59 protein-coding genes and 3 tRNA genes (1 of these 62 only partly in view) are annotated in these 55,902 nt (G+C 59.8%); 26 read left to right on the forward strand and 36 right to left on the reverse strand.

The annotated features are described in order from the left end of the window. Positions 1-876: SNIPE associated domain-containing protein (locus C2846_RS09785; RefSeq protein ID WP_119701358.1), on the forward strand; the 876-nt coding region annotated here is incomplete at its 5' end. Positions 877-1,005: 129 nt separating this feature from the next. On the opposite strand, the gene C2846_RS09790 is transcribed toward C2846_RS09785, so the two are convergent. Genes C2846_RS09790 through C2846_RS09805 form a run of 4 tightly spaced genes read right to left on the reverse strand, consistent with a single transcriptional unit; the run spans position 1,006 to position 3,558 of the window. Next, positions 1,006-1,704, reverse strand: a complete 699-nt coding sequence (locus C2846_RS09790) for a TraX family protein (protein WP_014596907.1) — start codon at positions 1,702-1,704, stop codon at positions 1,006-1,008. Next, on the reverse strand, positions 1,701-2,141 hold the full coding sequence (locus C2846_RS09795; protein WP_003116628.1) for a YqaA family protein: 441 nt from the start codon (positions 2,139-2,141) through the stop codon (positions 1,701-1,703). Before C2846_RS09795 ends, C2846_RS09790 begins: the two co-directional genes overlap by 4 nt. A gap of 1 nt (position 2,142) precedes the next feature. After that, on the reverse strand, positions 2,143-3,261 hold the full coding sequence (locus C2846_RS09800; RefSeq protein ID WP_003116627.1) for a nickel/cobalt efflux protein RcnA: 1,119 nt from the start codon (positions 3,259-3,261) through the stop codon (positions 2,143-2,145). 9 nt (positions 3,262-3,270) lie between these two features. Continuing rightward, positions 3,271-3,558 carry a metal-sensing transcriptional repressor gene (locus C2846_RS09805; protein WP_003116626.1) on the reverse strand — a complete coding sequence of 96 codons (288 nt, stop codon included), beginning with the start codon at positions 3,556-3,558 and terminating at the stop codon, positions 3,271-3,273. 101 nt (positions 3,559-3,659) lie between these two features. Between C2846_RS09805 and C2846_RS18565 the strand changes: the two genes are divergently transcribed. From C2846_RS18565 to C2846_RS09815, 3 genes are read left to right on the forward strand one after another with little or no spacing between them, the layout of a single operon-like run. Then, complete coding sequence (locus C2846_RS18565; protein ID WP_124209411.1) at positions 3,660-4,001, forward strand: hypothetical protein; 342 nt, start codon at positions 3,660-3,662, stop codon at positions 3,999-4,001. Positions 4,002-4,057: 56 nt separating this feature from the next. Then, the gene (locus C2846_RS09810; RefSeq protein WP_003119946.1) at positions 4,058-4,783 is read left to right on the forward strand and encodes a HupE/UreJ family protein; all 726 of its coding nucleotides are present in this window, start codon (positions 4,058-4,060) and stop codon (positions 4,781-4,783) included. Positions 4,784-4,794: 11 nt separating this feature from the next. After that, on the forward strand, positions 4,795-5,460 hold the full coding sequence (locus tag C2846_RS09815) for a hypothetical protein (RefSeq protein WP_003116624.1): 666 nt from the start codon (positions 4,795-4,797) through the stop codon (positions 5,458-5,460). 52 nt (positions 5,461-5,512) lie between these two features. Here C2846_RS09815 and znuA read toward each other — a convergent pair whose 3' ends face one another. Continuing rightward, positions 5,513-6,484: a zinc ABC transporter substrate-binding protein ZnuA gene (znuA, locus tag C2846_RS09820; protein ID WP_010791789.1), complete on the reverse strand. Its 972-nt coding sequence runs from the start codon at positions 6,482-6,484 to the stop codon at positions 5,513-5,515. 357 nt (positions 6,485-6,841) lie between these two features. Between znuA and C2846_RS09825 the strand changes: the two genes are divergently transcribed. From C2846_RS09825 to C2846_RS09895, 15 genes are all read left to right on the forward strand, one after another. Then, a complete protein-coding gene (locus C2846_RS09825) occupies positions 6,842-8,833 on the forward strand; it encodes a conjugal transfer protein TraG (RefSeq protein WP_014596910.1) in 1,992 nt (663 codons plus the stop codon). Beyond that, positions 8,830-9,264: a CopG family transcriptional regulator gene (locus C2846_RS09830; RefSeq protein ID WP_014596911.1), complete on the forward strand. Its 435-nt coding sequence runs from the start codon at positions 8,830-8,832 to the stop codon at positions 9,262-9,264. The genes C2846_RS09825 and C2846_RS09830 overlap by 4 nt, the downstream gene beginning before the upstream one ends. Positions 9,265-9,323: 59 nt before the next feature. Next, a complete protein-coding gene (gene trbB, locus C2846_RS09835; protein ID WP_014596912.1) occupies positions 9,324-10,292 on the forward strand; it encodes a P-type conjugative transfer ATPase TrbB in 969 nt (322 codons plus the stop codon). After that, on the forward strand, positions 10,264-10,605 hold the full coding sequence (locus C2846_RS09840) for a TrbC/VirB2 family type IV secretion system protein (RefSeq protein ID WP_014596913.1): 342 nt from the start codon (positions 10,264-10,266) through the stop codon (positions 10,603-10,605). The genes trbB and C2846_RS09840 overlap by 29 nt, the downstream gene beginning before the upstream one ends. Continuing rightward, complete coding sequence (locus C2846_RS09845) at positions 10,602-10,874, forward strand: VirB3 family type IV secretion system protein (protein WP_014596914.1); 273 nt, start codon at positions 10,602-10,604, stop codon at positions 10,872-10,874. Before C2846_RS09840 ends, C2846_RS09845 begins: the two co-directional genes overlap by 4 nt. Positions 10,875-10,884: 10 nt before the next feature. Beyond that, positions 10,885-13,314, forward strand: a complete 2,430-nt coding sequence (trbE, locus tag C2846_RS09850; protein WP_119701359.1) for a conjugal transfer protein TrbE — start codon at positions 10,885-10,887, stop codon at positions 13,312-13,314. Beyond that, complete coding sequence (trbJ, locus tag C2846_RS09855; RefSeq protein ID WP_119701360.1) at positions 13,311-14,045, forward strand: P-type conjugative transfer protein TrbJ; 735 nt, start codon at positions 13,311-13,313, stop codon at positions 14,043-14,045. Before trbE ends, trbJ begins: the two co-directional genes overlap by 4 nt. Before the next feature lie 12 nt (positions 14,046-14,057). Beyond that, positions 14,058-14,243, forward strand: coding sequence for a hypothetical protein (locus C2846_RS09860; RefSeq protein WP_119701361.1), 186 nt, complete (start codon positions 14,058-14,060; stop codon positions 14,241-14,243). Beyond that, positions 14,240-15,400: a P-type conjugative transfer protein TrbL gene (trbL, locus tag C2846_RS09865; RefSeq protein WP_014596917.1), complete on the forward strand. Its 1,161-nt coding sequence runs from the start codon at positions 14,240-14,242 to the stop codon at positions 15,398-15,400. Before C2846_RS09860 ends, trbL begins: the two co-directional genes overlap by 4 nt. 12 nt (positions 15,401-15,412) lie before the next feature. Continuing rightward, complete coding sequence (trbF, locus tag C2846_RS09870) at positions 15,413-16,120, forward strand: conjugal transfer protein TrbF (protein ID WP_119701362.1); 708 nt, start codon at positions 15,413-15,415, stop codon at positions 16,118-16,120. Further along, the gene (gene trbG / locus C2846_RS09875) at positions 16,117-17,103 is read left to right on the forward strand and encodes a P-type conjugative transfer protein TrbG (protein WP_014596919.1); all 987 of its coding nucleotides are present in this window, start codon (positions 16,117-16,119) and stop codon (positions 17,101-17,103) included. The genes trbF and trbG overlap by 4 nt, the downstream gene beginning before the upstream one ends. A gap of 2 nt (positions 17,104-17,105) precedes the next feature. Further along, positions 17,106-18,371 carry a TraB/TrbI/VirB10 family type IV secretion system protein gene (locus tag C2846_RS09880; RefSeq protein ID WP_014596920.1) on the forward strand — a complete coding sequence of 422 codons (1,266 nt, stop codon included), beginning with the start codon at positions 17,106-17,108 and terminating at the stop codon, positions 18,369-18,371. Then, positions 18,368-18,601 carry a DUF2274 domain-containing protein gene (locus C2846_RS09885; protein ID WP_013716013.1) on the forward strand — a complete coding sequence of 78 codons (234 nt, stop codon included), beginning with the start codon at positions 18,368-18,370 and terminating at the stop codon, positions 18,599-18,601. Before C2846_RS09880 ends, C2846_RS09885 begins: the two co-directional genes overlap by 4 nt. 93 nt (positions 18,602-18,694) lie before the next feature. Then, positions 18,695-18,973 (forward strand): type II toxin-antitoxin system RelE/ParE family toxin, encoded by a 279-nt coding sequence (locus C2846_RS09890; protein ID WP_043942203.1) that lies wholly within the window; start codon positions 18,695-18,697, stop codon positions 18,971-18,973. Positions 18,974-18,990: 17 nt separating this feature from the next. Then, positions 18,991-19,278, forward strand: a complete 288-nt coding sequence (locus C2846_RS09895; RefSeq protein WP_003108490.1) for a HigA family addiction module antitoxin — start codon at positions 18,991-18,993, stop codon at positions 19,276-19,278. A 308-nt stretch (positions 19,279-19,586) separates the two neighbouring features. Here the strand turns inward: C2846_RS09895 and C2846_RS09900 are convergent, their stop codons facing one another. From C2846_RS09900 to C2846_RS09910, 3 genes are all read right to left on the reverse strand, one after another. Further along, positions 19,587-20,783 carry a type II toxin-antitoxin system HipA family toxin gene (locus C2846_RS09900; RefSeq protein ID WP_014596922.1) on the reverse strand — a complete coding sequence of 399 codons (1,197 nt, stop codon included), beginning with the start codon at positions 20,781-20,783 and terminating at the stop codon, positions 19,587-19,589. Next, positions 20,783-21,034 carry a helix-turn-helix transcriptional regulator gene (locus C2846_RS09905; protein WP_014596923.1) on the reverse strand — a complete coding sequence of 84 codons (252 nt, stop codon included), beginning with the start codon at positions 21,032-21,034 and terminating at the stop codon, positions 20,783-20,785. The genes C2846_RS09900 and C2846_RS09905 overlap by 1 nt, the downstream gene beginning before the upstream one ends. A gap of 178 nt (positions 21,035-21,212) precedes the next feature. Then, complete coding sequence (locus tag C2846_RS09910) at positions 21,213-22,034, reverse strand: type IV toxin-antitoxin system AbiEi family antitoxin domain-containing protein (protein ID WP_111482023.1); 822 nt, start codon at positions 22,032-22,034, stop codon at positions 21,213-21,215. A 340-nt stretch (positions 22,035-22,374) separates the two neighbouring features. Between C2846_RS09910 and C2846_RS09915 the strand changes: the two genes are divergently transcribed. After that, positions 22,375-22,671, forward strand: coding sequence for a helix-turn-helix domain-containing protein (locus C2846_RS09915; protein WP_111482020.1), 297 nt, complete (start codon positions 22,375-22,377; stop codon positions 22,669-22,671). 115 nt (positions 22,672-22,786) lie between these two features. Here C2846_RS09915 and C2846_RS09920 read toward each other — a convergent pair whose 3' ends face one another. From C2846_RS09920 to C2846_RS18660, 8 genes are all read right to left on the reverse strand, one after another. Continuing rightward, positions 22,787-23,320, reverse strand: a complete 534-nt coding sequence (locus C2846_RS09920) for a phosphatidylglycerophosphatase A family protein (protein WP_119701363.1) — start codon at positions 23,318-23,320, stop codon at positions 22,787-22,789. Between the two features lie 100 nt (positions 23,321-23,420). Continuing rightward, positions 23,421-24,932: an IS66 family transposase gene (tnpC, locus tag C2846_RS09925; protein WP_119701364.1), complete on the reverse strand. Its 1,512-nt coding sequence runs from the start codon at positions 24,930-24,932 to the stop codon at positions 23,421-23,423. Between the two features lie 63 nt (positions 24,933-24,995). Beyond that, positions 24,996-25,331, reverse strand: a complete 336-nt coding sequence (gene tnpB / locus C2846_RS09930; RefSeq protein WP_119701365.1) for an IS66 family insertion sequence element accessory protein TnpB — start codon at positions 25,329-25,331, stop codon at positions 24,996-24,998. After that, entirely contained in the window at positions 25,328-25,663 is a 336-nt protein-coding gene (tnpA, locus tag C2846_RS09935; RefSeq protein WP_205890169.1) for an IS66-like element accessory protein TnpA, read from the reverse strand. The genes tnpB and tnpA overlap by 4 nt, the downstream gene beginning before the upstream one ends. A 208-nt stretch (positions 25,664-25,871) precedes the next feature. Then, positions 25,872-26,888, reverse strand: a complete 1,017-nt coding sequence (locus C2846_RS09940) for a CNNM domain-containing protein (RefSeq protein WP_119701367.1) — start codon at positions 26,886-26,888, stop codon at positions 25,872-25,874. Next, a complete protein-coding gene (locus tag C2846_RS09945) occupies positions 26,885-28,258 on the reverse strand; it encodes a hemolysin family protein (RefSeq protein ID WP_119701368.1) in 1,374 nt (457 codons plus the stop codon). Before C2846_RS09945 ends, C2846_RS09940 begins: the two co-directional genes overlap by 4 nt. A gap of 547 nt (positions 28,259-28,805) precedes the next feature. Further along, a complete protein-coding gene (locus C2846_RS09950; RefSeq protein ID WP_240638188.1) occupies positions 28,806-30,011 on the reverse strand; it encodes a hypothetical protein in 1,206 nt (401 codons plus the stop codon). A 96-nt stretch (positions 30,012-30,107) separates the two neighbouring features. After that, positions 30,108-30,335 carry a hypothetical protein gene (locus tag C2846_RS18660; protein ID WP_158306408.1) on the reverse strand — a complete coding sequence of 76 codons (228 nt, stop codon included), beginning with the start codon at positions 30,333-30,335 and terminating at the stop codon, positions 30,108-30,110. Positions 30,336-30,575: 240 nt separating this feature from the next. Here C2846_RS18660 and C2846_RS09965 point away from each other — a divergent pair, with 240 nt between their 5' ends. Next, positions 30,576-31,775, forward strand: a complete 1,200-nt coding sequence (locus tag C2846_RS09965) for a tyrosine-type recombinase/integrase (RefSeq protein ID WP_014596925.1) — start codon at positions 30,576-30,578, stop codon at positions 31,773-31,775. Positions 31,776-31,869: 94 nt separating this feature from the next. Here the strand turns inward: C2846_RS09965 and C2846_RS09970 are convergent. The 12 genes from C2846_RS09970 to uvrB all read right to left on the reverse strand — a co-directional run bounded on the left by C2846_RS09970 (position 31,870) and on the right by uvrB (position 44,059). Then, positions 31,870-31,946: transfer RNA gene (locus tag C2846_RS09970), tRNA-Pro, on the reverse strand. A gap of 80 nt (positions 31,947-32,026) precedes the next feature. After that, on the reverse strand, positions 32,027-32,395 hold the full coding sequence (locus C2846_RS09975) for a MerR family transcriptional regulator (RefSeq protein ID WP_095624299.1): 369 nt from the start codon (positions 32,393-32,395) through the stop codon (positions 32,027-32,029). Further along, positions 32,376-32,678, reverse strand: a complete 303-nt coding sequence (ihfA, locus tag C2846_RS09980; RefSeq protein WP_080050765.1) for an integration host factor subunit alpha — start codon at positions 32,676-32,678, stop codon at positions 32,376-32,378. Before ihfA ends, C2846_RS09975 begins: the two co-directional genes overlap by 20 nt. A gap of 4 nt (positions 32,679-32,682) precedes the next feature. Further along, the gene (gene pheT / locus C2846_RS09985; RefSeq protein WP_119701370.1) at positions 32,683-35,064 is read right to left on the reverse strand and encodes a phenylalanine--tRNA ligase subunit beta; all 2,382 of its coding nucleotides are present in this window, start codon (positions 35,062-35,064) and stop codon (positions 32,683-32,685) included. A gap of 34 nt (positions 35,065-35,098) precedes the next feature. Further along, the gene (gene pheS, locus C2846_RS09990; protein WP_119701371.1) at positions 35,099-36,115 is read right to left on the reverse strand and encodes a phenylalanine--tRNA ligase subunit alpha; all 1,017 of its coding nucleotides are present in this window, start codon (positions 36,113-36,115) and stop codon (positions 35,099-35,101) included. Between the two features lie 105 nt (positions 36,116-36,220). Continuing rightward, positions 36,221-36,577: a 50S ribosomal protein L20 gene (gene rplT, locus C2846_RS09995; RefSeq protein ID WP_080050768.1), complete on the reverse strand. Its 357-nt coding sequence runs from the start codon at positions 36,575-36,577 to the stop codon at positions 36,221-36,223. A gap of 22 nt (positions 36,578-36,599) precedes the next feature. Then, entirely contained in the window at positions 36,600-36,794 is a 195-nt protein-coding gene (rpmI, locus tag C2846_RS10000; protein WP_080050769.1) for a 50S ribosomal protein L35, read from the reverse strand. 61 nt (positions 36,795-36,855) lie between these two features. Then, on the reverse strand, positions 36,856-37,407 hold the full coding sequence (infC, locus tag C2846_RS10005; protein WP_205890183.1) for a translation initiation factor IF-3: 552 nt from the start codon (positions 37,405-37,407) through the stop codon (positions 36,856-36,858). Beyond that, positions 37,404-39,329, reverse strand: coding sequence for a threonine--tRNA ligase (gene thrS / locus C2846_RS10010; protein ID WP_080050771.1), 1,926 nt, complete (start codon positions 39,327-39,329; stop codon positions 37,404-37,406). Before thrS ends, infC begins: the two co-directional genes overlap by 4 nt. A 257-nt stretch (positions 39,330-39,586) precedes the next feature. Beyond that, positions 39,587-41,695: a sensor domain-containing protein gene (locus C2846_RS10015; RefSeq protein WP_165443801.1), complete on the reverse strand. Its 2,109-nt coding sequence runs from the start codon at positions 41,693-41,695 to the stop codon at positions 39,587-39,589. Positions 41,696-41,878: 183 nt separating this feature from the next. Further along, positions 41,879-41,955 (reverse strand) — tRNA-Val (locus C2846_RS10020). Positions 41,956-42,046: 91 nt separating this feature from the next. Then, on the reverse strand, positions 42,047-44,059 hold the full coding sequence (uvrB, locus tag C2846_RS10025) for an excinuclease ABC subunit UvrB (protein WP_119701374.1): 2,013 nt from the start codon (positions 44,057-44,059) through the stop codon (positions 42,047-42,049). A 192-nt stretch (positions 44,060-44,251) separates the two neighbouring features. Here uvrB and C2846_RS10030 point away from each other — a divergent pair, with 192 nt between their 5' ends. Then, complete coding sequence (locus C2846_RS10030; protein ID WP_119701375.1) at positions 44,252-45,457, forward strand: amino acid aminotransferase; 1,206 nt, start codon at positions 44,252-44,254, stop codon at positions 45,455-45,457. Between the two features lie 78 nt (positions 45,458-45,535). Then, positions 45,536-45,611, forward strand: a tRNA-Asn gene (locus C2846_RS10035). A gap of 45 nt (positions 45,612-45,656) precedes the next feature. Here the strand turns inward: C2846_RS10035 and C2846_RS10040 are convergent. Beyond that, complete coding sequence (locus tag C2846_RS10040; protein WP_080050774.1) at positions 45,657-46,256, reverse strand: FMN-dependent NADH-azoreductase; 600 nt, start codon at positions 46,254-46,256, stop codon at positions 45,657-45,659. Positions 46,257-46,365: 109 nt separating this feature from the next. Continuing rightward, positions 46,366-46,680: a hypothetical protein gene (locus C2846_RS10045; RefSeq protein ID WP_080050775.1), complete on the reverse strand. Its 315-nt coding sequence runs from the start codon at positions 46,678-46,680 to the stop codon at positions 46,366-46,368. A 64-nt stretch (positions 46,681-46,744) separates the two neighbouring features. On the opposite strand from C2846_RS10045, the gene C2846_RS10050 reads away from it, so the two are divergent. From C2846_RS10050 to C2846_RS10060, 3 genes are read left to right on the forward strand one after another with little or no spacing between them, the layout of a single operon-like run. Further along, entirely contained in the window at positions 46,745-47,635 is an 891-nt protein-coding gene (locus C2846_RS10050) for a LysR family transcriptional regulator (protein WP_095624306.1), read from the forward strand. 54 nt (positions 47,636-47,689) lie between these two features. After that, positions 47,690-48,505, forward strand: a complete 816-nt coding sequence (locus C2846_RS10055) for an alpha/beta fold hydrolase (RefSeq protein WP_080050777.1) — start codon at positions 47,690-47,692, stop codon at positions 48,503-48,505. 12 nt (positions 48,506-48,517) lie between these two features. Beyond that, positions 48,518-49,081, forward strand: a complete 564-nt coding sequence (locus C2846_RS10060; protein WP_080050778.1) for a peptidylprolyl isomerase — start codon at positions 48,518-48,520, stop codon at positions 49,079-49,081. A 292-nt stretch (positions 49,082-49,373) separates the two neighbouring features. On the opposite strand, the gene C2846_RS10065 is transcribed toward C2846_RS10060, so the two are convergent. From C2846_RS10065 to hrpA, 6 genes are all read right to left on the reverse strand, one after another. Then, on the reverse strand, positions 49,374-50,492 hold the full coding sequence (locus tag C2846_RS10065; protein WP_119701376.1) for a GNAT family N-acetyltransferase: 1,119 nt from the start codon (positions 50,490-50,492) through the stop codon (positions 49,374-49,376). A 94-nt stretch (positions 50,493-50,586) separates the two neighbouring features. Further along, the gene (locus C2846_RS10070) at positions 50,587-51,318 is read right to left on the reverse strand and encodes a DUF2057 family protein (RefSeq protein ID WP_119701377.1); all 732 of its coding nucleotides are present in this window, start codon (positions 51,316-51,318) and stop codon (positions 50,587-50,589) included. A 198-nt stretch (positions 51,319-51,516) separates the two neighbouring features. Beyond that, positions 51,517-52,569 carry a porin gene (locus C2846_RS10075; protein WP_095624310.1) on the reverse strand — a complete coding sequence of 351 codons (1,053 nt, stop codon included), beginning with the start codon at positions 52,567-52,569 and terminating at the stop codon, positions 51,517-51,519. Positions 52,570-53,063: 494 nt separating this feature from the next. Further along, positions 53,064-54,185 (reverse strand): beta-ketoacyl-ACP synthase III, encoded by a 1,122-nt coding sequence (locus C2846_RS10080; RefSeq protein WP_080050782.1) that lies wholly within the window; start codon positions 54,183-54,185, stop codon positions 53,064-53,066. A 29-nt stretch (positions 54,186-54,214) separates the two neighbouring features. Beyond that, the gene (locus C2846_RS10085; protein ID WP_165443802.1) at positions 54,215-55,126 is read right to left on the reverse strand and encodes an alpha/beta fold hydrolase; all 912 of its coding nucleotides are present in this window, start codon (positions 55,124-55,126) and stop codon (positions 54,215-54,217) included. A gap of 53 nt (positions 55,127-55,179) precedes the next feature. Further along, a protein-coding gene (hrpA, locus tag C2846_RS10090) for an ATP-dependent RNA helicase HrpA (RefSeq protein ID WP_119701378.1) crosses the window boundary here: on the reverse strand, positions 55,180-55,902 show its 3' end. 3,180 nt of this gene lie beyond the right edge of the window; the window shows 723 of its 3,903 coding nt (coding positions 3,181-3,903); its start codon lies off the right edge, out of view; it ends in the stop codon at positions 55,180-55,182.

The raw sequence follows: 55,902 nt of genomic DNA on the forward strand, positions 1-55,902 counted from the left end.
GCACTCAGCTCCTGCAACCGCCCTGACTACTGCGTCGACAATGTAAAATTCGACAACGTAGAGCTGGGCGAAAAGCGCATTCTGAAGTCCTTCGAAACCTGCAACCGTCTCGGCAGAGTGATGTCCGTTGAGCTATCTCGGAAGTACCTGAGCCTCAAGATTGACGAACTGCACCTTGCCCATGAGTTTCAGGTTAAGAAGCAAGAGGAAAAGGAAGATGCCAAGCGCGCCCGAGAAGAGCTGCGGGAACAGCAGAAGCTAGAGCAGGAGATTCGCGCCGCTCGGGAGAAGATCGCTAAGGAGCGCAAACACTTCGCGACCGCAATGCGCGAGCTACAGGCTCGCTTGGAAAAGGCACAATCGGAGGAGGAACGCGCGCCGCTTGTGGCCAAGTTGGCAGAGATTGAAGCAGGTCGCGCTGCGCTGGAAAGCGAAGAGAAACTTATCGACTATCGCGAACAGAACGCCAAAGCTGGCTACGTTTATGTGATCTCCAACGTCGGAGCATTCGGGGAAGGAATTTACAAGATCGGTATGACCCGCCGCCTGGAGCCAATGGATCGCGTCGATGAGTTAGGTGATGCGTCGGTGCCATTCTGGTTTGACGTACATGCGATGGTTTTCTCGGATAACGCCCCAGCATTGGAAGCAAAGCTTCATGAACGTTTTGCGGCCGGTCGGTTAAATAAGGTTAACGGGCGCAAGGAGTTCTTCCGCGCCGACATTGCTGAAATAGAGGCGGTCATTCGAGAAAACTACGATGCTGCTGTCGAGGTCACTCACGAAGCTCCAGCAGAGCAGTATCGAGAGAGCCTACGGATGGAATCACCCAAGGCTACAGTTCAGCAATTAGAACCAGCTGCAGCACAGAGCTGAATCCCCGGTTTCGTAGGTACCTTCAAGCCTTAAATGGAAGTCCTCTAAGTCTCTGCATGATCGGCCGCTTCTGGCCGAAAGCAGAGGATACGGCAGGTTGCAATCGGCCAGAAGCGGACAAACGCCCTTTCAGGGGCTCACCAGGTATATGGCTGCCAGGTGACCTGGATAGAACCAGTATCCCCATCGTCCAACAGGCCAAGGACGGAGAGAGCTGGATTGCCGCAACAGGGCAAGGCCAAATGGCGCAGCGGCACCAGCCATAACGAACATCGCCACCGTCTCCGGTGTGACCCCCCAGCCTTCCAACCAGCGATTACGACTGTTGGCCAGAATGGCTAGTACGGCAGGCAGCCACCACCAACGCATGCCTCGCAGCCCAAGCATAAAGGCAGCAGGCAAAATCACACCGACTAAGCCGTACATCAGTTGATGATGGAAAAGTATCGCAAGGACCAGCGCTCCAGTAGCCAGTAGCAGGCTGTTCCGGTCCGCGTGATGGACGCCCCAAGCGACCAGCAGACCAAGTAACAAAGTCGGCATCACGTTGAGCGTCGCACTTTCCGGTGAGAGTTCACGGTACGGCAATTCCGAAATCAGGGAGAACACCAGCAACCAGCCGAGGTAGCGCGCATTTCCTTCGCTGAATAGTTCGCCGGGGCGGGTTCTGGTGACGTTGGCTGCGATGCTCAGACAGAACAACGGAAAAGCGAGACGACCTATGATGAACAGGCCGTAAGCGTCAGGCCACAAATAGCGCAGGTGGTCGATCAGCATGCTGAACATGGCCAACCACTTGACCAGATCGAGCCCCGCATCGCGCCTCACCCCAACACCCCGAACGCCAACGCCGCCAGCGCCAGGTAACGCCCCGCCTTGGCCACCAGTACGATCAGCAGAAAGCTCCAGAACGGCTCACGCAGCATGCCGGCAATAACGGTCAACGGGTCGCCAATGATCGGCGCCCAGCTTAGCAGCAGTGACCAGCGCCCATAGCGGTGGTAGGCCCGCTGAGCACGTAGCAACTTGTCATCCGCTACCGGGAACCAGCGTTTATGGCGGAAGTGCTCGATGTAGCGCCCCAGTAGCCAGTTGATGATCGAGCCAAGTACGTTGCCAACCGTAGCCACTACCAGCAACAAGGCCGGAGATTGCTTGCCTGCCAGCAGCAAGCTGGTCAACACCGCTTCGGACTGCATTGGCAGCAGAGTGGCGGCCCCAAAGGCTGCGACGAACAACCCCAGGTAGGCTGAGAAGTCCCACATTTCAGGTATTCAACCCTGCCCACCCGTGCAGGCCGACATAGATGCCCACTCCGATGATCAGCAGGCTGGACAGGTACGGAGCGCGGCGCGCTACCGCACCCAACCAGGGCCAGCGGTTGGAGGCATGACGCGTGCCAATGGCTGCCGCTACACCCACAGCCACCAGGGTCAAGGCCAAACCGACACTGAAGCTGAGCACCAACACCGCACCAAGCGTGACTTCCTTGACCTGTAGGCAGAGCAGTAGCACGGTGATAGCCGCAGGACAGGGAATCAGTCCTCCCGTCAGGCCGAAGAGAATGACCTGCCCAGTACTCACGTTGCGGCTGGAGAATCGCCGACGAATATCGTTGGCATGGGCTCGCTCATGGGCGTCCTGATAGCCATCCAGTGACAGCTCCAAGCCGTCCAGGTCTGCATGGGCATGTTCATGAAACGCCAGGTCATAGTCGTGGGAGTGGCCACCATGACCGAGGCTCAATCGCACGTCGAATTCGTGCGGTTCTGGGATCTCATCCACGGACTCCAAATAGCCATCGCGCTCGGTAAAAGCGAAGCGCCGCATGCGGCCGTTGGCGCGGGTCGTCTGTAGCCAGGCATCTGTGGCCTTCCAGGGCTGACCGCTGATCGTACGTAATCGCCAACGCGGAGCGACACCTTCCTCGAAAATTGACAGCTCGATGCGCCCGTGACCGGTGTCGATACGTCGCGTTTCGTCGTGCGCATGGTCATGCGAGTGAGGATGATCACCTTCCTGTTCGAAGCGCCACATCTGCTCTCCACGCCAGGTGCGCCAGAGCATCCACAGGGCGATGCCGATGATCAGAACCGCCGAGGCTAGCTGGAAGTATGGCTCGGTCGTCTGGGCGTCGAGGTTTTGACCCAGATACATACCGCCGATGGCAACCAGCCAGACCACCGCTGTATGCGAGGCCGTCGCAGCCAGACCCAATAGGATGGCCTGACGGACAGAGCCACGGATCGCCACGATGAACGCCGCCATCATGGTTTTCGAGTGCCCAGGTTCCAGGCCGTGCAGGGCACCTAGCAGGATGGCGGTGGGAACATACAGCCAAGCCTGGCTGGCCCCCTGTTGCAAGAGTTCGGCAAAGGACGACATGGCGGGGGCTCAGAGGTACTTGGTGATCTGCTTGAATTCTTCAAGTGGCGCCCGCTCACCGTTGGTGAGAGCGCCGACCGTGTGCTCCAGGCAGTGGTCGATGTGATCCTGAATCAGCGTGCGTTTGGCCTGACACACCGCTTTCTCAACCGCATGCAGTTGCTGGGCAATGTCAACGCACGCGCGTCCATCTTCGATCATGCCAACAATGCTGCGCAGATGGCCTTCGGCACGCTTCAACCTTTTGATGATTTCCTTATGACTTTGGTGCTGATGTTCGTGTTCGTGCTTGCTCATCGCGGAGCCTCGTGCAAGGATAATCGCCATCGCATCCTATCCCCCTGGGGGGGATGCGTCAAACCAGGCAATCCTCCTGTCGAGTCGCAATCAGTCCGTCGATGCTGAGCCAAATTGCTACATGCCGATTTCTTTCCGCTCTGGCACTACTGTCGATGTTGCTGTGGGCGGGGCATGCGTTTTCCGGCTACGGAAAAATTGCGCAAGTGGGCACCATCTCTCATCAGCACAGCCATGATGAGGACCTGAGCGAACAAGATTTTCAGCTCTGGGGAGACCATCAGCACTCGTCGTTGATGGCCGACCATGTCCATGAAACCCCGCACCTCTCGGCCTGGCTGCCGACGCCTCAATACCTAGCGGCGGAGCAGCCATTGACTGCCGGCCCACTGCGCTTGCCCAGTGGCCACAGCACGCGGATAGAACGTCCCCCTCGATTCTGAGTATCTCTTCGACTCTGGCCCTCGTGGCCCAGACTTCATCAACTCAGGATCTACCTATGCATTCGCTATCTCTTCGCGGTAATGGCGCCTTGCGCCGACCGTTCCTGCTCCCCCTATTGGCATTCGTTCTGTTGCTGATAGGCATGCCAGAGGCTCTTGCCCATGGTGTTCCCGAAGGCGACAAAGGCTTCATCCAGGAAAGCACAGGGGTGTTGCTGGTGCCGTTCGTGTACATGGGCGCCAAGCACATGATCACCGGCTACGATCACCTGCTGTTCCTGTTCGGGGTGATCTTCTTCCTCTACCGCCTGAAGGACGTGGGGCTGTATGTCACGCTGTTCGCGGTCGGCCACTCGATCACTTTGCTGTTCGGAGTGCTAAGCAGCATCAGCATCAGCCCCTACGTGATCGACGCCATCATCGGCTTTTCGGTGGTGTACAAGGCACTGGATAACCTGGGTGCCTTTCAGCGCTGGTTTGGCTATCAGCCCGATACCCGTGCGGCCACGCTGATATTCGGCCTGCTGCATGGCTTCGGCCTGGCGACCAAGATTCAGGAGTTCGAAATCTCGCCGGATGGCCTGATCGCCAACCTGATCGCCTTCAATGTCGGCGTCGAGATCGGTCAACTGCTGGCCCTCGGCACCATCCTCATTCTGATGGGCTACTGGCGGCGTACCGCCAGCTTCTGGCGCCATGCCTATACCGCCAACGTTGCCATGATGAGCGCCGGTTTCCTGCTGATGGGTTACCAGCTCACCGGCCTGATCGTCTCTCAGTAAGGAATTTCCATATGTTCAATAGCAAAGCCCCAAGCCTCAACGAACTGCCGAGCAGTCAGCAGTTGCTGCGCTCCACCGTCATTGCCCTGATTGTCGCCATCGTCCTGTTGGTCACCGTGGTGATGCCTTCGGAATATGCCATCGACCCGACTGGTGCGGGACGCATGCTGGGCCTCACTCAGATGGGCGAGATCAAGCAGCAGCTGGCCGAAGAGGCCGCTGCCGAGGTCGCCGCGCTGGTCGTGCAGGCGCCTGCGGTGGTTCAGCCCAGCACGCAGCCAGCCCCCGAGGTGACAACCGAAGTTGCTCAATCGTCCGCGCCCGTAGCGCCGGCAGCGCCGGAAGTGGCAGGTCTGAAGCACGAGATGAGCATTGACTTGGCTCCCGGCCAGGGCGCCGAAATCAAGCTGGAGATGATCAAGGGCGCCAAGGTCAACTACTTCTGGACGGCCAATGGCGGCCAGGTCAACTACGACACCCACGGCGACCCCTACAACGCACCGCGCGACTTCTACCACGGGTACGGCAAAGGGCGCTTCACCCCGGAAGACAGTGGCGTTCTGGAGGCGGCTTTCGACGGCAAGCACGGCTGGTTCTGGCGTAACCGAACAGACAAGTCGGTCACCGTCACTCTGCGCACCCAAGGAGATTACATCGCCATCAAACGCGTGATCTGAAAACAAAACCGGCCCCTCATGGGGCCGGTTCTGCCAGCGTCGTGCGATGATCTTAAAGCCGCTCCAGGCAACCGGCCAGATTGCTCCCCAGCGCCTCCAGTAGACGCTCATAGCCCAACGCGTCGACCTTCACGTCATAGCCAAGCGGATCAAGCTCGGCCAGCCTTACTGGCAACCCTTCGCTGAGCGTCTGCGCCAGACGAGGCGGAATGGGCGGCTCGCTGAACACGCAGCTGGCTCCTGCCAGTTCCAAGCGCTTGCGCATATCGGCAACTTTTCTCGCACCTGGCTGAACATCGGCGCTTACAGCGAATACCCCTGCATGCCTCAGGCCGAATGCCTCCTCGAAGTAGTCGAAAGCTTCATGGAAGACGAAGAAGGGTTTGCCGGCCAACGGTTTGAGGCGATCCTCGATCTTTTCGTCCATGGCCGCCAGACGTTGATCGAATGCTGCCAGATTTGCCTGGTAGCGAGCAGCGTTCGCAGGGTCGATGCTGGACAGATCGCTCGCCATACGCGAAGCGATCTTGCGTGCATTGTCGGGATCAAGCCAGAGGTGAGCATCAAGTGCCCCTGGGCGATGTAGTTCGTCGTGCTCGCCAGCCTCTGTCCCTTCGTCATGCACATCAGTGTGCTCCTCTTCGTGCTCGTCAGCGGGTTCTTCGTCGTGCCGATGTTCTTCACCAAAGCGACGCAGGTGCAGCCCACTGATGTCCTGGACAGCCAGAGTCATTGCCCTACGGCCTTCCAGAACTCTTGGCAGGAACGTTTCAAGATCCGGCCCGATCCAGTAGAGCAAGTCTGCCTCTCGCACGTTGCGAATGTCAGAAGGACGCAGTGTGAAGTGATGGGGAGATGCCCCTGGCGGCAGGAGTACACCGGGTTTGCCGACTCCGTCCTGTACGGCAGCGGCAATCAACTGGAGAGGCTTGATACTGGTCAGTACGCGGACTTCTGCAAAGGCAGGCGCAGCGAACAGCAATCCCAGCATCACGCTGGAGAAGTGGGTCAGTAAGCGGTGCATTGAGGCTATCTCGCAAGGATATCGTTACGGAATAACATATCAAAATTACTTGCAGTCTTCAGCCATCCCTGAATGACATGGCGATCTCACAGAACCCCAAAACCTTTCAATCGGGCTAGCTCCAAGGACCGCTTGTGGCCGGTTTCTGCCTGTCGCCAGGCGCAGCTTCGGATAGACATCTACCTCGTGTACACACCCTGCTGAGCTTTTCCACCGACCGCCCCAGCCTGCTGTGTTGCCCCTACCTTCTTAGTCCTCGCCGAAACGGTCTTTGACCCCCTTCCTTCCCAGTACCGAACCTCTCGCCCGCGGCACATCCGCGTGCCGTGCGTTTTGTCTGGGAGGTTGGGTTCGGGGATGCATGCAACAACGGTGCTGTACGGCCAAGTAATTGTGGTGTTGGCCATTACCCTGTCCGGGGTATGGGGTGCCACCCAGCGGACGGCAGCCGCGCTCGGTTACCAGGCTCGCCTTGGCGCGCCCTGGTTCGAACTACTGGGCACGCCGGTCTATCATCCCTGGCGTCTGTTTGAGTGGTGGTTCGTCTTCGATGCCTACGCGCCGGACGTATTCAATGTCGGCGGTAGCATCGCTGCTTGCAGCAGCCTGCTGGCGTTGGTGGTGGCCATTGGCATGGCGATCTGGCGGGCGCGCCAGGCACGCCGAGTCACCACCTACGGCTCGGCGCGCTGGGCCGACGCGGATGAGGTGCGCAAGGCTGGCCTGACCCAGCCTGCGGGTGTGTTCCTCGGCCAATTCGACAATCAGTATCTGCGTCACGAAGGCCCCGAACATGTGCTGACCTTCGCGCCGACGCGCTCGGGCAAGGGCGTCGGCCTGGTGGTACCCACCCTGCTCACCTGGCCGGCCTCGGCGGTCATCCACGACATCAAGGGCGAGAACTGGAGCCTGACTGCGGGATGGCGCTCGCGCTTCTCGCACTGCCTGCTGTTCAACCCCACAGACCTGGCCTCGGCCGCCTACAACCCGCTGCTGGAAGTGCGGCGCGGCGCCCACGAGGTGCGCGACGTGCAGAACATCGCCGACATCCTGGTCGACCCGGAGGGAGCGCTGGAGCGGCGTAACCACTGGGAGAAGACCAGTCATGCGCTGCTGGTCGGCGCCATCCTACACGTGCTCTACGCCGGTCAGGACAAGACCCTGCGCGGCGTCGCCAACTTCCTCTCAGATCCGGCCTGCACCTTCGAGCTGACCCTGCACCGGATGATGACCACGCCGCACCTGGGCGATGCGCCCCATCCAGTGGTGGCCTCGGCCGCGCGGGAGGTGCTGAACAAGAGCGACAACGAGCGCTCTGGCGTGCTGTCCACCGCCATGTCCTTCCTCGGCCTGTATCGCGATCCAACGGTGGCCGAGGTCACCTCGCGCTGCGACTGGCGCATCGCCGACCTGATCTCGGCCGAGCATCCGGTGTCGTTGTATCTGGTGGTGCCGCCCTCGGATATCAGCCGCACCAAGCCACTGATCCGCCTGATCCTCAACCAGGTCGGCCGGCGCCTGACCGAGTCGCTCGACGGCTCCGACGGTATCGAGCGCCGGCACAAGCTGCTGCTGATGCTCGATGAATTTCCGGCGCTGGGGCGGCTGGATTTCTTCGAGACGGCGCTGGCCTTCATGGCCGGCTATGGGCTGCGCGCGTTCCTGATCTCGCAATCACTGAACCAGATCGACAAGGCCTACGGCCAGAACCACTCGATCCTCGACAATTGCCATGTGCGGGTGACCTTCGCCACCAACGACGAGCGCACCGCCAAACGCATCTCAGAGACCCTGGGTACTGCCACCGAACTGCGCGCGCAGCGCAACTACGCCGGCCACCGTCTGGCGCCCTGGCTGGGCCATCTGATGGTGTCTCGCCAGGAAACCGCACGCCCGCTGCTGACCCCTGGTGAGGTGATGCAGCTGCCCAGCGACGAGGCCGTGGTGATGCTCTCCGGCCTGGCGCCAATCCGCGCTAAGAAGCTGCGCTATTTCACCGATGCCAACTTCCAGAGCCGGGTGCTGCCGGCGCCGCACTTACAGCCTGGCCGCTATGCCGACGCACCGGCGCCACGCGCAGACGACTGGAGCGACTTGGATGTGCCTGTGGTCGTTGACGCTTCACCGGCCGGGCTGACCGACGACGAGACCGTCGAGGACGGCGGCCCGCGCCGTCAGCCCGAGCTGGCGGAACTCGCCCAGTTGCCGGATCACGACGAGCTGACCAGCGACCTGCAGCTGCTCGACGAGGACGACATTCCCACGCCCTTCCCCACCCAGCCGGATCCACGCCTACAGCGCGTCGCTCGGCTGGCCACACTCGACCCTGACGATGGAATAGCCCTATGAGCAGAGCCCGCCTCAACCTGTTTATCCAACCCGAGCACGCCAAGCGTCTGAACGAACTGGCGATCACCAAGGGCGTATCGAAGTCCTCGATCATCGCCGCGGCGCTGGCCTCCTGGCTGTCGCCCGAGTCCGGCGAGCAGCGCGAGGTGGCCATGGCCAAGCGCCTGGACCGGCTGTCACGTCAGTTCGAGCGCCTGGAGCGCGACCAGCACATCCTGATCGAGACTGTGGCGCTGTATGTGCGCTACTACCTCACGGTCAGCACACCTGTACCCGAGGCTCACCAAGAAGCAGCACGCGCGCAGGGCAAGCTGCGCTTCAGCCAGTTCGTCGAGCAATTGGGGCGCCACCTGCAGCGCGGACGCAGCCTGGTCAGAGACGTGCACGAAGAGGTTCAGGCAGAGGCTCAGGTCTCGGGAGAGCGCCCATGACTGTCGCCTCTTCCCCTGTGCTGAGTGCGGCGGCAACTTCTCTGGATCGGCGCACGCGCATGTTGCGCACGGCAATGGGCCCACTGATCGCTGCCGCCCTGGACGACCCGGACGTGGTCGAGGTGATGCTCAACCCCGACGGCGCGCTCTGGCTGGATCGACTGTCCGCTGGCCGCGCCCATCTAGGCACGCTAGCGGCTGCCGATGGTGAACGGATCATCCGCCTGGTGGCTGCGCATGTCGGCCAGGAGGTACATCGCAACAAGCCTCTGCTGAGCGCCGAGCTGCCAGAGACTGGTGAGCGCTTCGAAGGTGTACTGCCGCCCGTAGTGGCTGGGCCGACCTTCGCTCTGCGCAAACGCGCCGCCGGCGTCATCCCGCTACAGCAGTACGTGGCCGACGGCATTCTCAGCGCCGCGCAGGCCGAGCACCTGCGTGTGGCCGTAAGTGAGCGGCAGAACATCCTGGTGGCAGGCGGCACCAGCAGCGGGAAGACCACTCTGGCCAACGCGCTGCTGGCCGAGGTGGCCGGTAGTGGTGACCGCGTGCTGGTGCTGGAGGACACGGTCGAACTGCAGTGTCCGGCCTTCGATCACGTCGCTCTGCGCACCAAGCCCGGCGTGGTCTCCATGGCTGATCTGGTGCGCAGCACGCTGCGTCTGCGCCCCGACCGCGTGGTGGTCGGCGAGGTGCGCGGCGGTGAGGCACTGGATCTGATCAAGGCCTGGGGCACCGGCCATCCCGGCGGTATCGCCACCATCCATGCCGGTTCCGCGCAGGGGGCGCTGCTGCGCCTGGAGCAACTGATCCTGGAGGTCGCCCTGGCCGCGCCGCGGGCGTTGATCGCCGAGGCGGTCAACCTGTTGGTGTTTCTCGCCGGACGTGGCCGCACGCGCTATGTCCAGCAGATCGCCCGCGTCACCGGCTATGACGAGCGCGGCTATCAACTCACTTCCATCGCCCCCGCATTCATTCCTTCACTGACTCAGGAAAACAGTCATGACTGCCTGCCATCCCCGCGTTGCTAATCGTCGTCGCCTCGTCGGCGCCTTGATGCTCGGCGCCCTCTGCTTGAGCGCCTCCCTGCCAGTGCTCGCCGCTGGCTCCGGAATGCCCTGGGAAGGACCACTGCAATCGATCCTTGATTCGGTACAGGGGCCGGTGGCGCGCATCATCGCGGTGATCATCATCATTACCACAGGCCTGACGCTGGCCTTCGGCGACACCAGTGGCGGCTTTCGCAAGCTGATCCAGATTGTCTTTGGCCTGTCGATTGCCTTCGCCGCGTCGTCGTTCTTCCTCAGCTTTTTCAGCTTTGCCGGCGGGGCGGTGATCGCATGAACGGCGAGCGCGAACTCATCCCCGGTTTCGAGGTGCCACTGCACCGCTCGCTGGCCGAGCCGATTCTGCTCGGTGGCGCGCCGCGCAACGTGGCGATCCTCAACGGTACTCTGGCGGCGGTGGTCGGTCTGGGCCTGCAGCTGTGGCTGCCTGGCTTGGCGCTCTGGTTGGTCGGCCACACGCTGGCGGTGTGGGGCGCACGTCTGGATCCGCAGTTCCTGCAGGTATTTGCCCGGCATATCAAGCAGCCGTCGCTGCTGGATGTGTGAGGAGGCCGCCATGCTGAACCTCACCGAATACCAGCGCCGCCCCGCACAGTTGGCCGACTGGCTGCCCTGGGCCGGTCTCGTCGCACCCGGCGTCGTATTGAACAAGGACGGTTCTTTCCAACGCAGCCTGCGCTTTCGCGGGCCAGACCTGAACAGCGCCACCCAAGGCGAGCTGGTGGTCACCTCGGCGCGCCTGAACAATGCCCTGCGTCGCCTTGGATCGGGCTGGGCGCTGTTTGTCGAGGCCGAGCGCCTGGCGGCCGCCGACTACCCTGACAGCGATTTTCCCGAGCCGTTGTCCTGGCTGGTGGACGAGGAGCGCCGTGCTGCCTTCGAGGCGCACGGAAGCCACTTCGAGAGCAGTTATCACCTGACGCTGCTCTACCTGCCACCGGAAGAATCGCGCTCGCGCGCCGCCGGCCTGCTCTACGAGCACCGGCCGCAACGCGGAGTCGACTGGCGCGAACGGCTGACCGCCTTTGTCGCCGAGACAGATCGTCTCTTCGACCTGCTGGACGGAGTGATGCCAGAGCTCGCCTGGCTCGATGACAGCCAGACGCTGACTTACCTGCATGCCACGATTTCGCCCCATCGCCAGCGGGTGGCTGTACCCGAGGTGCCTTTCCATCTCGATGCTCTGCTGGCCGACAGTCCTTTGGCCACTGGCCTGGCACCGCGCTTGGGTGAGCAGCACCTACGCGTGCTGTCGGTACGTGGCTTTCCCACCTCGACCTGGCCAAGCGTGCTGGATGACCTCAACCGTCTGGGCTTCGCCTATCGCTGGTCGACCCGTTTTATCTGCCTGGACAAGGTTGAGGCCGAGAAGGAACTGGTGCGCCTGCGCCGGCAGTGGTTTGCCAAGCGCAAGGGCGTCCTGGCGCTGCTGCGCGAAGCGATCTTCCAGCAGGAAAGCCCACTGCTCGACAGCGACGCCGCGAACAAGGCCAGCGACGCCGACGCGGCGCTGCAGGAACTCGGTGCCGACCAAGTCGCCTTCGGCTATGTGACGGCCACGGTGACGGTGAGCGATGCCGACGCCCAGATCGCCGACGAGAAGCTGCGCCGGGTCGAGCGGGTGATCCAGGGCCGCGGCCTCGTCACCATCGCCGAGAGTCTCAACGCGGTGGAGGCCTGGCTCTCGTCGATCCCCGGCAACGCCTACGCCAACGTCCGTCAGCCGTTGATCTCCACCGTCAACCTGGCGCACCTGATGCCGGTCTCGGCAGTCTGGGCTGGCCCGGCACGCAACGAACATCTGGATGCCCCTCCATTGGTGATCACCCGCACCGATGGCGCAACACCGTTTCGCCTGGTCACCCACGTTGGCGACGTCGGCCACACCCTGGTGGCTGGCCCTACCGGCATGGGCAAATCGGTGTTGCTGGCGACCCTGGCCCTGCAGTTCCGACGCTACCCGGGCGCGCGCCTGTTTCTCTTCGACATGGGGCGCTCGCTGCGCGCTACGGTGCTGGGCCTGGGTGGCGAGCACTACGCCCTCGGAGGCGACGGCGACCTGGCCTTCCAGCCTCTGGCGCGCATCGATCAGCCAGGATACCGAGCCTGGGCCGCCGAGTGGCTGGAGGCGCGCCTGCTGCAGGAAGGTGTGGCCGTCGACCCCGAGCAGAAAGCCGCGCTGTGGACGGCGCTGGACAGTCTGGCCGGCGCGCCCGAGGCGCAGCGCACACTGACCGGTTTGTCCGTGCTGCTGCAGGACAACGCTCTTCGCCAGGCGCTGCAACCCTATGTGCTAGGCGGCGCTCATGGCGCATTGCTGGATGCCGACCGGGATCGTCTGGGCAGAGCCGACGTGCAGTGTTTCGAGATGGAAGAACTGATGTACAGCAAGGCGGCGGTGGCTGCCGTGCTGAGCTACCTGTTCGCCCGTTTCGAGGAGCGCTTTGACGGCGCGCCGACACTGCTGATCCTCGACGAGGCCTGGCTGTTTCTCGACGATCCGCTGTTCGCCGCGCGCATCCGCCAGTGGCTCAAGACCCTGCGCAAGAAGAACGTCAGCGTCGTCTTCGCCACCCAGTCGCTGGCCGACATCAAGGACTCCAGCATCGCCTCGGCAATCATCGAGAGCTGCGCCAGCCGCATATTCCTGCCCAACCCGCAGGCGGGCGAGCCGCAGATCCGAGGCATCTACCAAGGCTTCGGCCTCAACGACCGGCAGATCGAGATCATCGTCCAGGCCACGCCCAAGCGTGATTACTACTACCAGTCGCGCCTGGGCAACCGCCTGTTCGATCTCGATCTGGGGCCGGTGGCGCTGGCCTTCGCCGCCTCGGCCAGCCCGGCCGAGCAGCGCGAGATCGACCGCATCCTGCAGGCGTACGGCACCGCCGGTTTCGCCCCTGCCTGGCTGCGTCACCGCGGTCTGGACTGGGCCGCCGACCTGCTCACCGCTTTTCCCTCGTCACGCAAGGAGTGCCTGCCATGAGATCCCCTGCCCACCGCTTTCCCGGCGCAACGCTGCTGGTACTGGGTCTATTGGCCGTGAAGCCGGCCAGCGCTTTCACCGTAATCGATCCGACCAACCTGGTGCAGAACACCTTGACCGCAGTACGCACCCTGGAGATGGCGAACAACCAGGTTCGCCAGTTACAGAACGAAACCCAGATGCTGCTGAACCAGGCCCGTCATCTGCAGCGCCTGGACTACAACGTGGTCAGCCAGTTACGCGCGAGCCTGGCCAATACCGAGCGACTGCTCGCCGAGGCGCGAGGGCTGGCCTACGAAGTGCAGCGCCTGGATCAGGAGTTCAGCCGACTCTACCCGAACGAGTACACCGGCGACGTCAGCAGCCAACGCCTGGCAAAAGAAGCACGCGAACGCTGGCAACAGGGCCTCGACGGGCTGCATACGGCGCTGCGTGTACAGGCTCAGGTGACACAGAACCTGGCCGAGGATGAAAGCGCCTTGGCCGCTCTGGTGCAGCAAAGCCAGTCCGCGGGTGGCGCATTGCAGGCTGCCCAGGCCACCAATCAGTTGCTGGCCCTGCAGGCCAAGCAGTCGATCCAGGCACAGCAACTGCAGATCACCCAGAACCGCGCCGTCGCCTTGGAGCTTGCCCGTCAGTCTGCAGCGGCCGAAGAGGCTCGAGAGCGTCGGCGGCGCTTTATGGGCAACGGCACACCCTACACCCCCTACCCCGTGCAGTTCTATCGGTAGGGAGGCGACTCCATGAGATTCCTGACACTGCTACCGCTGCTGGTGCTGGTCGCCTGCGGACAGGTCGACAACGGGGTCATGGCTCGGCAAGACGATGCGGCTGAGCGCTTCTACTCGGGCTGTGCTCGGCCCAGCGAGTTTCTCCGGCCTACAGACTTGCCCGCGATCCCGCCAAGCTTCGACGAGGACGTGCAATGAACGACGTCAGCGTGATCGACCGATTCCTCGAAGTCTTTGGGCTGTATATCGACACCGGCTTCGGGTTGCTCGGCGGCGAGGTGGCCTTTCTTACCATGACCCTGGTGGTGATCGACATGACCCTGGCCGGGCTGTTCTGGGCCATGGGCGGTGAGGACGTCAGCGCCAAACTGATCCGCAAGACCCTCTATGTCGGTGCCTTCGCCTTCATCATCGGCAACTTCAATGCCCTGGCGAAGATCGTCTTCAACTCCTTCGCCGGGTTGGGTCTGCTGGCTTCAGGTTCTACGTTGAGTCATGCGGAGTTTCTGCAGCCAGGGCGATTGGCCGCGATTGGGGTTGATGCCGGAGGGCCGCTGCTTGAGCAGATCAGCAGCCTCAGCGGTTTTCCCGAAGTCTTCAGCAACCTGCACAGCATCCTGGTGCTGTTTCTGGCCTGGCTGGTGGTGATCGTCAGTTTTTTCTTCCTGGCCATTCAGCTGTTCGTGACCTTGGTCGAATTCAAGCTGACCACCCTCGCCGGCTTCGTGCTGGTGCCCTTTGCGCTGTGGAACAAGACCGCCTTTCTCGCCGAGAAGGTGCTCGGCAACGTGGTCGCGGCCGGCATCAAGGTGCTGGTGCTGGCGGTGATCGTCGGCATTGGCAGCGGGCTGTTCGCCGAGTTCCAGGCCGTACCGGACGAGCCCTCCATCGACCATGCGTTGGTGGTCATGCTCGCCTCGCTGGCCTTGCTCGGCCTGGGAATCTTCGGGCCGGGCATTGCCACCGGGTTGGTCTCTGGCGCACCGCAACTGGGTGCTGGTGCAGCAGCCGGTACCGCACTGGGCGCGGCGGGCATGGCTGCTGGTGCTGCTGCAGTCGCCACAGGTGTCGGCGGCGCGGTATTGGCCGGCGCGCGTATGGCACCCGGTGCAGCTCGCTTGGCAATCGGTGGCGCTCGCGCTCTGGCAGGAGCCCCCTCCGGCGCTGCGGCAAGTGGCGCCCCAGCAGCTTCCGATCCTGTAACTGCCCCTACCAAACAGCCCGACTGGGCCAGGCGCCTGCAGCGCAGGCAACAACTCTCACAGGCCACCAGCACGGTCGCCCACACCCTTCGTGGTGGCGATGGCGGTGGTTCATCACCTGGGCCGCAGATTCGCGACCCATCGAATTCGTAAAGGAGGACGAAGATGCGATTCACACGTCCACGGGTGCGCTACAGCGACACCCCTCAACCTGTCACCCCTTACCAGGCAGCGGCACAGGCCTGGGACCTGCGCATGGGCAGCAGCCTGGCGCAGGCACGCAACTGGCGACTGATGGCCTTCGGTTGTCTGGGCCTGGCGCTGCTGATGGCAGGCGGACTGGTCTGGCGTTCGGCGCAGTCGACGGTGACGCCCTACGTGGTGGAGGTCGACAACCTCGGCCAGGTGCGCGCCGTTGGCGAAGCCGCCAGTCCTTACCAGCCCCAGGATGCGCAGATCGCCCATCACCTGGCGCGCTTTATCGAGCAGGTGCGTTCTCTGTCGATCGATCCGGTGGTGGTGCGGCAGAACTGGCTGGAGGCCTATCACTCCACCACCGACCGAGGCGCAGCCACCCTCAACGACTATGCCCGCGCCAACGATCCCTTCACCCGGGTCGGTAAGGAGTCGGTATCGGTCGAGGTCACCAGCGTGGTGCGTGCCAGCGACAGCTCGTTCCAGGTGCGCTGGATCGAACGCCGTTTCGTGAATGGTTCGGCCGCCGGCCTGGAGCGCTGGACCGCGGTGATCTCGCTGGTGCTGCAGCCTCCACGCACCGAGGAAAAGCTGCGCCGCAACCCGCTCGGCATCTACGTCAACGGCCTGTCCTGGAGCCGTGAACTGGACACTATGGAAGGAGCCAAGAAACCATGAGAACTACCCAGAGCATCTACATCTGCCCTTTGCTACTGAGCATGCTGGCCGGCTGCGCCAGCCAAGAACCACCAGTGATCGTCCTGGACGAACCGGTCGAGGCGCAGCGTCTGCCGGAGCCGCCCAAGCCTATCGAAGTGGTGGAAGTGCCCAAGCCCCTGGCCCTGCCGGCGCAGCTCAAGCCACTGCCGGAAACTCAACCCAGCAAATCGGCCAAGGAGCCGGCCGATGAGCGCGTGCGGGTCTCGCGCGCCAATCGCGAGGCTCGGGTAGCACCGAGCCGGGAAGGCTATATCAACGCCATCCAGATCTGGCCCTACTCCGATGGCGCGTTGTATCAGGTGTACACCAGCCCGGGTCGGGTGACGGCGATTAACCTGCAGCCCGGCGAAGAGTTGATCACTGTGGCCGCCGGCGACACCGTACGCTGGATCGTCGGCGATACCACCAGCGGTAGCGGCGACGAGTTACGCACCAGCGTGCTGATCAAGCCGACGCGGGTCGATCTCAAGACCAACCTGGTGATCACCACCACGCGCCGCACCTATCTGATCGAGCTGATTTCCACCGAGCAGGCCTGGATGGCGTCGGTGTCCTGGAACTATCCGAAGGATCGCATGCTCGCCCTGCAACGCCGTGCCAGTGCCGCTCAGGCCGCGGCGCCAGTGGACGCAGGCTTGGTCTTGGAGCAGTTGCGCTTTCGCTATGCGATCAGCGGCAGCAATCCACCCTGGAAGCCGCTGCGCGCCTTCGATGACGGCCGCAAGGTGTATATCCAGTTCCCCGCAGGAATCGCCCAGGGCGAGCTGCCGCCGCTGTTCGTGATCGGCCCGGAAGGCGGTGGGCAACTGGTCAACTACCGCTTCCGCTCGCCCTACTACATCGTCGACCGCCTGTTCGGCGCGGCCGAGTTGCGCCTGGGTGCCGACAAGGGTGACGTGGTGCGGATCGAGCGCACCGATGGCGTGGCACGGAGGCCCTGAGCATGACGGCCAAGGACGACAAACAAACCGCGACAACCTCGCTACCGCCCAAGGAAGCGCCGGAGTCGCTGGAGCTGCGCGCCAAGCCGCGTCCGGTCACCCGACTCAATCCGCGCATGCTGGCGGTAGTGGTCGGCGGCCTGTCGGCTGCGGTACTCGGAGCCATGCTGTGGTCGCTGCAGCCGCAGCAGCGCCGACAGGGCGCCGAGCCGAACGAGCTATACAACGTCGACCGCGTGGCACGCTCCGAGGGGCTGGAGCAGTTACCGGCAGACTACTCGCAGCTGCCGCCTCCCCCTGCACCCGAGGTACCGCAACTGGGCCCACCGCTGCCCGGCGATCTGGGCGGGCCAATCCTCAGGGCCGAGCAGCAGGCGCAGGGCTATGGTCACGGTCCGGATGCCGCTGAAGCAGAGCGCCTGGCCCTGCTCAAGGAAGCTGAGGAAGCAGCGCAGTCCTCGGTGTTCTTCCAGACCAGCAGCGCGAGGAAATCGAACGTTGCATCCACTGGGAGCGCCCAGCCAGATCCCATGACCCTGGGTATGGCCTCGTCAGGCGCGGTAGCCGCAGTTGCAGGAACGCCGACCCAGCAGGAACGAAACGAGGCGTTTCTCAGTAAATCCGTAAACGCACAAATCCGTAATTCCGGACTGCTGCAGATACCTGAGTCGCCTTACCAGGTGATGGCCGGCACCGTCATCGCGGCGGCGCTGGTCACCGGGATCAAGTCGGATCTACCTGGCGACGTGATCGCCACAGTGACCGAGCCGGTCTACGACAGTGCCACCGGCCAGCACATGCTGATCCCTCAGGGTGCACGCCTGCTGGGCCGCTACAACAGTCAGGTGAGCTATGGGCAGAGCCGCGTGCAGGTGGTGTGGCAGCGGGTGATCTTGCCGGACACCTCGTCCTTCCAGCTCGACAACCTGGTTGGTACGGACGCCGCCGGCTATGCCGGTCTCGAGGATGGCGTCGACTGGCACTGGGATCGAATCCTCGCCGGCGCGGCCATGACCAGCCTGCTGGGTATCGGAGCCGAGTTGGCGGCACCGACCAGTCGCACCGATGGCGACCGCGTCATCATCGCCGGGCGCGACAGCCTGCAGGACACGGTGAATCAGGTCGGCCAGGAGGTCAGCCGCCGCAACCTCGATATCCAGCCCACGCTGACCCAGCGTCCCGGCCTACCCCTGCGCGTGATCGTCAACCGCGACCTGGTGCTGCGTCCCTATCAGCCCTTCTCCGCTCAACAGAGGAACCTGCAATGAGCACGACCAAGCTGCGTCTCGGCCCACTGCCGAAAACTGAGAACCTGAAGCTGACCTTCACCTGCCCCGCCAGCCTGAAGGCCGACCTCGAGCGCTACGCGGCGCTGCACTCACAGACCTACGGTGAAGAAGTCGACGCCCTGACACTCATTCCGCACATGCTGGAGGCCTTCATGGCGAGGGATCGGGTGTTCAGGAGAACAAATACACAATCTTGCAGCGGCAATTGATAAGCCTGCATCCCCTCCCAGCTGCCGTGATGACAACGGCAGAAAACCCACATACGGTTGAAAACCGTGACCTAATACATCACACTTATCGCCATGATCGTAAGCTTCCGGCACAAAGGTCTACGCATTTTCTTTGAATCTGGCTCAACCAAAGGCATCCGGGCCGACCACGCAAAGCGCCTGGGCCGAATGCTGAGTTTTATGGATAGAGCCAATGAACCCGCCGACCTCGACATCCCCGGTTGGCGGCGACACCCCCTCAAAGGGGAACTGGATGAGTTCTGGTCACTCACCGTCAATGGAAACTGGCGAGTGATCTTTCGATTCGTGGGTAGCGACATCGAGCTCGTCGACTACCTTGACTACCACTAAACAGGAGGGGGTTATCCATGACCATGTTCAACCCACCGCATCCTGGTGAAACCCTGCTTGAGGACGTGCTCCCCGAACTGGGCATCAGCATTGCCGAACTTGCCCGCCGCCTTGGCTTTGCGCGGGAATCCCTGTCTCGCATCTTGCACGGCCATGCGCCGGTCAGTCCGGACTTGGCTGTTCGCCTAGAGTTGGCCGGCATCGGCAAAGCTCGCACCTGGCTCGGAGTACAAGCCGACTACGACCTTTGGCAAGCCAGGCATCGCGAACAGCCGCACATCGAGCGCTTTGCTGCGATTGCTTAATTCCGTATGGAAGATGACTACTGAAACGAGGGAGGCGACATCGATGAGAAGAAAGATTCTTGGGAGCAATTCAAGCCCACTATCGGCCTTCTTCAGGAGCAGCTCTGATACAGCCAAGCGCGCTGCTTACGGCGCAGCAGCTGAGCGCGCCATCGAAAGTCAGCGCAAAGTACTCGAAGAAGTGAAACGCATAAGAGAGCTGACTCTATCAGTACAACCGGTTTGAGGCCGACCTTGAGCGATATGCGATATCAAGCTCAAATCCCTTTCTCAAAACCAGCCATGTATCGGGGATCTGCACTGCCGTTCTAACCAAAGGTTTTCATGAACGGCTCAGCACAATGTTTGATTGCTGCGACCACATGCGGTGCTTGCTCACCCAGTTCAGTTGAGCGCGCCAGCACCCGCTCAAGCGCGCTCAACTGCCCCCGGATTACTTCTTCTGGCCGCGTTACATCACAGACCTGAGCGAAGTCCAGCAGCCCTTGGCGCGACGCAAAGAGCGATTTGTTGCCCACAAGGTCCAGCGCTAATACGTCCTCAGGAATATAGGCCGTGGTGTTGACGATATCGTAGGCTGGGGCGAGCCGGGCGTCGCGCTGAGTGGGGGCGGAATACAGCAGGCCGAAGTTTTTCAGATGGGCGTCACCGTTACCAACGATGCAGCTCAAGGTCACGATGGCGAAAAGCTGTGCCAGCGATTCTTGCACCTGTTCAGGCGCGCAGAACAGGCGGATGGCTTTGGCGATGGCCGAATAGCTCTTGCTGTATTTTTGCTCCGCAGCCAGCCCCATCAACGCTGCCATGTCCTCGAAGCCGATGGGGTTGAGCTGCTTATCCCGGTCGAAGCGGCGCATGACGAACAGCTTGGCATTGTCGGAGAGGTAAAATTCCGGCACGGCAATGCCCACCTCCTTTGCCACGGACATGCAAAGGAACTCGTTGATCGCCAGCCCCGGAAACTCATCCCGACCGCTCTTGATTATCAGATCGGAGGTTTTCGAGGTGAAGCGTTGTGGCACTGAGTCCTGATGTTCCGGCACCAGCACCTTAGGCTGAACGCCCGATATACCGGCGCGCAGGATGTAACGATCGACTAAGCCGGCAAAAATATCTTCTGCTCCGTCCCAGGCGAGGATTTCTTCCAATTTTTCTCCGGGGAACTGCTGCCTGCGTAACAGCGCATCGACCTCAGGCGAACTGACCGCCACCCTGCCGATAGGCGAACTGCTCCCAGACAGTGCCAATAGCAACATCGGGTCAACGTTGGCCACCTTGGCCAGACGATTGCGCAGTTGTTCCAGGACGTAGCCTTCCGGCAGGTTCATCTGGAAAATGGGGTGCAGCTCCCGATGGCGGTATTCGTCCAAGCGCACAGGCATGAGCAAGCTGATCGCTGCCTGAGCCTTGGCGTCCTCTTGGTAGCGGAACAGGTAGTCAGTACCACTGGTAAGAATCCTCCCACTGGCACCCTCAGGCGTTGCAACCTGCAGCACGGCAGTCATCAGTCGAATACTCCATGGATTTCGTCCAGAGTGGGCATGGCTGCCGGAACCACATTGAGCTCAGAGTCGAGGGCGGCTAGTACTCGCGCATAGGCAATCATCCCCACCGAGAGGTCGCCCCTCTCGATGGCGATCACCTTCTGGCGGGTGATGCCCGCGAGGGAAGCGAGCGCTGCCTGCGTCAACCCACGATTGAGACGGCGCTGCCGAAGCTGCTCGCCGAGGCGAAGTGTGATTAGGGAGCAGTCCATGTTTCGTATACGAGACAAATTAGGATAAATGTAACGTATACCGAACCAGCACAAAAATCAAATACCGCGAGCTAATAAATCCAAGAATCGATGCATTCATCAGATTGATGCCTAGGGATGATCTGAAGTAGCCCTACATTTCCGGCCGACCAACCACTGGACTCGGTCGGTGTAGCGCTTATCCCAGGTGCTCATCAAGATCCGCCGGCAAGGTTATTTGGTAGGTTGGGTTCAAGCGACCACCGGGAACCAGACAGCGCTTCCCCTTCCCGAGATAGACGCCGTCCAACGAGAGATGATCCACCCAGGCGTGCTGGTGGCGTTCTGCGAGGGCTAGGAACAAGCGCTTGGCTTTTATGCTGGTGCAATGTCGCAGCAGCATGCTTACCCTTTGGGGACGAAGGGTGTCCGCCCCCTGCATCAGCGCATCCACTTCATAAACGAGCGATGCGTCTGACACGCCATCACACAGTTCGAGGATTGCGCGTTCAGGTGTCGCGACGACGATGCGACCGCGGTCGCCATCGGCATCCACCCACTCGAGCCCTAAACTCCTTAGGACTTCGTCATCCATGTCGGCCTTGAATGACAGTGCTGAAAGATTGAATGGGCTTTTGCCGCACAGCACCACCTCAGCCTTCAAGGGAAGCTTTTCCACCCAGGCAGGGAGACTTTCAGGGCCATATAGAGTGACCCTCTCACGCTCGCCCAGCCGCAGGTAGTGCTCGTGCCCACGCCAAGCCAAGGCAAAACGCCCGCCAACATGCAGCGGCAATCGTTCTCCTTCCTGCAACGTACGCACTACAGCAGCCCAGGTGAGACGCCCGCCTCGTCGTTGATAGATTCCACGCGCAGGCGATTCCAGCCAGCCGCTCGCGATATATCGCGCTACGAGGTTGCTGCTGTAGCCATGAGCCTTCAACCAGCTACTGGACACCAGATCGCTGTCGCCGAGCCCTGCAAGCAAGGAGTTTAGTTTTTCATATTTTTGCACACTCATAGTGAGCAAAATAGAGCTTTTATAAACCTAAAGCAAGAAGAGGGTTTATATAAACCAAAAAATACTCACCATTAGTGAGCAAAATTTAGTTTTTATAAACCCACACAAGGAACTCTTGAACATTGCTATAGGCGCTCCCTAGGCCCCTTCCATTCCAGCAAGGCTTGTAGCGGATCCAGCTCGCCAACACGTTCACGTGCTTGAGTATGAAGATCAGGGCATGGCGACTCTCGGCCCCAGATCAATCTAGGCCATGGAAAATAACGGATCATATTTGAACCACTAAAAGCCTAAACGAGGGATATTGGATCATAAATGGTCCATTAAATGAGGCTCACTCTTGATCCAGATCCACTCCTTGCTCACTTCCGGCGAACTTCCCCAAAAGATCGACACTAACGCCCGAGAAATGCGACTCGCAAAGAACCTCTCCCGCAAATCCTTGGCGAAGAGGACGGGTATTTCCGAATCGACCATTAAGCGGTTCGAGTCCAATGGTCAGGTCAGCCTTGATGCTCTGGCGCTCATCGCTACAGCACTTGCTGCCAAACGCCAAATCGCTGAGCTATTCAAGCATGAGCGACCTGTCTCGCTTGAAGAAATCAAACAAACAGGGCGTACCCGGGGACGCCAATGAGATCAATCAACACCGAAGAGGTATTGCTCGCAGGTACACCGGTCGGAAAGCTGATCGCCAGTAGATAGGGCATCTACTGTGCCTATCATCCACAGTGGTGGCGCCAGGCTTGAACCTACCGCCACCTGAACATGGATATGAACGGGTTCGATGAGTTCTCTTTGAGCTCATATGGCCTTTTTTTACAGAACCACTGCCGTAAACGAATAGCAACCGCGATCACGATCCAGGTGTAAAAAGCCGCCATTAGATCGTCGAGCACGATACCTACCCCACCGCCGACAGCTTCAAGAAGATTCAGCGGCGGTAATTTGAGGGCATCGAACAAGCGAAATAGTGCGAACGCTGTCAGGAACATCCAGGGGCGGCGGATTGAAGCAAGCCCGATCATCGAGACCGGAAATACTAGGTACTCGTCTGCAACGATCTGTGGAACATCCCCGCCCCCTAACCACAGCAAAGCCCAATGGCAGAGCGGCACAGCCAGTGCCAGCAGTATCACCGCGATGAAAGCCTGGCGCCTCGGAGGATGACCCAATAACCACCAGGCCAGAGGCAAACCAAGCAACGATCCGAAGGTTCCGGGCATGAACGGTAGCTCGCCGAGACCGAACCCCGTTGCTGCCTGCACCACCAAGGTTTCTATCATCGAAATCGCAGATCCATCTCATACATCTGGAACAGGCTGCAGGAGGGTTAGCCAGAGGTAGCTAACCCTCCTGAGCTGGAAGAACGTAAGCGAACGGGCATCACACCTTGCCGGCGGGCACCCAGTTGTGCGGCAGCAGCTCGGCCAGAGCGGTGGCCTTTTGCGTCGGCAGGCGCGTGAGCACGTCCTTCAGGTAGGCGTACGGATCATGCCCGTTCAGGCGGGCTGACTGGATCAGCGTCATCAAGGCTGCGCCACGCTGGCCACTGCGCAGCGAGCCGGCAAACAGCCAGTTGGCACGCCCCAGGGCCCAGGGGCGGATCTGGTTCTCGATCCAGTTGTTGTCGATGGGCAGGTTGCCGTCATCCAGGTAGCGCACCAACGCTGCCCAGCGCTTGAGGCTGTAGTCGAGTGCCTTGGCGATCGCGCTGCCCTCCGGCACCTTCTGCCGCTGCCCAAGCATCCAGCTATGCAGGCCATCGATGATTGGCCTGGCTTTGTCCTGGCGCAGTTGCCGTCGCTGTTCGGCGAGCAGCTCTCGCCCTTCGCGCTCCACCTCGTACAGCTGACCGATGTATTGGAGGGCCTGCTCGGCCAGTTGGCTCTGGTTGGCAGCATGCAGGTCGAAGAACTTGCGCCGTGCATGGGCCATGCAGCCGATCTCGGTCACGCCTTGCTCGAAGCTGGCCTTGTAGCCGGCGAAGTCGTCGCAGACCAGTTTGCCTTGCCAGTCGCCCAGGAAGCTGCGTGCGTGCTCGCCAGCCCGGCTCGGCCTGAAGTCGTAGACCACAGCCTTGAGGTCGGCGAAGGGGCTGGGTGCATAGGCCCAGACGTAAGCCCGCTGGGTCTTCTTCGTGCCCGGGGCGAGCATCTGCACCGGGGTTTCGTCGGCGAGGATGACGTCCTGCTGGAGCAGGCAGTCGCGCAGGGCATCGACCAGAGGTTGCAGCTGGACGCCGCAAGCGCCGACCCATTGCGCCAGCGTGGAACGCGCGATGGCCAGCCCGGCGCGGGCGAAGATCTTTTCCTGGCGGTACAGCGGCAGGTGATCGGCGAACTTGGCCACCATGACCTGAGCCAGTAGCCCGGCAGTCGGGATGCCCTTGTCGATCACCTGCGCCGGCACTGGGGCCTGGATCAGTGTTTCACACTGGGCGCAGACCCACTTGCCACGGATATGCCGCTCGACGGTGAAGGTGCCCGGGGTGTAGTCGAGCTTCTCGCTGACGTCTTCGCCGATGCGCTTGAGCTGGCAGCCGCAGGCACACTGGGTGCTGTCCGGCTCGTGAAGTATCAGCGTGCGCGGCAGCTCGGCCGGCAGCGGCGCTCGCTTGGGCTGCTGCCGTAGCTCGCGCTTGGCGGACTTTGGTCGGGCCGCCTCAAGCTCTGCCTCGATGGCGGCGATGTCGGCATCGATCATCTCGTCGAGCAGATTGAGCTGGTCGGCATTGAGCTGCTCGCTGCGGCGGGCGAAGCGGTGGCGCCGCAGCACGGCGAGTTCGTGGTTCAAGCGCTGGTTGAGCGTTTCCAGGTGATCGACGCGCTGACTCAACTGCGCGGCCAGTTGGCGCAGTTGCTCGGGTGTCAGCTGATCGAAAGCGGCAGGGTTCATGGCGTCGAGTGTGAGGAATCCCGGCGCCCTCGGCGATAGGCCATTGGCCTAATTGCACGTCGGCTACAGGAGCCTGATCTCGGCATCGGGCCCAAGACGCTGCCAAGGCAGGCCGACCACCAGGGCCTGCAACTGCTCGGGGTTGAGTTCCACTTGCTGTCCCTGCCAATTGCCCTGCCAGATGAAGCGCCCTCGATTGAGCCTGCGAGCGGCCAGCCAGATGCCGAAGCCATCGTGCACCAGCACCTTCATCCGGTTGGCGCGCTTGTTGGTGAACAGGTAGGCACAGTGCGGCTGCGCCGCACCGAACACTTGAACCACCCGGGCCAACGCGGTTTCAGTGCCGGCGCGCATGTCCAGCGGCTCGGTGGCGAGCCAGATGCGCTCGATGCGGATCACTTCAGTAGCTCACGCAGGAAGCGGGCGCAGCCTTCAGGGTCGTTGCCCGGCCACTGCACCGACAGCTTGCCGGCCCGATGGGGAATGGCGATCTGGATGGCCCTGTCGGCCGCACTCGGGGTAGCCGGCAGGCTCGGGGCGAGAGGAATCGGAATAAAACCTGAAGGTACAGCGGGCAGCTGTGCCTGCTGGCGGCGAATCCACTTGTGCACGAGATTGGCGTTGAGGCCGTGGCTCAAGGCCACGCCGGCAACCGAGGCGCCGGGCTGGGTACACTCCTCGACGACCTGGGCCTTGAAGGATTTGGGATAGGAGCGGCGTTGGCCTGGCACGGGAGATCCTCCGTAAGGGGCTTGAAATGGTGTCCACCAAAAACAGGTGGACACCATGCCGCTACCTGGAGGAGTCGGGGAGGTGTGTTGCCCGGACGGTTACGGAAGAACAACAAGCCAGAAGGTGTTGATGCATCAGGCCTCAGCAACGGCAAGCTCTGTCAGTACACGCCTGATCACATGAACACCTGGCTGACAGGGAAGCCGGCTAGGAGGCGGTCGCAAGAGGCAATATGCGCTCCAGTATGTCGGCGAGCGTTACCACCCCTTTCAACTGCCCGTCTTGCATGACCACGGCAAGCTGAACGCTCGACTTACGCATGAGCGCCAGGGACTCATAGACCGGCGTTTTAGCGTCCAGAACGAAAACCTGGCGGGCGATTTCCCGCGCAGGACGCGTATCAGGCTCAAGCAGAGTGTCACGCAGATGAACGACCAGAGGCAGCTTGTCGCCGGCGCCGAGAATCAGGATACGCAGATGGCCTGACTGAGCAGCGATGGCACGTACATCCGCTACGGACGCTTCAAACTTGACGTGGACCGGGATGGCGTCACTCGTTACCAGCTCCTCGATAGGCAGGGTGCCGAGATCAATAAGGCTGGAAATCTGCTGCTGAAGGCCAGGCTGAAGCGTTCCGACCTCAGCTGAGTGCTCGACGAGTCTACGAATGGTGGCGATATCCTGCCCGCCCACCGCAGCGCTCTCGACAGGCTCGACACCGGACGCCTTGACCAGACGGTTCGCAATCCGGTTGACCCACTTCATCAGGGGGCGCAATGGCCAGATGTAAGCGCGTGATATGAGCCCCACGGCCAGTGCCGAACGTTCCGGGTGTGCAATCGCCCAGGATTTCGGTGCCATCTCGCCAACCACCAGGTGCAGGAAGGTCACCACGAAGAGCGCGAGCGCAAAGGAAGCACCTCCCGCCGCCCACTCGGGCACGCCCCAGACGATCAGCAGCGGGCCGAGCCAGTTGTCGACAGCAGGCTTGGTCACGGCGCCCAATGCGAAGGTACAGAACGTGATGCCCAGCTGAGCACCAGCCAGCATCAGGGTCAGGTCGTTCATGCCGCGCAACGCGGCGCGTGCAGAACTGCTGGTCGGAGCCAGCTCTTCGAGACGGTGACGGCGCGCACCGAGCAACGCGAACTCGATGATGACGAAGATTGCGCTGAGCACGATGAGGGCCATGGTCACCAACGTGACGATCAGAGGATCATTCATTGCGCTTCCTCCTGCTTAATCGTCTCGACAAGCGTGACACGTACCTGGGTCGGCACATAGCGTTCAACCCGCAGCACTTCGATCACTAGCTGACGCTCCACGGGCAGATCGGAAACCAGCTCCGAGGGATCCTCAGGCAAGGTTATCGTCACGATGTCGCCTTCGGCGGGCAAAGCACCCAGCTCCGCGATCAACAAACCAGCGATGGTTTCAACCTCTTCATGAGGCAGGTCATAGCCGAGCGCACGTTCGACTTCGTCCAGGTGCACATCGCCATCCATGATCCAGATGCCGTCACCGCCCGGCATGAGCGGGTCGGCATTATCTTCGTCATGCTCATCGGTAATTTCGCCGACGATTTCCTCGGCGAGATCCTCAAGAGTCAGTACGCCGACGAAGCTGCCGTATTCATCGATGACGCAGGCAAGTTGGTTGTTGGACTGAATCAATTCAGCAAGAGCATCCGGCAGCGCCATCAGGGTAGGAATGACAGTGGCCGGTCTCATCACCGACTCAACAGTATCTTCAGTATCCCCTGCTAATAGTCGCAACAGGACATCCGTGAGGTGAACGACGCCGACAGGGGTGTCCTCGTGGATGACCGGGTAGCGGGTATGACCCCTGGCCATGAGTTCGCGCAGTTTGAGCAACGTCGTCTCAGGCGTGAGCCAGTCAACCTGCGACCGCGGAATCATGGCGTGTTCGACGTCCTGCTGGGGGAAGTCAAGAATACGATCCAGCATCAGCGAGAGCTCTACAGGAAGGTCTCCGCTGTCACGCGAGTCAGAGATGATGCGCGGCAGGTCATCAGCCGAGACACTTACATCCAGATCATGAACAGGCTCGATACGCAGCAGGCGCAGGAACAGGTTGGCGGACTTGTCGAAAAAGCCGATCAACCAACCGAATACCGTCAGGTAAATCAGGGTCGAGCGGGCAAGACCTCTGGCCAGCGGATCGGCATTGGCGATTGCCAGGTTCTTCGGATAGAGCTCGCCAAAAATCATCTGGATAATCGTGGCAACCACCAGGGCAATCAGCGTGCCGACGGTTACGCCAACCTCTGCCGGAATGCCTACCCCGCCCAGCAGAACACCGAGCGACTGACCAACCAATGGCTCAGCCACGAAACCGACCAGCAGACCTGTCACGGTGATGCCCAACTGGGCACCCGACAGCATGAAGCTGGTTCGCTTCGTCACTTCAAGCGCGCGCTTGGCGGAGGCATCACCGTCGGCAGCCAATACGGCAAGCCGCGTACGGTCGACGGCCATGTAGGCGAATTCCTGGGCGACGAAGTAGCCGTTTGCCGCAATGATCGCCAGGATAACGAGGGTACCGAACAGGAGAGTGAGGGTCGGTTCGATCACCGCATCACCTCATCATTTTTTGTTTCAGAAGAGCGTCTACAACCGCTGGGGCTTGATGTGTCCACAATGGATCCGAAGTGACAAAGGGCCTCCATTATATTCCTTCCCTAGCCACAGGCCACTTTGATGATCAGTGCAGAAAATGCTTACAAAGGCCCGTAGATGGTGGTTTCTAGCACCGTGAAACGAATTCCTAACATTTGAATACAAATGCGAAAGCGAGATCGGGCACCCGATATAACCATGCCGTTCGTACCTAACCCGCCCAAAGCGCCTCTATTTTATGAGGAAATGGTATGACTGCTTTTGGTCGATTACGTCCTCCGCCGCTGGCGGCTACCGGCCGAATAGTAGACGCACGCTCGAACTGCCACCCCTAGTGGCGAACTATGCGAAAACCTGTCAGTTTTGCATGCAGCTGAATGGTGTTAGTCCTGACGCTTGACGGTTTTCATGCGAATGCTCAATAGAGGCACGTTCCCCTCGATCGACTGGCTTACATGACCAACAGGGGCGTGGGTACACGGAAATTAGGAAAGAACCAAGCTCAGCGCTCTTGAGGCCCCTTCCATTCCAGCAACGCCTGTAGCGGATCCAGCTCGCCAACAAGCTCACGCGCTTCGGCGAGCTTGTCCATAGCAATGCATCGCTCGGTTTCGGACAGATTCGATACGGAGCACTCCGCATCACTGAAAAAGGCCTGGATCCGCTTTATGTCATCCCAATGCTTGATGGCACTCAACAAATCAGTCCTCGCCTGCTCCCTTGCCTCGTTTTGCAGTCGAATCCGCTCCCTCTCCTCACGCCGGCGAATCTGCTCCTTCCACTCCTGCTGCCGAATTCTGGCCTGCTCCTCGGCCTCCTCTACCAATCGGGCAATTACAGGCGCTGCGTCCGTGAGCTGCTGGACGATCTCATCCAGCTGGCCTCGTAACGAGCATTGCTTGGCCTCCTTCCAACTCTGAGACCAATCAGTCCACGGATATGGCGAAAACGCCCTTATACATAGGCGGCCGGTCGCAAAGTCCATCCGAGTCGACCAGTTCCAGGTTGGGCTCAAGCGGCGCATCTGCTGCGACGGTATCTTGGAGGTGGGGATGTACTTGCCATCGATGTAGCGGGCCTCCAGTTCCTCAGTCATCTCAAACAACGTCAGTCCAATGGCAACCGTCCCGACGAAAACCACTGTGGGCTTGGATGGTGACCACAACGCCGGATGCCGGTGCCTTGGCTTCTTGGGTGGGTGTTCATGCTCATCAAACGAGGCCCGGGCATAGGTTCGGTCACTCGGTGCAAACATCACGCGATGGCCGGCAGCTTCCAGCTTGAGAAACAGCTGATTCGCCAGTTTCAGAGCCGGCTCAAGCTGAGGCTTGGTCACCACGACATCCACCAGACGCTGCCTACCTGGCTTGAGGAACCCCTGGTCGATGACTCGCCCATGCTCAAAGACCTCATACGCCCCCACGACAACAGGGTGCGGCCTTGATCGCGAAATGCGGAGCTGTTCGGGTTTGATTTTGCGCGGTGCAGGTGCCTTCGGTACCGGTCGAGAAACAGCACCAAGAACATCTCCCTTGCGCCAGACCTGAAGGTCACCAGGCCCAGCCTCAGGCAGGGGTGGCTGAGGACTGGGTACTCCATTCTCCAGCTTTACCCAGTGCCCACGCGGCGGCCACGGGACATTCATGCGGGTACACACACGCGCCAAGAAGCTGGAAGAAACACGGTGGTGATCCGCGATCTTGGTCATGGGAAGCCGCCACACCTCTGCGTACATCTCCTCACGACTGACTGGGCCACCAGGACTGGAACCAGGTTGCTGGGATACCTCTTCGGAAGACACGCATCAATCCTTAAGCCTGATATCACCGTACCAGCCAACGACAGGCCATACGCCACGATCCATCAGGTCAAACCGAGCCAAAACGGTTGTTGTACCAAACCCTCCGCAGCCCCCTCCACCACGTTGTTCGCCCAGCGAGTAGCGGACAGCATCTGCAGCACGGATCAGGGCCAACAAGGAGGCGACAATCATGCCCGCATCATCTGAACAGATAGCCGCACGCTTGATCATCTGCCCACCCCGAATCCTGCGAGCCAGTGCGGCCCCCGCCTACCTCGGCATGTGCCGCACAGAATTCAACAAAACCGTCCGGCCTTACGTGCGGGAATTCCGCATTGGAGTGCAAGGCATCGGCTTTGATCGCCAAGAATTGGATGCCTGGGCAGACACCTACATCGACCGGGCCATCATTGAAAAGGAAGGTGCCAAGGGACATGATCACTCCCGCAGCGAGCGCCAAGGAGGAAAACCATGGCGCGAAAAACCATTAGCGGCCTCTACCAAAGGAACGGGACCTGGCACATCGACAAGGTCTTCAGAGGTCAGCGAATTCAGGAAAGCACTGGATCAAGCGATAGGAAGGAGGCAGAGCAGTACCTGATACACAAGCTGGAAAAGCTCCGGGAACAGAAGATCTATGGCGTCCGCACGATCAGAACCTGGCGGGAAGCCGCTACGCGTTACCTGATCGAGTACAAGGATCAGCCGTCGATAGGCCTCACGGCCATCTATCTGGAGCAGTTGGACCCGTATATTGGCGACCAGCCTCTGACTCATGTCGACGACGAGACTCTGGCTCCCTATATAAGGGATCGACTCAAGGGCACCAGAACCAGCGATGGCAAGTTGAAGCCTGGCGTCTCACACCGCACGGTGAACATCGCCCTGGAACGCGTCATACGCATCTTGAATCTATGCGCCCGAAAATGGCGTGATGAGCAGAAGCGTCCCTGGCTCGACGTAGTACCGATGATCACCAAGCTGGAAGAGAAGAAAACCAGACGCATGCCCTACCCGATGTCATGGGAAGAGCAGTCGATTCTCTTCGCCGAACTGCCTGACCATTTGCGCCGCATGGCCCTGTACAAGGTCAACAGCGGTTCACGAGAGCAGGAAGTCGTGAAGCTTCGCTGGGATTGGGAGATACCGATTCCTGAGCTCAACACCAGCGTGTTTCTCATACCGGCGGATTTTGGTGGCCGACATGAGAGCTCCGGGGTCAAGAACGGCGACGAGCGCCTCGTTGTGCTCAACAACGTAGCCAAGTCGGTCATCGAGGGACAGCGTGGGCTTGATCCGGTTTGGGTATTTCCTTACGGACAACCCGATCGAAACGGCAAGGCCACTCCAGTTCACCGGATGAACGATTCGGCATGGAAGAAAGCCAGGGTCAGAGCAGCGAAGAAGTTCCAGGAGCGTTTTCTGCGCCCTGCCCCAGCTGGATTTGCTTCGATCCGCGTTCACGACCTGAAGCACACCTTCGGTCGAAGACTTCGGGCAGCTGGGGTAACGGAGGAAGACAGGAAGGCTCTGCTGGGGCACAAGAACGGTAGCATCACCAGTCACTACTCAGCCGCCGAGTTGGGCAAACTGATCGATGAAGCCAACAGGATTTCGGCCACCGACTCGCGCGGTCCGGCCCTGACAATTTTGAGGAGAATGGCAGGATGAAAAAAAGTCCCGCAAAAGTCCCTACGCTTCTACGCGTGAAGCGCCCATAAAAAATCCAGTCACCGCTAAGTGACTGGATTTTCTAGGGATTTTTTGGTCGGGACGGAGTGATTCGAACACTCGACCCCTTGCACCCCATGCAAGTGCGCTACCAGGCTGCGCTACGCCCCGACGATGCCTGAGCTTGTCGGCTCAGGCGGGTCGCATCATACAATAACTGCCTGAAATGAGAAAGTTTTTTTTCGATTCAGTCAGTGATGAGGACGCGTTTTGAGCACCTGCAGCACATCTTCCAGTTCGGCAATGGTCTGACGGATCAGTTGCTTGTACTGGGTGATGTCTTCCTTGGCTTCCTCGCCGGACAGGCGCTGTCGCGCACCGCCGATGGTGAAACCCTGGTCGTACAACAAGGCGCGGATCTGGCGGATCATCAGCACATCCTGGCGCTGATAATAGCGGCGATTGCCGCGCCGCTTGACCGGCGACAACTGCGGAAACTCCTGTTCCCAGTAGCGCAGGACATGCGGTTTGACCGCACAGAGTTCACTGACCTCACCAATGGTGAAGTAGCGTTTGCCGGGGATAGCCGGCAGTTCATCGTTATGGCTGGGTTCCAGCATAGGCTTCCACTCGTGCCTTGAGTTTTTGTCCGGGCCTGAAGGTTACGACACGTCGGGCGGTAATTGGTATTTCTTCACCGGTCTTGGGATTGCGGCCGGGGCGCTGGCGCTTGTCGCGCAGGTCGAAGTTGCCGAATCCGGACAACTTGACCTGCTCGTTGTGCTCCAGCGCATTGCGGATCTCCTCGAAAAACAGCTCGACCAGTTCTTTGGCTTCACGCTTGTTAAAGCCTAGTTCCTCGTACAGCCTTTCGGCCATTTCTGCTTTTGTCAGAGCCCCCATACACCTATTTCCTTAACGTGGCATTGAACCCTTGCTCCAGGGACGTCAGCACCTTGTCCATGACAGCGTTCACCTCTTCATCAGTAAGAGTGCGCGATGAATGCTGTAAGGTCAAGCCGATGGCCAGACTTTTTCTATTGGGATCAATACCTTTGCCTTCATACACGTCAAACAACCTGAGGTTCTTGAGGTTTTCGCCTGCATTGCGGCGGATATCCTCGAGCAAATCCTCGGCCATGACCTGCTTGTCGACGAGTACGGCAATGTCCCTTCTGACCTCGGGGAAACGCGACAGTTCAGAGAATGCCGGCAATACGCCCTCGCTGATACGCTCAAGCTCCAGTTCGAACGCAAATACCGGGCCTTGCAGATCCAGCTCGCTGAGCAATTGCGGATGCAACGCGCCCAGCCAGCCAACGACTTCGCCATTGCGACTAATCCGTGCACTCTGGCCAGGATGCAGAGCTGGGTGTTCGGCCGGCTCGAACCGGTAGCTGGACAGTGCACCACCCTGCCCCAGTATGGCTTCGACATCACCCTTGAGGTCATAGAAGTCGAGCTTGTCGCCGGCATTGGCCCAGGCTTCGGGCAGCCGGGTGCCAGTGGCGATACCCGCCAGCATCGGTTGCTGCAGCAATTCGCCGCTGGCTTGCGGCAGGAAGCGCAGGCCGCTTTCGAACAACCGCACCCGCGGTTGCTGGCGGTTCTGGTTGTGCAGTACTGCCTTGCTCAAACCCGGCAGCAGACTGGTGCGCATGACCGCCAAATCAGCGGAGATCGGATTGGCCAGTGCCAGCGGCTCATGCACAGGATCAAACAACTTGCTCAGCCCCGGCTCGATGAAGCTGTAGGTGATCGCTTCCTGGTAACCACGGGCAACCAGCAGCCGGCGCAGCACAGTCAGCTCACTGCGCGCTTCAGGCTTGGCAGTCAGATTCAGGTCGGCAGTTGGCGCGCTGACCGGCAGGCGGTTGTAGCCATACAGGCGAGCCAGCTCTTCAATCAGATCGATCTCCAGGCTGATATCGAAGCGATGACTGGGTACTTCGACCTGCCACTGCCCTTCGCCATCGGCTGCGATTCCCAGGCCCAGGTTGCTCAAATAAGCTTCGATATCGGCCCTGGGCAGCTCCATGCCCAGCATCTGGGTAATACGCTCGTTGCGCAGGGTGATATGGGCGATCTTCGGCAGGTGCTCGGACGCAACCTGTTCGATGACCGGGCCCGGCTCACCGCCGACAATCTCCAGCAGCAGAGCGGTGGCGCGCTCGACCGCTTCGCGCTGCAACTGCCAGTCGACACCACGCTCGAAACGATGCGAGGAGTCGGTGTGCAGGCCATAACCACGGGCCTTGCCGGCGATGGCGATGGTGTCAAAGAAGGCGCTTTCCAGGAACAGGTCGGTGGTACTGGCCGCCACGCCACTGTGCTCGCCCCCCATGATCCCGGCCATGGCCAGCGGACGTTCATGATCGGCAATAACCAGGGTATCCGGGCGCAGGCTGACTTCCTGACCATCAAGCAGAACCAGCTTCTCGCCCTCTTCGGCCAGGCGCACGCGGATGCCGCCCTTGATTTCAGTCAGGTCGAAGGCATGCATGGGCTGGCCCAGTTCGAGCATCACATAGTTGGTGATATCGACCGCCGGATCAATGCTGCGGATGTCGCTGCGACGCAGACGCTCAATCATCCACAAGGGCGTTGGCCGCGACAGGTCCACATTGCGAATAACGCGACCGATGTAACGCGGGCAGGCTTGCGGTGCCAGCAACTCAACCGGACGGGTTTCGTCATGCACGGCCGGTACCGGGTCGATCTGCGGGCGCTGCAGCGGCGCTGCGTAATTGGCCGCCACTTCACGGGCCAGACCGGCAATCGACTGGCAGTCACCACGATTGGGAGTCAGGTCGACTTCGATAATCGCATCGTCCAGCCCCAGATAGGCGCGCAGATCCTGACCTACCGGCGCATCGGCCGGCAGCTCGAACAGCCCATCATGGTCTTCGGACAGCTTCAGCTCGGACGCCGAGCACAGCATGCCGAAGGACTCGACGCCGCGCAGCTTGGCCTTCTTGATCTTGAAGTCTTCGCCGAGTACCGCGCCAACCATGGCAAACGGCACCTTGATACCGGCCCGGGCGTTGGGGGCGCCGCAGACTACCTGGAATTCCTCGTTGCCACTGCTGACCCGGCAAACTCGCAACTTGTCGGCATCCGGATGCTGCTCGGCGCTCAGGATCTCGCCCACCACCACGCCGCTGAACTCGCCAGCAGCCGGGGTGACGCTGTCCACTTCCAGACCGGTCATCGACAGCCGGGCGACCAGTTCGTCCCGGCTCACCTGCGGATTGACCCAGCTCCGCAGCCACTGTTCACTGAATTTCATCTTGAATTCCTGCTGTCAAAGGGTTGCCGGGTGCTCATCGGAACTGCGCCAAAAAGCGCAGATCGTTGTCGAAGAACAGGCGCAAGTCGTTGACGCCGTATCGCAACATGGCCAGGCGCTCAACGCCCATGCCGAAGGCAAAGCCCTGATACTGCTCCGGATCGATGCCCGAAGCGCGGAATACATTGGGATGCACCATGCCGCAGCCCATGACCTCCAACCAACCAGTCTGCTTACACACCCGACAACCGTCGCCATTACACATCACACACTGGATGTCGACCTCGGCCGAGGGCTCGGTGAACGGGAAGAACGAAGGCCGGAAACGCACGGCCAGTTCTTTCTCGAAGAACACACGCAGAAACTCTTCAATGGTGCCCTTGAGGTCGGCGAAGCTGACCTTGCGGTCAACCAGCAGACCTTCGACCTGGTGGAACATCGGCGAGTGGGTCAGGTCCGAATCGCAACGGTAAACCCGCCCGGGGCAGACGATACGGATCGGCGGCTTCTGACTTTCCATGGTGCGCACCTGAACCGGAGAGGTGTGGGTACGCAGCAGGGTATTGGCGTTGAAATAGAAGGTGTCATGCATCGCCCGCGCCGGGTGGTGGCCAGGGATGTTGAGCGCCTCGAAGTTGTGGTAGTCGTCCTCAACCTCGGGGCCTTCCGCGACGGCATAGCCGACCCGGGAAAAGAATTCTTCGATCCGCTCCATGGTCCGGGTTACCGGATGCAGGCCACCACTGACCTGGCCACGGCCCGGCAGGGTCACATCAACCTGCTCGGCAGCCAGCTTGGCATTCAGTGCCGCTGCTTCCATCTCGGATTTGCGCGCATTGAGCACGCTCTGCACCCGCTCCTTGGCCTCATTGACCATCGCCCCGACCTTGGGACGCTCTTGCGCGGGGATATTGCCCAGGGTCTTCATCACCTGAGTCAGTTCGCCCTTTTTGCCGAGGTACTGAACGCGGATCTGCTCCAGCGCATTGACATCAGCCGCCTGCTGCACAGCCTCCAGGGCTTGGGAGACCAGGGCGTCGAGATTTTCCATGAACACGCACTCCAGAAACAAAAATAGGGGAAGAGCTATGAGGCTCTTCCCCTATCATTGACGTTGCCAGCCGGCGCGAACGCCGGTGATTGTCGTAACGAGGGCTTAAGCCAGGCTAGCCTTTGCTTTTTCGACAATCGCGGTAAACGCCGCTTTTTCGTTCACAGCCAGATCGGCCAGAACCTTACGGTCGATTTCGATGGACGCCTTTTTCAGACCGGCGATCAGACGGCTGTAGGACAGACCGTTCTGACGGGCACCAGCGTTGATACGGGCAATCCACAGAGCACGGAACTGACGCTTGCGCTGCTTGCGGTCACGGTAGGCGTACTGACCTGCCTTGATGACGGCCTGCTTGGCAACGCGGAATACACGCGAACGTGCACCGTAGTAGCCTTTGGCGAGCTTCAGAATTTTCTTGTGACGCTTACGCGCCATTACACCACGCTTAACACGAGCCATTCTTAATATCCTCTACCTAGACTTAACGGAGACGCAGCATGCGTTCAACTTTTTGGACGTCAGAAGCATTGAGCTGCTGAGTGCCACGCAGTTGGCGCTTACGCTTGGTGCTCATCTTGGTCAGGATGTGGCTCTTGAAAGCGTGCTTGTGCTTGATGCCCTTGCCAGTCACTTTAAAGCGCTTGGCGGCACCGCTTTTGGTTTTCATCTTTGCCATGTTCGTAACTCCATAAGAGAGTAAATAAAGGTAACCACAAGGCCTGGCGTTGCCCTGGAGATTACTTTTTCTTCTTGGGTGCGATGACCATCATCAGCTGCCGACCTTCCATCTTCGGGTGCTGTTCAACGGTACCGTATTCGGCCAGGTCAGCTTCGACCCGCTTCAACAGTTCCATGCCCAGCTCCTGATGCGCCATTTCGCGGCCGCGGAATCTCAGAGAGATCTTGGCCTTGTCCCCATCGGAAAGGAACCGGATCAGGTTGCGAAGCTTAACCTGATAGTCCCCTTCCTCCGTCCCTGGACGAAACTTGATTTCCTTGATTTGAATCTGCTTCTGATTCTTGCGCGCAGCCGCCTGCTGTTTTTTCTTCTCGAACAGGTGCTTGCCGTAATCCATGATCCGGCAAACTGGCGGCTGGGCATCGGGAGAGATTTCAACCAGGTCGAGCTTGGCCTCCTCTGCGGCTGCCATGGCTTCCTGAATGGACACGATACCGATTTGTTCTCCATCGGCGCCAATCAGGCGCACTTCGCGCGCCGTGATGTTGTCGTTGATCGGCGGGCGCTGTGCGGCTCTTTTGTCTTGTCTCATCTCGCGTTTAATCTTTATTGCTCCGAATTCGGGCGGCCTCGTTGTGCAACAGAGCGGGCAAGGAATTCGGAGAACTCGGCGACTGACATCGAACCCAGATCTTTACCCTCCCGCGTGCGCACGGCCACAGTGTGCGATTCGACTTCCCGGTCACCTACTACCAGCAGATAGGGAGTCTTGTGCAAAGTATGCTCGCGGATTTTAAAACCGATCTTCTCGTTTCTCAAGTCCGCAACAGCGCGATAGCCCATTTCATTCAGGCTTTTCTCGACTTCACGGCAAAATTCCGCCTGATTATCGGTGATATTCAGCACCGCTGCCTGAGTCGGCGCCAACCAGGCCGGGAAATCGCCAGCATAATGTTCGATCAAAATTCCGATGAAGCGCTCGAACGAGCCGAGAATCGCCCGGTGCAGCATAACCGGAGTCTTGCGGCTGCCATCTTCGGCAACATACTGTGCGCCCAGACGGCCCGGCAGCATGAAATCGAGCTGCAGGGTACCACACTGCCAGACCCGACCAATGCAGTCACGCAGCGAAAACTCGATCTTCGGCCCGTAGAAGGCGCCCTCGCCCGGCTGCAGATCCCATTTCAGGCCAGCCTCATTGAGAGCGGCTTCCAACCCTTGCTCCGCCTGATCCCACAGCGCATCGTCACCTACACGGCTTTCCGGGCGGGTCGACAGCTTCAGCTCAACGTCATCGAAGCCGAAGTCCTTGTAGACCTGCAGGGTCAGGGCGATAAAATCAGCCGCCTCGGACTTGACCTGCTCATCGGTACAGAAAATGTGCGCGTCATCCTGGGTAAAACCACGCACACGCATCAGGCCGTGCAGCGACCCAGACGGCTCGTTGCGGTGGCAGGAGCCGAACTCGGCCAGTCGCAGCGGCAGCTCGCGGTAGCTCTTCAGGCCCTGATTGAACACCTGAATGTGGCACGGGCAGTTCATCGGCTTGATCGCGTAATCGCGGCTTTCCGACTCAGTAGTGAACATGTTCGCCGAGTAGTGCTCCCAGTGACCGGAGCGCTCCCACAACACACGATCAACTACCTGCGGGGTCTTGATCTCGCGATAGCCGCTGTCGCGCTGAACCTTGCGCATGTATTGCTCGAGCACCTGGTAGACAGTCCAGCCATTGGGGTGCCAGAACACCATGCCGGGCGCTTCTTCCTGGGTATGGAACAGATCCAGGCGCTTGCCGAGTTTGCGATGATCGCGCTTCTCGGCCTCCTCCATGCGTTGAATGTAAGCCGCCAACTGCTTCTTGTCGGCCCAGGCGGTGCCGTAAATGCGCTGCAACTGCTCGTTCTTGGAGTCGCCGCGCCAGTAGGCGCCGGAAATCCGGGTCAGCTTGAACGCCTTGAGAAAGCGGGTATTGGGCACGTGCGGACCACGGCACATATCGACATATTCTTCGTGGTAGTACAGGCCCATGGCGGTTTCGTCGGGCATATCCTCGACCAGCCGCAGCTTGTAGTCCTCGCCGCGCGACTTGAACACTTCGATGACCTGATCACGCGGAGTCATTTTCTTGATGACGTCGTATTCGGTATCGATCAGCTCACGCATGCGCTGCTCGATCGCCGCCATGTCTTCAGGGGTAAACGGCCGCTCGAAGGAGATATCGTAATAGAAACCTTCTTCAATCACCGGCCCGATCACCATCTTGGCGCTCGGATACAGCTGCTTGACCGCATGGCCAACCAGGTGGGCACAGGAGTGGCGAATGATCTCCAGCCCGTCTTCGTCTTTCGGTGTGATGATCTGCAGACTGGCGTCGCTGTCGATAAGGTCACAGGCATCGACCAAACGACCATCGACTCGGCCAGCTACGGTGGCCTTGGCCAGCCCGGCACCAATCGAGGCGGCGACTTCGGCCACGGTTACGGGATTGTCGAACGAACGCTGACTGCCGTCGGGGAGAGTAATAACGGGCATGCTGCCACTCCTTCTCAGTGGTGACCCCTACGCAAGGCCACATGATGGAAATGCCCAACGGATAGCCCTTTGCAGTTCTCTCGGCTGACGACGCCGGCAGTCCTCATCAGACTGGTGCAAGGCCGCCCGATGGGCGTTGAAACGAAAAACCCGGCCGCAGGGCCGGGTTCCAGAATACAATGTGCTGATTAATAAAGATAAAATCCTTATCGGAACGCGCCAGATGATAGCCCCTCCCCGCCCAAAGAGCAACCGACTCAGGGCAAAGCTAACCGTTCGGACGCAGCCAGAGGCCCCAGAAAGGCACAAAACGCTTCCGGCGCAACTGCCGGACTGAAGTAGTAGCCCTGGTAGACATGGCAATCCTCCTGCTGAAGGAAAGCGAACTGCTCCGCAGTTTCCACCCCCTCAGCGATCAGATCGAGCTTGAGACTGCGCGCCATGGAAATGATAGCGCGAACGATCTCCGCATCACTGCCTTCCCCCGCGCAGTCCCTGATGAAAGACTGGTCGATTTTCAGCAGGTCGACCGGCAAACGCTTGAGATAACTGAGAGATGAGTATCCGGTGCCGAAGTCATCAATGGCAAAACGCACCCCCATGACTCTGAGCTCGTGCATCTTGTCGACGGTGTCGTCGACATTGTCGATGACGATCCCTTCGGTGATCTCCAGCTTCAGGCATTGCGGCGGGATGCTTTGCCCGTGCACGGCTGCAGCAACCTGAGCAACGAAATCCCGCTGACGGAACTGCCTGGGGCTGATGTTGATACTGATGCTGAAGGTATCCGCACTGACGCAGCCTCTATCCAGCAGATGCGCTACAAAGCGTACCGCCTCCTGCAGGACCCACTGCCCTGTCTGCAGGATCATGCCGCTTTCCTCCAGAACGTGCATAAACACGCCCGGTCCAACCAGCCCCTTCTGCGGATGCTGCCAGCGCAGCAGAGCTTCGGCACCGATAATCTGCCGAGCGCGAGTGTCCAGCTGCGGCTGGTAAAACAGACGAAACTCCTGCTCCTCCAGCGCCCGGCGCAGCTCACTCTCCAGCAGCAGGCGCTGGCTGACCGCCACCTGCATCTGCGGCTCGAAGAACGCGATACTGTTACGCCCACTAGCCTTGACCCCATAAAGCGCAGTATCCGCGTGTTTGAGCAGCTCTTCGGCAGTGTCACCATGCTCACCCGCCAGCGCCACCCCAACACTACAGCCCAACTGCAGACTGTGCCCTTCGATGCAAACCGGACTGGCTACCGCATCGAGCAATTGCATAGCAGTGCGCCGCACCTGCTCGGCGACCTGCTCGGCATTACCACTCAGCCCCGCCAGAAGGACGACGAACTCGTCACCACCCAGTCGAGCGACCGTATCAGCCTTGCGCACGTGAGCCCGCAAACGACGACCGACCTCATGGAGAACGGCATCACCGCACGTATGACCCAACGAGTCATTGATGCGTTTGAAGTGGTCAAGATCGAAGAACAACAGCGCACACGTCAGGTTATGCCGCTCGCCCAGGGCCAGATGCTGCCGCATGCGATCGCTGAGAAGCAGGCGATTGGGTAACCCGGTAAGCGCATCATGATAGGCCTGATGCTTGATGCGCGCCTCGATACGCTTGCGCTCGGAGACGTCTTTGAGGGTGCTGAGAGTACAGCGCTCCTCGCCGACCATGACGAAATTACTGGACACCTCGCAATGTAACACTCGGCCGTCACGCGCAAAAAAATCGATGGGTTCATTACGCAACCGACCTTCCCGCATAAGCTTAGCGATTACCGCTTCGCGCTTCTCGGGAAAGCGCCAAAACCCCAGTTCCGGAGCCGTCTTGCCGACAACTTCCGTCGGCTCGTAACCGAATACCTCAGTAAAGCTACGATTGACATCGGCGATTTTGGCGGTGCGCTTCTCGAACAGCATGCAAGGATCTGGAGCACCACGAAAGAGAGCGGCGAACTTGTTTTCGCTACGCTTGAGCGCCTTTTCCGAGGCGACCCGGTCGCTGATATCGTGGACCATGAGCAGACGGCAGGCCTCACCATTGATTTCCACAGGCTCGGCATAAATCAAACACGACCTGAGGGAATCATCACTGCATCGGAGTTCCAATTCGGACTGATCAAGACGCCCCTGGCAGCTCATGGCACCACACAGCATTTCCCACTGATTGAGAGTTACCCAGAGAGAAAGCTCCGCAGAGGGATGCCCGACGACTTGTTGATCGCTCCAGCCGAACAGTCGCCGGAAGGCTTCATTGATCGCCAGCACCTTGTAGTTTTCTGCGTGCACCAGCATGCAGGCAATGGGTAACCGTTGGAAGAGGCCAATCAATCCCTGACCGCCTAGATCGAAATAGCTCATGGGCATGGGCGCCTCCACAGTCATGCAGGTCGAACTGCAATGCTGCGCGTTTTTCTTATATTTGAGGATGTCCTTGAACAAAGCTAGCGCTTTGCTAGCAAAGTTACAAGCGTGCTGGCGGGACAATAAAGATAAGGGCGAACCCTTTCGGATTCCCCCTTATCTATCCCAAAGTCTTTGGGATCAATTTGGTAGGCACGATTGGATTCGAACCAACGACCCCCACCATGTCAAGGTGGTGCTCTAACCAACTGAGCTACGTGCCTGCGATGGAGGCGAACTTTACGCAGCACCTCCGACCCTGTCAAGCACTAAGTTACTGAAAAGGTGAAAAAAGCTGCAAACTCATGGGACTGGTTAGACATTGACCAACTGCCCTCTCAACTTCTGTATCTGATCACGCAATTGCGCCGCCGACTCGAACTCAAGATCACGGGCATGCTGATACATCTGCTCTTCCAGCTGACGAATGCGCTTGCTGATTTCCGAGGGCGAACGCAGCGCCGCATCGTAACCTGCCGCCTCTTCCGCCACTTTTTGCTGCCTGCGCTTGCCTGACCGGCTACCCGGCACCACCGCGCCCTCGAGAATATCGGCAACACTTTTGACCACGCCCTTGGGGGTAATGCCATGCTCAAGGTTGAAGCTGATCTGTTTGGCCCGGCGGCGCTCGGTTTCACCAATGGCCCGCTCCATTGAGCCAGTAATCCGGTCGGCATAAAGGATCGCCTTGCCGTGGAGGTTACGCGCGGCACGACCAATGGTCTGGATCAGCGAACGCTCGGAGCGCAGGAAACCTTCTTTGTCGGCATCCAGAATCGCCACCAGCGAGACCTCTGGCATATCCAGGCCCTCGCGCAGCAGGTTGATGCCAACCAGCACGTCAAAGCTACCCATGCGCAAATCACGAATGATCTCGACCCGCTCGACCGTGTCGATATCCGAGTGCAGGTAGCGCACCCGTACATCATGATCGCCAAGATAGTCGGTCAGATCCTCGGCCATGCGCTTGGTCAAAGTGGTAACCAGCACCCGCTCGCTGCGCTCCACCCGCAGCCGGATTTCCGATAGCAAGTCATCGACCTGGGTGGTAGCCGGGCGTACTTCGATTTCCGGGTCGACCAGACCGGTCGGTCGCACCACCTGCTCGACCACCCGGCCTGCATGCGATTCTTCATAGGGGCCCGGTGTAGCGGAAACAAAGATGGTCTGTGGCGAAATGGCCTCCCACTCGTCAAAACGCATCGGCCGGTTGTCCAGCGCCGAGGGCAGACGGAAGCCGTATTCGACCAGAGTCTCCTTACGTGAACGGTCGCCCTTGTACATGGCCCCGACCTGCGGCACCGAGACGTGCGATTCATCGATCACCAGCAAGGCGTTGGCCGGCAGATAGTCGAACAGGGTCGGTGGCGGCAGGCCCGGCTCGCGCCCGGACAGATAGCGCGAGTAGTTCTCGATGCCATTGCAGTAACCCAGCTCAAGAATCATTTCCAGGTCGAAACGTGTGCGCTGCTCCAGACGCTGCGCTTCGACCAGTTTATTCTGGTTGCGCAGCACTTCCAGGCGCTCACCCAGCTCTACCTTAATCTGTTCCACGGCCTCAAGCAAAGTCTCACGCGGTGTCACGTAATGCGTTTTAGGATAAATAGTTACGCGCGGAACCTTGCGTAAAACCTCACCCGTGAGAGGGTCGAAAAAGCTGATGTTATCGACCGTGTCATCGAACAGTTCGATACGTATGGCTTCAAGGTCGGATTCGGCCGGAAAGATGTCGATCACATCGCCCCGGACCCGATAATTGGCCCGCGCCAGCTCCATGTCGTTGCGGGTGTACTGCAACTCGGCCAAGCGCCGCAGCAGCGTCCGCTGATCCAGCACGTCGCCCCGGTCGACATGCAGCACCATGCGCAGGTAAGACTCGGGATCACCCAGACCATAAATAGCCGAGACGGTGGCAACGATGATCGCATCCGGCCGCTCCAGCAGCGCCTTGGTCGCCGACAGGCGCATCTGCTCGATATGATCGTTGATCGAGGCGTCCTTCTCGATATAAGTATCCGACGATGGCACGTAGGCCTCGGGCTGGTAATAGTCGTAGTAGGACACGAAGTACTCTACCGCGTTGTTCGGGAAGAACTCCTTGAACTCACCATAGAGCTGGGCCGCCAGCGTCTTGTTCGGTGCCATGATGATCGCCGGTCGCTGCATGCGCTGAATCACGTTGGCCACGGTAAAAGTTTTGCCCGAGCCGGTCACGCCGAGTAAAGTCTGGTGCGACAAGCCAGCCTCCAGGCCTTCGACCAATTGCGCGATGGCCACCGGCTGGTCACCGGCCGGTTTGAAACGGGTCTGCAACTTGAACTCATTCATGGCGCTCACTCATCAGGGCTGCGGCAACAACCGACTATCTTAGCACCCGACGATGTGACGATCAGACTGGTTTGGGCATCGGATGTTTCAGCATGCTGGTCTCGCACTTAACAGGCTCTGCGTCTATAATGAGCGGCCGCGTACGGCATGACCCGACACCATTCACCCATCTGTCTCGAGTTAGCCCCTATCATGAGTGTTTTCTCCCCTGTTGAAATGGCTCCCCGCGATCCCATCCTTGGCCTGAACGAGGCGTACAACGCCGACACCAGAGCCAACAAGGTCAACCTGGGGGTTGGTGTCTATTACGACGAAAACGGCAAGGTTCCACTGCTGCGCGCCGTCGAAGCCGCCGAGCAGGCCCGGGTCGCCGAGCACGCCCCGCGCGCCTACCTGCCGATTGAAGGCCTGGCTGCTTATGATCAGGCTGTGCAGAAACTGCTGTTCGGTCAGGACTCGCCGCTGCTGACCGCCAATCGGCTGATCACTGCTCAGTCTCTGGGCGGTACCGGAGCCCTGAAACTTGGCGCCGACTTCCTTTATCGCCAGACCGGCAAGCGTCTGGTCGCGATCAGCAATCCGAGCTGGGAAAACCACCGCGCACTGTTCGAAGCTGCCGGCTACGAAGTGGTCGAGTACCCCTATTACGATCCAGCCACCAACGGCCTGGATCTGGACGGCATGCTCAAGAGCATTGAAGCCCTGCCCGAAGGTAGTGTGGTTCTGCTGCACGCCTGCTGCCACAACCCGACCGGCGTTGACCTGTCACTGGCTGACTGGGCCAAGGTCATCGACGTAGTTCAGCGCCGCAACCACGTCCCCTTCCTCGACATCGCCTACCAGGGCTTTGGCGAGAACCTGCAGGACGATGCGATGGCCGTGCGCCTGTTCGCCGAATCAGGCCTGGCGTTCCTGGTAGCCAGCTCGTTCTCCAAATCGTTCTCGCTTTACGGCGAGCGGGTTGGGGCTTTGACTCTGGTTACCGCCAACAGTGAGGAAACAGCACCGGTACTGTCGCAGCTCAAGCGGGTGATTCGTACCAACTACTCCAACCCGCCAACCCACGGCGCCCAGGTAGTGGCCAAAGTGCTAACCAATCCCGAGCTGTATAGTCTGTGGGAGCAGGAACTGGCTGAAATGCGTGTGCGCATCAAGGCCATGCGCCAGGCTCTGGTGGAAAAGCTCCAGGCCGCCGGGGTTACCCAGGACATGAGTTTCATCCAGCGCCAACGTGGCATGTTCTCCTACTCAGGCTTGACCAAAATCCAGGTTGAACGCCTGGCCAGTGAGTTTGGCATCTATGCAGTTGGCAGCGGGCGGATCTGCGTTGCCGCACTCAACCAGAGTAATATCGAACACGTGGCCAACGCTGTGGCCACCGTGCTGCAGGAAGCATGAGAAGCTGCGCACTGACTGACAAAAATCACTCAAGGCCTTGACCTTCCTGATTTTTTTGGTAAAGTGCGCAGCGTCCGATCCGCGATAGCTCAGTCGGTAGAGCAAATGACTGTTAATCATTGGGTCCCTGGTTCGAGTCCAGGTCGCGGAGCCAAACAAAAAAGGCCGGTGCATTGCACCGGCCTTTTTCTTTGCCTGATCAGGCTACTTGAGCGATCGACTCTTCCGCCTCGGCCCGCCCCTTGGCCGCCTCACCCTCGCCCATCGCCTGACCTTCGACGTGGACGAACTCGACGTCATCAATGCCGATAAAGCCCAGCGCGGTTTTCAGATAGGGAGCCTGATGATCAAGCGGGCTGCCCTGATAGCGGCCACCACGGGCGGTTACTACGTAGACCTTGCGATCACCGGCCAGACCTACCGGGCCATTTTCGGTGTACTTGAAGGTCCGCCCAGCCTGCAGCACATGATCCAGCCAGGCTTTCAGGGTAGAGGTGATGCCGAAGTTATACATCGCCGAACCGATCACCACGATATCGCTGGTCAACAACTCATCAACCAGCCCAGCAGCGCGGGCCGCGGCAGCACGCTCAGCTTCGTTTTGCTGCTCTGCCGGCTTCATCCAGCCGCCCAGCAGAGTTTCATCCAGGTGTGGCAAGGGCTCTGCCCCAAGGTCACGTACGACCACCTTGGCATCAGCATGGCTGGCGCGCAGGCGCTCAACGAGACGTTCGGTGTATTCACGCGACAGGGAGCCGTCACGGCGGGCACTGGTATGCAAAACAAGAATCTGGGTCATGGCTTGGCAACTCCATCTGTGTTGGGTTTCGATGGAGGCCATACTATGAACCAATCAACAGATATAAAAGCGCAAAAATATGCTTAAAAATATCAACCTGATCGATATATCATGCAGCCTTGCAGTCAACCGTCACACGTACCCGGTTGATTTGCCGGAAAAAGGCCTGGGTCAACACCGTCTTTTCGCCAGCCTTGATACGAACACGACTCGCGGACGGTCGTTCGGGGCCATTAACAAAGGTTGCCTCGCACAACGCTGCATGTTGCCCCTGGTTAACCAGGGTTACCGTGGCGATGTTGCTCATATAGCCACTGGTGGCGGCAATCGAAACCCCCTGGCTCTTGAGTTCGACTTCCACCGGGAAAGCCAAGGCCGTCAAGGGCAAGCACAGCATCAGGCAGGTACACAGATAACCACGCATAGGTCACCCCCTCTCTCACGGATGGGTCTGGCGTTTCTTCCACAATAAGTCAGTGGAGCAGGCAATGAAAGCACCTCGCGTTACTCTCGATCAATGGCGAACCCTTCAGGCCGTAGTAGACCATGGTGGCTTTGCCCAAGCCGCCGAAGCGCTGCACCGCTCTCAGTCCTCGGTCAGTTATACCGTAGCCAGGATGCAGGAGCAGCTCGGTGTCCCGCTGCTTGAAATCGAAGGCCGCAAGGCAGTGCTGACCGAAGCCGGCGCGGTATTACTACGCCGTTCCCGCACTTTGGTAAAACAGGCCAGCCAGTTGGAAATGCTGGCCCACAACATGGACCAGGGGTGGGAACCGGAAGTGCGACTGGTGGTCGATGCGGCCTACCCTACCGAACGTCTGGCCCGCGCGCTGCAGGCGTTCATCCCGCTGAGTCAGGGTTGCCGTGTGCAATTGCGTGAAGAAGTACTGTCTGGCGTCGAGGATTGTTTGCAGGACGGCTCGGCGGATCTTGCCGTGTCCGGCCTGGCCATCACCGGCTACATGGCACAACAGCTCAACACGGTCGAGTTCGTTGCTGTAGCCAATCCAGGCCACCCACTGCATCAACTGCAGCGCCAACTGAACCACCATGATCTGGAAAGCCATATGCAGGTGGTCATTCGTGATTCCGGCCGTCGTCAACCCCGCGATAGCGGCTGGCTCGGGGCCGAACAGCGCTGGACCGTTGCCAGCTTAGCCACCGCCGCCCGCCTGGTAGCCAGTGGCCTGGGGTTCGCCTGGCTACCAGGGCACGAGATCCGCGATCACATCGCCAACGGACAACTCAAGCCCCTGCCGCTGGAACAGGGCGGCCAGCGCTCGCATTATCTTTACTTGTATGCAAACAAGGACAAACCCTTGGGACCTGCCAGCCAGATCCTGGCCAATCTGATCATCGAACACTCAATGCATGACTGATGTCATAAAGCATGGCTAGAATGAGCGCTTTAGTCGCGGCGAAAGGACTGCATAATGCCCGAGATGATCATCAATGGTTGTCGCCTGCACTATACCGATCAGGGCCAGGGGCCCGCAGTACTGCTGATACACGGCCTGGGCTCCAGCAGTCGAGATTGGGAATATCAGTTACCAGCCCTGCTGCCACACTTTCGAGTACTGACCCTGGACATGCGTGGCCACGGGCAAAGTGACAAACCACGACGAGGCTACTCGATCAAGGCCTTCGCCGAAGACTGTCTGAGCTTCATTGAGCAACTGGAGCTGAACAAACCACACCTGGTCGGCATTTCGATGGGCGGCATGATTGCCTTTCAACTGGCCACCGACCACCCGGAAGTCCCCGGCAGCCTGACCATCGTCAACAGTGCCCCGGAAGTCATTCCGAGGCGCCCCACCGAGTTCGCAGCGGCCGCCAAGCGCCTGTTTTTCGCCCACGTATTGCCCATTGGCACTGTCGCCCGCGGCCTGGCCCGGCTGTTGTTTCCCAAGGACGAACAGCAAGCCTTGCGTGAGAAGTTCGAGCAGCGCTGGCGGGAAAACGACCGGCGCGCCTACCTTGCCTCACTGCGCGCCATCGTCGGCTGGGGCGTGAGCGAGCACCTGGACCGGATTGCCTGCCCAGTACTGGTAATCAGTGGTGACAAGGATTACACCCCGGTCGAACACAAGCGCAATTATGTCTGTCGGCTCGGCGATGCCCGGCTTGAGGTGATCAGCGACTCGCGGCATGCTACCCCGGTCGATCAACCCGAGTCGTTCAACCAGTTGCTACTGGATTTTCTGCTGCCACAAGCAGGCCATCACAGCATTCATCACAACAAAACCTGACGGAGTTACACAATGTTGAAACACCTGGCCGGGGCCTGTGCCCTCGCATTTTTTGCCACTACTGCCCTGGCGGACAACCCGCGCGTCTTGCTGAATACCAGTCATGGTGATATTGAACTGGAGCTCAATGCCGAGGCAGCACCAGTCACCGTTGAGAATTTTCTGCGCTATGCCGATGCTGGCCATTACGAAGGCCTGATCTTCCACCGGGTCATCCCCGGTTTCATGATCCAGGGCGGCGGCTTTACCCCGGACATGCGTCAACGCGAAGTCGGCACGCCGATCAAGAACGAAGCCGACAATGGCCTGCGCAATGATCGTTACACCATCGCCATGGCCCGCACCCAGGTGGTTGACAGCGCCACCAGTCAGTTCTTCATCAACCTGAGCAACAACGACTTCCTCAACCACGGCAGCCGCGACTTTGGCTACGCAGTGTTCGGCAAAGTCACCAGCGGCGAGCATGTGGTGGAAACCATCGGCAAGGTGCCGACCGGCAACCAGGGCATGCACCAGAACGTTCCGCGCAATCCGGTGACCATTCTTAAGGTAACCCGGGTCGAAAGCGCCGAGTAATAGACCGCGCACCTGGATTGCCGCGAGCCTTCGGCCCTCGCAATGACGGAGGGTGTGGCTGGAGTACCATGCACCGCATCCACCTGCCACTGTCACTGCGAGGGCAGTGGCCATCCGCCGACGCGGCAATCCATACGTGACCAGCCCCCCTCTTGGATTGCCGCGGGCCTTTGGCCCTCGCAATGACGGGAATTGGGTGAGTCTAACGCATTGGGCAAAGACAACACCTCGTCATTGCGAGGGCCAAAGGCCCGTGGCAATCCAGACGCCATCCAGCACGCCAACAACCCAGTCAATCCCGCCGATAGGGCAAAAACTCCCGGGCCTGTTGCTGATAGCGTTGCACGCCCACCTGCTCGCGCCGAAGAAAGTCCGCCACCGCCTCGTGCAACCCCGGTTGCAGGCGATGCCAAGACTGGGTCAGAACCGGCTCAAAACCGCGAATCAGCTTGTGCTCACCCTGAGCGCCAGCATCAAAGCGTGCTAACCCCTCAGCTATGCAGCGCTCCATTCCCTGATAGAAGCAGGTTTCGAAGTGCAGCCGGTCATACTCATCCAGGCAGCCCCAATAGCGCCCGTACAGCGTATCCTCGCCAACCAGGAACAACGCCCCGGCAACCTCGCGGCCCTGATGCAGAGCAAAGACCAGGCGCAGCGCCTGGGGCATGGCAGCCGACAGTTGCGTAAAGAACCGCTGACTCAGATAGGGGCTCTGACCCCGCTTGAGATAGGTCGCCGCATAGAACGGATAGAATAGCTCCCAGGCCTGCTGATCAATCTCCTCAGCAGCCAGCCAGCGAAAGCTGATACCTTGCTCGCTCACCGCCTGGCGCTCCTTGCGAAAGTTCTTGCGCTTACGCGAGTTGCAGACGGCCAGGAAATCATCAAACTCAGCATAACCCTGATTGCGCCAGTGAAATTGACAGCCCAGCCGCTGCAGCCAACCACGGCTACGCAACCAGGCGTCCTCCTCTCCGGAATTGAACAGCAGGTGCAGGCTCGAGACCCGCTGCTGCTCAAGCTCGACTTCCAGGCCATCGAGAATCAGTGCTGCGCTGTCGATATCACTCGCCAGTAGGCGTGGCCCCTGAACCGGTGAAAACGGAATCGCTGCCAGGTACTTGGGATAGTAGCGCCGCCCTGCCCGTTCCCAAGCCTCGGCCCACTGCCAGTCGAACACATACTCGCCGTAGGAATGGCTCTTCTCGTACAGTGGCAGCAATGCTTGTAGCTGTCCCTGCCGCTCTACCACCCGATGTGCCGGCTGCCAGCCTGTGGCGGTAGTTGTCGCCCCACTGCGCTCCAGCGCGGCTAGAAAGGCATGCCGCAGGAATGGATAACCGGCAGGGACCAGCGCATCCCACTGAGCTTGGGGTAATTGATCGATGCTGTGCAGATTGAGAAGGTTCATGCAATGCCAGGCTCAAAGACAACGCTTAGCATGCCGACTGATGCCCACTCAGGCAAGACGGCCGCCCGAATCGACTCGGGCGACCTGACACGGGTTATTGCTCAGCCCACTCCAAAAAGCTCTTGCGGCTTTCCGGGGTCAGCAGCAGCCAGAGTTGCTGTAACGTGGTCAGCGTCGCATCACTGTGCGGCAAGGCCGCTTGAGCGGGCTGTGCGACCGTACTCCGGGGCGCGACCGCGGCAGACACCGGCGTCATCACAGACGCGGCAGACTCAGCCGGAGCGGCATATCCCAGCGGTTCCACACTCTGATTGCGATCACGCGGCGCTGCATCCCCACTTGAGAAGAGTTGACCAATCACGCTGCTCGGGACAGAGCCCTCCTGGGCCTGAATCCGCTGCCCGGTACGCGGATTTTCGGCCCAGGCATCAAAGCGTTTGCTCATTTCCCGGGCCTGATCCAGATTGGCTGGTTTTTGAAAGTCCAAACGCCAGGTTTCACCAGCCTGGCCATTAATGTTGAAGGTTGCTGCGCGAGAACGTACTACTTCATGAGTCATGCCGCCAATATCGAATACCCGGCGATAGTAGGCATCGATCTGATATTCACCTGGCAACAGGTGCACCTGCTGATCATCGCCGCGCACCAGATTATCCAGCGCTGCAACCTTCTGGCCGTTTATGCTCTGAATCTCCAGATCAGCCGGCACTTGCACCACCAGCACCTGACTGGCGGATCGCTCTGGCCCTGAATAGAGCTTTACCGGCCCCTGCTGAGCACAACCGGCAAGCAAGCTGATCAGAACCACACAAAACAGATTACGCATGGACATCCCTCGTTGCGAAAAGGCGCTATGGCCTGGCTGGACAGGTGTGGCCATCACCATGTGACAGCCACAAGACAAGACTAAGGCAGCCTTATGACAGTTTCGTGATAGAAAAAGGCCAGGTTGCACGATGACAACCTGGCCGTTGAAATTCGCCCAGCGATTCAAACCGAGCGAAGGAGCACTATTAGGCTACGCTCAGAAGTCGTAACGCAGACCAGTGCTGAATGCCTTAGCGTTCTCGCCGTTGACACCAGCGCGAGTGGCGGTACGACCTTGACCCCAAGGAGTCAGGCCAACGTTGTCATCGTTGGTAACAACGGCGTAGTTGGCGTAGACGCGCAGAGCGCTGTCCAGACGATGCTCGACGCCGATGGCGTACATGTTGCTCTTGGTGTCGTCCAGATCGGCGTCACGAGTCATCCACATGCCGCGAATGTAGGTCTTGGGAGCAACCTTGAAGTCAGCACCCAGGCCCCAGACATCGGCCGAGTTGCGGTCCTGAGTAACGCTGTCGCCAGCCTTGTAGTTAACGTCCTGATAGAAGCCGACCAGTTTGACCGCGTCAGTTACCTTGTAACCGGCAGCCAGACGCCAGGCGTTACGCTTGCCACGGGCAGCATCTTCGTTGTAACGCTCATAGGCCAGAGCTGCATCCAGCGGGCCTTCGGCATAGGTCAACGAGGTGCTGAAGGCGTTGTCCTTGTCCTTGTTGTTGGTGCCGTCATCGTTGCTAGTACCTTCGTGCACCGAGTAAGCGAAGTTGGCGGCCAGGCCGTTGAACTTCGGAGTCTGGTAATGCACGGTGTTGTCGGTACGCTCGTCGAAGCGGCCATCACCAACACGGGTCAGGTTGCGCATGTCACCGACCTGATCACCGAACAGGTTGGCCGGACCACGGGCGGCCTTGAACGGGGTATCGAAACGACCCAGACGGATCATACCCATATCACCACTCAGGCCGACGAAAGTGTCGCGAGTAGTGAAGGTGTCGTTGGTGCCGCTGTTGCTGATATTGACTTCCTGCTCAATCTGGAAGAACGCAGTCAACGAATCCAGTTCACGGCTGCCTTTAAAACCGATACGCGAGGAGTTGCTGGAGATGTTGGTTTCCGAGTAACGATCAACATCCAGATAATCTACAGACACATGGACCCGGCCATAGATGGAAACATCAGCCATGGCAGCGGCGGGGATGGCCGCAGCCAAGGTGGTCAAGGCGAATCCGGCAAAATGCTTACGCAGTGTCATTGAGTCTTCCCTCAGTTATGTTTTGCGTTGACAGAAAAACAACACGTTGGCGCCAGTCCGACTGGCTGGCCCGGTGTTGGAGGGAATCTTCTCAGGGGGTTATTTCAGCTCAGTTGCATTGGAATGAAGATTTGATGACAACGGAACTTTTTGGAATAAGAGACAAAACAAGGAGTTGGCGGACTCAGGTCCCGCGCGGTTGCTGATAACGCATGGATTGCCGCGTCGCTACGCGACTCGCAATGACGCGGATAGGTGGGACTGGCGCGCATTGCGCAAAGACCACACCTCGTCACTGTATGAGCCGGAGGCCCGTGGTAATCCGAGAGGGGTTACAGGTCACGCATGGATGCCGCATCGGCGGATGGCCGCCCCCGGCTCCTCGCAATGACAGTGGCTGGGCCATGGTGCGTTAGCCGCACCTCGTCATTGCGAGGGCCGAAGGCCCGTGGCAATCCAGGCGGATTGCCGGGCGGGAGCTAGAGGTTAGGTGATTAACGCTTGCGCACAATCACGCTGCCGATCGAGTAACCGGCACCGAACGAGCAGATCACCCCATGACTGCCACTTGGCAGGTCATCCTGATGCTTGTGGAAAGCGATGATCGAGCCAGCCGAGCTGGTGTTGGCGTACTCATCGAGCACCACTGGCGCTTCCTGAGCATCCGGATCGCGGCCCAGCAGCTTGCGAGCAATCAGCATGTTCATGTTGAGGTTGGCCTGGTGCAGCCAGAAGCGCTTAACGTCGGTTACCGGCAGGTTGTGCTCCTGCAAGTGATTGCCGATCAGCTCGGCCACCATCGGGCAGACATCCTTGAACACTTTGCGGCCCTGCTGCACGAACAGTTTGTCCGGCGCGCCGACGCCGCTTTCATCGCAGCGGTTGAGAAAACCGAAGTTGTTGCGGATATTGTTGGAGAACTTGGTCAACAGCTTGGTACCCAGAATATCGAACTGGCGCGAAGATACGGCCTGGTCGGCACGCTCAACAATCACTGCAGTGCAGGCGTCACCAAAGATGAAGTGGCTGTCACGGTCACGGAAGTTCATGTGGCCGGTGCAGATTTCCGGGTTGACCATCAGTACCGCGCGGGCCTGGCCAAGCTGGACGCTGTTGGCCGCAGCCTGGATGCCGAAGGTTGCCGAGGAACAGGCCACATTCATGTCAAACCCGAAGCCTTCAATTCCCAGCGCCTCCTGTACTTCAACGGCAATCGCCGGATAGGCACGTTGCAGGTTGGAGCAGGCAACGATCACGCCGTCGATATCGGCAGCAGTACGGCCAGCATTCTCCAACGCCTGAGTAGCTGCCTTGACCGCCATTTCGCAGAGCACCGACCATTCGTCATTGCTGCGCTCAGGGATACTCGGCACCATGCGATTGATATCCAGAATGCCGTCCTTGTTGACCACAAAGCGGCTCTTGATACCCGAGGCCTTCTCGATGAAGTCGGTACTGGAGGGCGCCAGGGCTTCCAGCTCACCCGCAGCGATGGCATCGGCATTGTCGCGGTTGAATTGCTCAACATAGGCATTGAAGCTTTCAACCAGTTCTTCATTGCTGATGCTGTTGGGGGGTGTATACAAACCCGTTCCGCTGATCACGACTTTCTGCACGGTCGGTCCTCTATCGTTCACTCAATACGTTATAAATATCCCGGTGCACGCTGGCCAAGCCAGTCCAGCACCAGGGGAAAATGTTCCTGGGTCGCCTGCGGATGCGTCAGCAGGTCGTTGTGACCATAATTGCGAGAGCAGCCAAGGCCCTTCTTGAGCAGCACTACTTGCGCATCATGCTCACCCAACTCACGGGCAAAGGCTTTTACGTCATCCACATGCCCCAGGTAATGGTCGTTTTTGCCAGCCAGATACAACCCGGGAGGCCAGGCCAGCGTTTTCACTGCCAAAGCATAGTCGAAACCGTCCTCCAGATCACGCCATTGGCCACCATTCATCCAGGCAAGATTGGCACGCAGCATGGCGCGCGACTCGTCTGCAGAGCCGATACCCAGTGCCCGCGCAGGAATCAGCCCGTTGAAAAGGCCGATCAGCGGCGCTACCCGGCACCAGAGCAGATCGATCATCAGGCGTTTGCGCCAATTGCGCTGGCGAATCACCCGCTTGCTAGCAAAATGCACCTGCCCGGCCAGGTATTGCAGCCACTGAGGCTGACGAGCCAAGGCACTGGCCAGCCAGACCCCGCCCCAGGAGTGGCTGATGGCGAACCAGGGCTGGTTCGGGTGGCGCTGCGCGATCAGTTCGAACAGAGCCGGCAGGTCCTCGGTAATCAATTGATGCTGAGTGACCTGCAAACCACGGCTCAGAGGTGGCTCGCTCTCGCCGCGCCCGCGCAGGTCAGCCACATAAACCTCATAGCCTGCATCGGCCAGCCAGGGCGCCAACCCTTGCCCGCCGCGCGACCAGAAAATCCGTCCATCTTCGACCAGGCCATGGACCATCAATATCGCCGGCCCGCCCCGGCCAGGAAAATGCCGCACATGTAGCCGGACCTGATCATCGACACTGACCTGCAGAGCGTTACCCGGGGTTTCGAACACAATGGCGCTCCTTGATGGCATTAGGGAATCACAGTGTAAACATCAATTCCCTATCAGGCTGTGATCTCCTGCCAAAGTTTCATCAATCGTTTCTCGGAAACCGGCATCCGGGTGCCCAACTGCTGGGCGAACAGTGACACCCGATATTCCTCAACCAGCCAACGCCACTGATCCAGGCGCGGGTCGGCCCGACCTTCCTGACGCAGCCGCTCGCTGCGGTCACGGTACAACTGGCCCAGGCGTTGCAACTCCTCGGTCCAGACCCGGTCGCGCTGCACCTGGCTACCCAGCTTATCCAAGCGCTGATCGATCGCGCCGAGATAGCGCAGATATTGATCCAGCCACTCGGCTGGCACGGCTCGCACAAACCCCTTGAACACAAGCCCAGCCAGTTGCTCACGGATATCATTGAGCGCCAGCGCCCAGCTCAGGTCGATCCGCCCCTTGAGACGCTTCTGCACCGCATGCCAGGCCTTGAGAATGGCTAGCACCTGGCCACCTAGCTTCTCGGCCACCGCCATCCATTCACCACGACCAGCCTCAATACAAGTCTCCAGCGCTTGCGGATCGCGTGGCAGAGGCCCGCTGGCAAGAAACGCGCGGTCAACGGCGGCCAGCAGCAGATCCTCGGTCAACTGTTGCTGCGTGCCAAAATCACGGTAGTAGATGGCTGCCTCTTTGACCGAGCTCAGCTTCTGACGCAGGTAGCGGGCCTGCTCGTTGAGCCGCTCGAGTATCAACCGCTGCACCCCCAGCCTATGGGCCTGCTCGGCCTG

Origin of the sequence: Pseudomonas jilinensis (genome assembly GCF_003586265.1) — a bacterium.
GTDB classification, from domain to species: Bacteria; Pseudomonadota; Gammaproteobacteria; order Pseudomonadales; family Pseudomonadaceae; genus Halopseudomonas; species Halopseudomonas phragmitis.

Coding starts and splice junctions, on each gene's coding strand:
- trbJ (WP_119701360.1), top strand. CDS start 13,311: ATGAGATCCCCTGCCCACCGCTTTCCCGGCGCAACGCTGCTGGTACTG.
- pheS (WP_119701371.1), bottom strand. CDS start 36,115: ATGGAAAATCTCGACGCCCTGGTCTCCCAAGCCCTGGAGGCTGTGCAG.
- C2846_RS09885 (WP_013716013.1), top strand. CDS start 18,368: ATGAGCACGACCAAGCTGCGTCTCGGCCCACTGCCGAAAACTGAGAAC.
- C2846_RS10040 (WP_080050774.1), bottom strand. CDS start 46,256: ATGACCCAGATTCTTGTTTTGCATACCAGTGCCCGCCGTGACGGCTCC.
- rplT (WP_080050768.1), bottom strand. CDS start 36,577: ATGGCTCGTGTTAAGCGTGGTGTAATGGCGCGTAAGCGTCACAAGAAA.
- C2846_RS09810 (WP_003119946.1), top strand. CDS start 4,058: ATGCATTCGCTATCTCTTCGCGGTAATGGCGCCTTGCGCCGACCGTTC.
- C2846_RS09800 (WP_003116627.1), bottom strand. CDS start 3,261: ATGTCGTCCTTTGCCGAACTCTTGCAACAGGGGGCCAGCCAGGCTTGG.
- trbG (WP_014596919.1), top strand. CDS start 16,117: ATGAGAACTACCCAGAGCATCTACATCTGCCCTTTGCTACTGAGCATG.
- C2846_RS09830 (WP_014596911.1), top strand. CDS start 8,830: ATGAGCAGAGCCCGCCTCAACCTGTTTATCCAACCCGAGCACGCCAAG.
- pheT (WP_119701370.1), bottom strand. CDS start 35,064: ATGAAATTCAGTGAACAGTGGCTGCGGAGCTGGGTCAATCCGCAGGTG.
- C2846_RS09965 (WP_014596925.1), top strand. CDS start 30,576: ATGGCGCGAAAAACCATTAGCGGCCTCTACCAAAGGAACGGGACCTGG.
- C2846_RS09815 (WP_003116624.1), top strand. CDS start 4,795: ATGTTCAATAGCAAAGCCCCAAGCCTCAACGAACTGCCGAGCAGTCAG.
- tnpC (WP_119701364.1), bottom strand. CDS start 24,932: ATGAACCCTGCCGCTTTCGATCAGCTGACACCCGAGCAACTGCGCCAA.
- C2846_RS18660 (WP_158306408.1), bottom strand. CDS start 30,335: ATGATCAAGCGTGCGGCTATCTGTTCAGATGATGCGGGCATGATTGTC.
- C2846_RS09805 (WP_003116626.1), bottom strand. CDS start 3,558: ATGAGCAAGCACGAACACGAACATCAGCACCAAAGTCATAAGGAAATC.
- C2846_RS09880 (WP_014596920.1), top strand. CDS start 17,106: ATGACGGCCAAGGACGACAAACAAACCGCGACAACCTCGCTACCGCCC.
- thrS (WP_080050771.1), bottom strand. CDS start 39,329: ATGCCCGTTATTACTCTCCCCGACGGCAGTCAGCGTTCGTTCGACAAT.
- C2846_RS09840 (WP_014596913.1), top strand. CDS start 10,264: ATGACTGCCTGCCATCCCCGCGTTGCTAATCGTCGTCGCCTCGTCGGC.
- C2846_RS10060 (WP_080050778.1), top strand. CDS start 48,518: ATGTTGAAACACCTGGCCGGGGCCTGTGCCCTCGCATTTTTTGCCACT.
- trbL (WP_014596917.1), top strand. CDS start 14,240: ATGAACGACGTCAGCGTGATCGACCGATTCCTCGAAGTCTTTGGGCTG.
- C2846_RS10075 (WP_095624310.1), bottom strand. CDS start 52,569: ATGACACTGCGTAAGCATTTTGCCGGATTCGCCTTGACCACCTTGGCT.
- C2846_RS10055 (WP_080050777.1), top strand. CDS start 47,690: ATGCCCGAGATGATCATCAATGGTTGTCGCCTGCACTATACCGATCAG.
- C2846_RS09860 (WP_119701361.1), top strand. CDS start 14,058: ATGAGATTCCTGACACTGCTACCGCTGCTGGTGCTGGTCGCCTGCGGA.
- C2846_RS10030 (WP_119701375.1), top strand. CDS start 44,252: ATGAGTGTTTTCTCCCCTGTTGAAATGGCTCCCCGCGATCCCATCCTT.
- C2846_RS18565 (WP_124209411.1), top strand. CDS start 3,660: ATGCTGAGCCAAATTGCTACATGCCGATTTCTTTCCGCTCTGGCACTA.
- C2846_RS09795 (WP_003116628.1), bottom strand. CDS start 2,141: ATGTGGGACTTCTCAGCCTACCTGGGGTTGTTCGTCGCAGCCTTTGGG.
- uvrB (WP_119701374.1), bottom strand. CDS start 44,059: ATGAATGAGTTCAAGTTGCAGACCCGTTTCAAACCGGCCGGTGACCAG.
- znuA (WP_010791789.1), bottom strand. CDS start 6,484: ATGCACCGCTTACTGACCCACTTCTCCAGCGTGATGCTGGGATTGCTG.
- C2846_RS09920 (WP_119701363.1), bottom strand. CDS start 23,320: ATGATAGAAACCTTGGTGGTGCAGGCAGCAACGGGGTTCGGTCTCGGC.
- C2846_RS09890 (WP_043942203.1), top strand. CDS start 18,695: ATGATCGTAAGCTTCCGGCACAAAGGTCTACGCATTTTCTTTGAATCT.
- C2846_RS09905 (WP_014596923.1), bottom strand. CDS start 21,034: ATGGACTGCTCCCTAATCACACTTCGCCTCGGCGAGCAGCTTCGGCAG.
- C2846_RS10050 (WP_095624306.1), top strand. CDS start 46,745: ATGAAAGCACCTCGCGTTACTCTCGATCAATGGCGAACCCTTCAGGCC.
- trbE (WP_119701359.1), top strand. CDS start 10,885: ATGCTGAACCTCACCGAATACCAGCGCCGCCCCGCACAGTTGGCCGAC.
- C2846_RS10015 (WP_165443801.1), bottom strand. CDS start 41,695: ATGCCCATGAGCTATTTCGATCTAGGCGGTCAGGGATTGATTGGCCTC.
- rpmI (WP_080050769.1), bottom strand. CDS start 36,794: ATGGCAAAGATGAAAACCAAAAGCGGTGCCGCCAAGCGCTTTAAAGTG.
- ihfA (WP_080050765.1), bottom strand. CDS start 32,678: ATGGGGGCTCTGACAAAAGCAGAAATGGCCGAAAGGCTGTACGAGGAA.
- C2846_RS09900 (WP_014596922.1), bottom strand. CDS start 20,783: ATGACTGCCGTGCTGCAGGTTGCAACGCCTGAGGGTGCCAGTGGGAGG.
- C2846_RS09910 (WP_111482023.1), bottom strand. CDS start 22,034: ATGAGTGTGCAAAAATATGAAAAACTAAACTCCTTGCTTGCAGGGCTC.
- C2846_RS09895 (WP_003108490.1), top strand. CDS start 18,991: ATGACCATGTTCAACCCACCGCATCCTGGTGAAACCCTGCTTGAGGAC.
- C2846_RS09825 (WP_014596910.1), top strand. CDS start 6,842: ATGCATGCAACAACGGTGCTGTACGGCCAAGTAATTGTGGTGTTGGCC.
- trbF (WP_119701362.1), top strand. CDS start 15,413: ATGCGATTCACACGTCCACGGGTGCGCTACAGCGACACCCCTCAACCT.
- C2846_RS09950 (WP_240638188.1), bottom strand. CDS start 30,011: ATGACCAAGATCGCGGATCACCACCGTGTTTCTTCCAGCTTCTTGGCG.
- C2846_RS10065 (WP_119701376.1), bottom strand. CDS start 50,492: ATGAACCTTCTCAATCTGCACAGCATCGATCAATTACCCCAAGCTCAG.
- C2846_RS09940 (WP_119701367.1), bottom strand. CDS start 26,888: ATGAATGATCCTCTGATCGTCACGTTGGTGACCATGGCCCTCATCGTG.
- C2846_RS10070 (WP_119701377.1), bottom strand. CDS start 51,318: ATGCGTAATCTGTTTTGTGTGGTTCTGATCAGCTTGCTTGCCGGTTGT.
- C2846_RS09845 (WP_014596914.1), top strand. CDS start 10,602: ATGAACGGCGAGCGCGAACTCATCCCCGGTTTCGAGGTGCCACTGCAC.
- trbB (WP_014596912.1), top strand. CDS start 9,324: ATGTTGCGCACGGCAATGGGCCCACTGATCGCTGCCGCCCTGGACGAC.
- C2846_RS10045 (WP_080050775.1), bottom strand. CDS start 46,680: ATGCGTGGTTATCTGTGTACCTGCCTGATGCTGTGCTTGCCCTTGACG.
- C2846_RS09975 (WP_095624299.1), bottom strand. CDS start 32,395: ATGCTGGAACCCAGCCATAACGATGAACTGCCGGCTATCCCCGGCAAA.